Source organism: Amycolatopsis vancoresmycina, from assembly GCF_000716785.1.
In the GTDB taxonomy this organism is placed as follows: domain Bacteria; phylum Actinomycetota; class Actinomycetes; order Mycobacteriales; family Pseudonocardiaceae; genus Amycolatopsis; species Amycolatopsis vancoresmycina.
On sequence record NZ_JNYY01000006.1, the window covers coordinates 54,741 to 109,870 of the forward strand.

The 55,130-nt window shown below is 70.9% G+C and carries 59 protein-coding genes (2 of these 59 cut by a window edge); 34 read left to right on the top strand and 25 right to left on the bottom strand.

The window, feature by feature from the left end; translation table 11 throughout:
• Positions 1–423: the beginning of an acyl-CoA dehydrogenase family protein gene (locus OO60_RS15245; RefSeq protein ID WP_004561304.1), read on the bottom strand. It extends 747 nt beyond the left edge of the window; only the first 423 of its 1,170 coding nucleotides appear in the window; its start codon is at positions 421–423; its stop codon lies beyond the left edge, outside the window.
• Positions 424–553: 130 nt separating this feature from the next.
• Here OO60_RS15245 and OO60_RS15250 point away from each other — a divergent pair, with 130 nt between their 5' ends.
• Together OO60_RS15250 and OO60_RS15255 are read left to right on the top strand one after the other, a co-directional pair.
• A complete protein-coding gene (locus OO60_RS15250) occupies positions 554–1,246 on the top strand; it encodes a 4'-phosphopantetheinyl transferase family protein (RefSeq protein ID WP_004561303.1) in 693 nt (230 codons plus the stop codon).
• An 8-nt stretch (positions 1,247–1,254) separates the two neighbouring features.
• Positions 1,255–1,575, top strand: coding sequence for a DUF6247 family protein (locus tag OO60_RS15255; protein WP_004561302.1), 321 nt, complete (start codon positions 1,255–1,257; stop codon positions 1,573–1,575).
• Between the two features lie 186 nt (positions 1,576–1,761).
• On the opposite strand, the gene OO60_RS15260 is transcribed toward OO60_RS15255, so the two are convergent.
• Together OO60_RS15260 and mihF are read right to left on the bottom strand one after the other, a co-directional pair.
• A complete protein-coding gene (locus tag OO60_RS15260) occupies positions 1,762–2,919 on the bottom strand; it encodes an isochorismate synthase (protein WP_205624276.1) in 1,158 nt (385 codons plus the stop codon).
• Positions 2,920–3,060: 141 nt separating this feature from the next.
• On the bottom strand, positions 3,061–3,372 hold the full coding sequence (mihF, locus tag OO60_RS15265; RefSeq protein WP_051767699.1) for an integration host factor, actinobacterial type: 312 nt from the start codon (positions 3,370–3,372) through the stop codon (positions 3,061–3,063).
• A gap of 445 nt (positions 3,373–3,817) precedes the next feature.
• On the opposite strand from mihF, the gene OO60_RS15270 reads away from it, so the two are divergent.
• The 8 genes from OO60_RS15270 to OO60_RS15305 all read left to right on the top strand — a co-directional run bounded on the left by OO60_RS15270 (position 3,818) and on the right by OO60_RS15305 (position 12,717).
• Entirely contained in the window at positions 3,818–5,446 is a 1,629-nt protein-coding gene (locus OO60_RS15270; protein WP_004561298.1) for a long-chain fatty acid--CoA ligase, read from the top strand.
• 100 nt (positions 5,447–5,546) lie between these two features.
• Positions 5,547–6,836 (top strand): ABC transporter substrate-binding protein, encoded by a 1,290-nt coding sequence (locus OO60_RS15275; protein WP_081656081.1) that lies wholly within the window; start codon positions 5,547–5,549, stop codon positions 6,834–6,836.
• On the top strand, positions 6,833–7,729 hold the full coding sequence (locus OO60_RS15280; RefSeq protein WP_004561296.1) for a carbohydrate ABC transporter permease: 897 nt from the start codon (positions 6,833–6,835) through the stop codon (positions 7,727–7,729). The genes OO60_RS15275 and OO60_RS15280 overlap by 4 nt, the downstream gene beginning before the upstream one ends.
• Entirely contained in the window at positions 7,726–8,544 is an 819-nt protein-coding gene (locus OO60_RS15285; RefSeq protein WP_033261558.1) for a carbohydrate ABC transporter permease, read from the top strand. The genes OO60_RS15280 and OO60_RS15285 overlap by 4 nt, the downstream gene beginning before the upstream one ends.
• Positions 8,545–8,597: 53 nt before the next feature.
• Positions 8,598–9,008: a DUF4190 domain-containing protein gene (locus OO60_RS15290; protein ID WP_004561294.1), complete on the top strand. Its 411-nt coding sequence runs from the start codon at positions 8,598–8,600 to the stop codon at positions 9,006–9,008.
• A gap of 165 nt (positions 9,009–9,173) precedes the next feature.
• The gene (locus OO60_RS15295) at positions 9,174–10,895 is read left to right on the top strand and encodes a TIGR03767 family metallophosphoesterase (RefSeq protein ID WP_004561293.1); all 1,722 of its coding nucleotides are present in this window, start codon (positions 9,174–9,176) and stop codon (positions 10,893–10,895) included.
• Positions 10,896–10,981: 86 nt separating this feature from the next.
• A complete protein-coding gene (locus OO60_RS15300) occupies positions 10,982–11,383 on the top strand; it encodes a PaaI family thioesterase (RefSeq protein WP_033261559.1) in 402 nt (133 codons plus the stop codon).
• Positions 11,384–11,454: 71 nt separating this feature from the next.
• Positions 11,455–12,717, top strand: coding sequence for a peptidase C39 family protein (locus OO60_RS15305; RefSeq protein ID WP_205624275.1), 1,263 nt, complete (start codon positions 11,455–11,457; stop codon positions 12,715–12,717).
• A gap of 40 nt (positions 12,718–12,757) precedes the next feature.
• Here OO60_RS15305 and OO60_RS15310 read toward each other — a convergent pair whose 3' ends face one another.
• A complete protein-coding gene (locus OO60_RS15310) occupies positions 12,758–13,207 on the bottom strand; it encodes a carboxymuconolactone decarboxylase family protein (RefSeq protein WP_004561290.1) in 450 nt (149 codons plus the stop codon).
• 76 nt (positions 13,208–13,283) lie between these two features.
• Here OO60_RS15310 and OO60_RS15315 point away from each other — a divergent pair, with 76 nt between their 5' ends.
• The 3 genes from OO60_RS15315 to OO60_RS15325 all read left to right on the top strand — a co-directional run bounded on the left by OO60_RS15315 (position 13,284) and on the right by OO60_RS15325 (position 16,227).
• On the top strand, positions 13,284–14,138 hold the full coding sequence (locus OO60_RS15315; RefSeq protein WP_004561289.1) for a sigma-70 family RNA polymerase sigma factor: 855 nt from the start codon (positions 13,284–13,286) through the stop codon (positions 14,136–14,138).
• 371 nt (positions 14,139–14,509) lie between these two features.
• Positions 14,510–15,607, top strand: coding sequence for an S-(hydroxymethyl)mycothiol dehydrogenase (locus OO60_RS15320; protein WP_004561288.1), 1,098 nt, complete (start codon positions 14,510–14,512; stop codon positions 15,605–15,607).
• Between the two features lie 65 nt (positions 15,608–15,672).
• Positions 15,673–16,227, top strand: coding sequence for a gamma-glutamylcyclotransferase family protein (locus OO60_RS15325; RefSeq protein ID WP_004561287.1), 555 nt, complete (start codon positions 15,673–15,675; stop codon positions 16,225–16,227).
• Here the strand turns inward: OO60_RS15325 and OO60_RS15330 are convergent.
• Positions 16,205–17,683, bottom strand: coding sequence for an FAD-binding oxidoreductase (locus tag OO60_RS15330; protein ID WP_425304652.1), 1,479 nt, complete (start codon positions 17,681–17,683; stop codon positions 16,205–16,207). The two genes, OO60_RS15325 and OO60_RS15330, sit on opposite strands and share 23 nt — an antisense overlap.
• Before the next feature lie 238 nt (positions 17,684–17,921).
• Between OO60_RS15330 and OO60_RS15335 the strand changes: the two genes are divergently transcribed.
• From OO60_RS15335 to OO60_RS15365, 7 genes are read left to right on the top strand one after another with little or no spacing between them, the layout of a single operon-like run.
• Complete coding sequence (locus OO60_RS15335) at positions 17,922–18,485, top strand: TetR/AcrR family transcriptional regulator (RefSeq protein WP_033261714.1); 564 nt, start codon at positions 17,922–17,924, stop codon at positions 18,483–18,485.
• Positions 18,482–20,023, top strand: a complete 1,542-nt coding sequence (locus OO60_RS15340; protein ID WP_004561284.1) for a glycerol-3-phosphate dehydrogenase/oxidase — start codon at positions 18,482–18,484, stop codon at positions 20,021–20,023. The genes OO60_RS15335 and OO60_RS15340 overlap by 4 nt, the downstream gene beginning before the upstream one ends.
• Positions 20,024–20,081: 58 nt before the next feature.
• Positions 20,082–20,351, top strand: a complete 270-nt coding sequence (locus tag OO60_RS15345; RefSeq protein WP_004561283.1) for a helix-turn-helix transcriptional regulator — start codon at positions 20,082–20,084, stop codon at positions 20,349–20,351.
• The gene (locus tag OO60_RS15350; protein WP_004561282.1) at positions 20,348–20,896 is read left to right on the top strand and encodes a hypothetical protein; all 549 of its coding nucleotides are present in this window, start codon (positions 20,348–20,350) and stop codon (positions 20,894–20,896) included. Before OO60_RS15345 ends, OO60_RS15350 begins: the two co-directional genes overlap by 4 nt.
• A complete protein-coding gene (locus OO60_RS15355) occupies positions 20,889–21,818 on the top strand; it encodes an ABC transporter ATP-binding protein (protein ID WP_033261561.1) in 930 nt (309 codons plus the stop codon). Before OO60_RS15350 ends, OO60_RS15355 begins: the two co-directional genes overlap by 8 nt.
• Positions 21,815–23,005, top strand: coding sequence for an ABC transporter permease (locus OO60_RS15360; protein WP_003102266.1), 1,191 nt, complete (start codon positions 21,815–21,817; stop codon positions 23,003–23,005). Before OO60_RS15355 ends, OO60_RS15360 begins: the two co-directional genes overlap by 4 nt.
• Positions 22,998–23,492 (top strand): GNAT family N-acetyltransferase, encoded by a 495-nt coding sequence (locus tag OO60_RS15365; protein WP_003102269.1) that lies wholly within the window; start codon positions 22,998–23,000, stop codon positions 23,490–23,492. Before OO60_RS15360 ends, OO60_RS15365 begins: the two co-directional genes overlap by 8 nt.
• 15 nt (positions 23,493–23,507) lie before the next feature.
• On the opposite strand, the gene OO60_RS15370 is transcribed toward OO60_RS15365, so the two are convergent.
• The 4 genes from OO60_RS15370 to OO60_RS15385 form a co-directional block, all read right to left on the bottom strand.
• Positions 23,508–24,854, bottom strand: a complete 1,347-nt coding sequence (locus OO60_RS15370) for a cryptochrome/photolyase family protein (RefSeq protein ID WP_003102272.1) — start codon at positions 24,852–24,854, stop codon at positions 23,508–23,510.
• A 63-nt stretch (positions 24,855–24,917) separates the two neighbouring features.
• Positions 24,918–26,231 (bottom strand): citrate synthase, encoded by a 1,314-nt coding sequence (locus tag OO60_RS15375; protein WP_003102275.1) that lies wholly within the window; start codon positions 26,229–26,231, stop codon positions 24,918–24,920.
• A gap of 198 nt (positions 26,232–26,429) precedes the next feature.
• Positions 26,430–27,371, bottom strand: coding sequence for a carbohydrate kinase family protein (locus OO60_RS15380; protein WP_033261562.1), 942 nt, complete (start codon positions 27,369–27,371; stop codon positions 26,430–26,432).
• Between the two features lie 41 nt (positions 27,372–27,412).
• A complete protein-coding gene (locus OO60_RS15385) occupies positions 27,413–27,994 on the bottom strand; it encodes a TetR/AcrR family transcriptional regulator (RefSeq protein WP_003102279.1) in 582 nt (193 codons plus the stop codon).
• A gap of 163 nt (positions 27,995–28,157) precedes the next feature.
• On the opposite strand from OO60_RS15385, the gene OO60_RS15390 reads away from it, so the two are divergent.
• The gene (locus OO60_RS15390) at positions 28,158–29,294 is read left to right on the top strand and encodes an acyl-CoA dehydrogenase family protein (RefSeq protein ID WP_003102282.1); all 1,137 of its coding nucleotides are present in this window, start codon (positions 28,158–28,160) and stop codon (positions 29,292–29,294) included.
• A gap of 99 nt (positions 29,295–29,393) precedes the next feature.
• Here OO60_RS15390 and OO60_RS15395 read toward each other — a convergent pair whose 3' ends face one another.
• Positions 29,394–30,815, bottom strand: coding sequence for a hypothetical protein (locus OO60_RS15395; protein WP_003102285.1), 1,422 nt, complete (start codon positions 30,813–30,815; stop codon positions 29,394–29,396).
• Positions 30,816–31,045: 230 nt separating this feature from the next.
• Here OO60_RS15395 and OO60_RS15400 point away from each other — a divergent pair, with 230 nt between their 5' ends.
• The 3 genes from OO60_RS15400 (at position 31,046) to OO60_RS15410 (ending at position 32,829) form a co-directional block, all read left to right on the top strand.
• Positions 31,046–31,489, top strand: coding sequence for an RNA polymerase sigma factor (locus OO60_RS15400; protein ID WP_240490788.1), 444 nt, complete (start codon positions 31,046–31,048; stop codon positions 31,487–31,489).
• Positions 31,486–32,127 (top strand): Rieske (2Fe-2S) protein, encoded by a 642-nt coding sequence (locus tag OO60_RS15405; RefSeq protein ID WP_033261563.1) that lies wholly within the window; start codon positions 31,486–31,488, stop codon positions 32,125–32,127. Before OO60_RS15400 ends, OO60_RS15405 begins: the two co-directional genes overlap by 4 nt.
• 96 nt (positions 32,128–32,223) lie before the next feature.
• Complete coding sequence (locus OO60_RS15410; protein WP_004562379.1) at positions 32,224–32,829, top strand: Uma2 family endonuclease; 606 nt, start codon at positions 32,224–32,226, stop codon at positions 32,827–32,829.
• A 48-nt stretch (positions 32,830–32,877) separates the two neighbouring features.
• Here OO60_RS15410 and OO60_RS15415 read toward each other — a convergent pair whose 3' ends face one another.
• The 3 genes from OO60_RS15415 to OO60_RS15425 are packed head-to-tail and all read right to left on the bottom strand — an operon-like array spanning position 32,878 to position 35,482.
• Entirely contained in the window at positions 32,878–34,095 is a 1,218-nt protein-coding gene (locus OO60_RS15415; protein WP_004562380.1) for an amidohydrolase, read from the bottom strand.
• A gap of 20 nt (positions 34,096–34,115) precedes the next feature.
• Positions 34,116–34,610, bottom strand: a complete 495-nt coding sequence (locus tag OO60_RS15420) for a GNAT family N-acetyltransferase (protein ID WP_004562381.1) — start codon at positions 34,608–34,610, stop codon at positions 34,116–34,118.
• Positions 34,577–35,482 carry an aldose 1-epimerase family protein gene (locus tag OO60_RS15425; protein WP_004562382.1) on the bottom strand — a complete coding sequence of 302 codons (906 nt, stop codon included), beginning with the start codon at positions 35,480–35,482 and terminating at the stop codon, positions 34,577–34,579. Before OO60_RS15425 ends, OO60_RS15420 begins: the two co-directional genes overlap by 34 nt.
• A gap of 65 nt (positions 35,483–35,547) precedes the next feature.
• Between OO60_RS15425 and OO60_RS15430 the strand changes: the two genes are divergently transcribed.
• Genes OO60_RS15430 through OO60_RS15440 form a run of 3 tightly spaced genes read left to right on the top strand, consistent with a single transcriptional unit; the run spans position 35,548 to position 37,780 of the window.
• Positions 35,548–36,126, top strand: a complete 579-nt coding sequence (locus OO60_RS15430; RefSeq protein ID WP_004562383.1) for a TetR/AcrR family transcriptional regulator — start codon at positions 35,548–35,550, stop codon at positions 36,124–36,126.
• Complete coding sequence (locus OO60_RS15435; protein ID WP_004562384.1) at positions 36,126–36,959, top strand: MBL fold metallo-hydrolase; 834 nt, start codon at positions 36,126–36,128, stop codon at positions 36,957–36,959. The genes OO60_RS15430 and OO60_RS15435 overlap by 1 nt, the downstream gene beginning before the upstream one ends.
• Positions 36,956–37,780: an MBL fold metallo-hydrolase gene (locus tag OO60_RS15440; protein ID WP_004562385.1), complete on the top strand. Its 825-nt coding sequence runs from the start codon at positions 36,956–36,958 to the stop codon at positions 37,778–37,780. Before OO60_RS15435 ends, OO60_RS15440 begins: the two co-directional genes overlap by 4 nt.
• Positions 37,781–37,783: 3 nt before the next feature.
• Here OO60_RS15440 and OO60_RS15445 read toward each other — a convergent pair whose 3' ends face one another.
• The 3 genes from OO60_RS15445 to pdxH all read right to left on the bottom strand — a co-directional run bounded on the left by OO60_RS15445 (position 37,784) and on the right by pdxH (position 40,375).
• Complete coding sequence (locus OO60_RS15445) at positions 37,784–38,329, bottom strand: DUF3558 family protein (RefSeq protein WP_033261564.1); 546 nt, start codon at positions 38,327–38,329, stop codon at positions 37,784–37,786.
• Positions 38,330–38,352: 23 nt separating this feature from the next.
• The gene (locus OO60_RS15450; protein ID WP_004562387.1) at positions 38,353–39,618 is read right to left on the bottom strand and encodes an MFS transporter; all 1,266 of its coding nucleotides are present in this window, start codon (positions 39,616–39,618) and stop codon (positions 38,353–38,355) included.
• Positions 39,619–39,697: 79 nt separating this feature from the next.
• The gene (gene pdxH, locus OO60_RS15455) at positions 39,698–40,375 is read right to left on the bottom strand and encodes a pyridoxamine 5'-phosphate oxidase (RefSeq protein WP_033261565.1); all 678 of its coding nucleotides are present in this window, start codon (positions 40,373–40,375) and stop codon (positions 39,698–39,700) included.
• Between the two features lie 230 nt (positions 40,376–40,605).
• Between pdxH and OO60_RS15460 the strand changes: the two genes are divergently transcribed.
• The gene (locus OO60_RS15460; protein ID WP_004562389.1) at positions 40,606–42,273 is read left to right on the top strand and encodes a purine-cytosine permease family protein; all 1,668 of its coding nucleotides are present in this window, start codon (positions 40,606–40,608) and stop codon (positions 42,271–42,273) included.
• A 48-nt stretch (positions 42,274–42,321) separates the two neighbouring features.
• Here the strand turns inward: OO60_RS15460 and OO60_RS15465 are convergent, their stop codons facing one another.
• Entirely contained in the window at positions 42,322–43,032 is a 711-nt protein-coding gene (locus OO60_RS15465; RefSeq protein WP_004562390.1) for a TetR/AcrR family transcriptional regulator, read from the bottom strand.
• Positions 43,033–43,120: 88 nt separating this feature from the next.
• Here OO60_RS15465 and OO60_RS15470 point away from each other — a divergent pair, with 88 nt between their 5' ends.
• Positions 43,121–44,221: a lipase family protein gene (locus tag OO60_RS15470; protein WP_004562391.1), complete on the top strand. Its 1,101-nt coding sequence runs from the start codon at positions 43,121–43,123 to the stop codon at positions 44,219–44,221.
• 141 nt (positions 44,222–44,362) lie between these two features.
• Complete coding sequence (locus OO60_RS15475; RefSeq protein WP_004562392.1) at positions 44,363–44,704, top strand: hypothetical protein; 342 nt, start codon at positions 44,363–44,365, stop codon at positions 44,702–44,704.
• A 54-nt stretch (positions 44,705–44,758) separates the two neighbouring features.
• Here OO60_RS15475 and OO60_RS15480 read toward each other — a convergent pair whose 3' ends face one another.
• The 6 genes from OO60_RS15480 to OO60_RS15505 form a co-directional block, all read right to left on the bottom strand.
• A complete protein-coding gene (locus OO60_RS15480; protein ID WP_004562393.1) occupies positions 44,759–45,466 on the bottom strand; it encodes an urease accessory protein UreD in 708 nt (235 codons plus the stop codon).
• Positions 45,463–46,152, bottom strand: coding sequence for an urease accessory protein UreG (gene ureG, locus OO60_RS15485; RefSeq protein ID WP_004562394.1), 690 nt, complete (start codon positions 46,150–46,152; stop codon positions 45,463–45,465). Before ureG ends, OO60_RS15480 begins: the two co-directional genes overlap by 4 nt.
• Positions 46,142–46,813 (bottom strand): urease accessory protein UreF, encoded by a 672-nt coding sequence (locus OO60_RS15490; RefSeq protein WP_004562395.1) that lies wholly within the window; start codon positions 46,811–46,813, stop codon positions 46,142–46,144. The genes ureG and OO60_RS15490 overlap by 11 nt, the downstream gene beginning before the upstream one ends.
• Positions 46,813–48,528 carry an urease subunit alpha gene (locus OO60_RS15495; RefSeq protein ID WP_004562396.1) on the bottom strand — a complete coding sequence of 572 codons (1,716 nt, stop codon included), beginning with the start codon at positions 48,526–48,528 and terminating at the stop codon, positions 46,813–46,815. Before OO60_RS15495 ends, OO60_RS15490 begins: the two co-directional genes overlap by 1 nt.
• Position 48,529: 1 nt before the next feature.
• Positions 48,530–48,835 carry an urease subunit beta gene (locus tag OO60_RS15500; RefSeq protein ID WP_004562397.1) on the bottom strand — a complete coding sequence of 102 codons (306 nt, stop codon included), beginning with the start codon at positions 48,833–48,835 and terminating at the stop codon, positions 48,530–48,532.
• A 76-nt stretch (positions 48,836–48,911) separates the two neighbouring features.
• Positions 48,912–49,214, bottom strand: a complete 303-nt coding sequence (locus OO60_RS15505; protein ID WP_004562398.1) for an urease subunit gamma — start codon at positions 49,212–49,214, stop codon at positions 48,912–48,914.
• A gap of 289 nt (positions 49,215–49,503) precedes the next feature.
• On the opposite strand from OO60_RS15505, the gene OO60_RS15510 reads away from it, so the two are divergent.
• Entirely contained in the window at positions 49,504–50,652 is a 1,149-nt protein-coding gene (locus OO60_RS15510; RefSeq protein WP_004562399.1) for a citrate synthase 2, read from the top strand.
• Between the two features lie 7 nt (positions 50,653–50,659).
• Here the strand turns inward: OO60_RS15510 and OO60_RS15515 are convergent, their stop codons facing one another.
• Both OO60_RS15515 and OO60_RS15520 read right to left on the bottom strand, forming a co-directional pair.
• Positions 50,660–51,262, bottom strand: coding sequence for a TetR/AcrR family transcriptional regulator (locus OO60_RS15515; RefSeq protein ID WP_004562400.1), 603 nt, complete (start codon positions 51,260–51,262; stop codon positions 50,660–50,662).
• 14 nt (positions 51,263–51,276) lie between these two features.
• Positions 51,277–52,971, bottom strand: coding sequence for an SDR family oxidoreductase (locus OO60_RS15520; protein ID WP_004562401.1), 1,695 nt, complete (start codon positions 52,969–52,971; stop codon positions 51,277–51,279).
• 216 nt (positions 52,972–53,187) lie between these two features.
• Between OO60_RS15520 and OO60_RS15525 the strand changes: the two genes are divergently transcribed.
• The 3 genes in view from OO60_RS15525 to OO60_RS15535 are tightly spaced (each overlapping or abutting the next) and all read left to right on the top strand, a layout consistent with a single transcriptional unit that may run on beyond the window.
• On the top strand, positions 53,188–54,027 hold the full coding sequence (locus tag OO60_RS15525) for an ABC transporter ATP-binding protein (RefSeq protein ID WP_081656101.1): 840 nt from the start codon (positions 53,188–53,190) through the stop codon (positions 54,025–54,027).
• Complete coding sequence (locus OO60_RS15530; RefSeq protein ID WP_240490944.1) at positions 54,024–54,893, top strand: ABC transporter permease; 870 nt, start codon at positions 54,024–54,026, stop codon at positions 54,891–54,893. Before OO60_RS15525 ends, OO60_RS15530 begins: the two co-directional genes overlap by 4 nt.
• Positions 54,890–55,130: the 5' end (the start) of a sensor histidine kinase gene (locus OO60_RS15535; protein WP_004562404.1), read on the top strand. The gene runs 920 nt beyond the window's last position; only the first 241 of its 1,161 coding nucleotides appear in the window; it begins with the start codon at positions 54,890–54,892; the stop codon falls past the right edge of the window. Before OO60_RS15530 ends, OO60_RS15535 begins: the two co-directional genes overlap by 4 nt.

The window sequence follows — 55,130 nt, forward strand, 5'->3', positions numbered from 1 at the left end:
CCGGATGGCCTTGGCGTCCGACCCGGCGCCCGGCTCGGTGATCGCGAAGCACGACTTGCGCTCGCCGGAGATGGTCGGCAGCAGGTAGGTCTGCTTCTGCTCCTCGTTGGCGTGGAACAGGATGTTGTCGGCGGCCCCGCCGAAGCGGAACGGCACGAAGGTGCGGCCGAGTTCGGCCTCCAGCAGCGCGGCCATCACGGCGGACAGGCCCATGCCGCCGTACTCCTCGGGGGTCAGCACGCCCCAGAAGCCGGAGTCCTTCGCCTTGAGCTGGAGGTCCTTGAGCTCCTCGCCGGTCAGGCCGGGCTGGTGGGCGCGCTCGCGGCGGAGGACTTCCTGCTCGAGCGGGACCAGCTCCCGCTGGACGAACGTGCGGACCCAGTCGCGCACTTCCCGTTCTTCGGTGCTGAGTGAAAAGTCCATGGCTTGGCTGCTCCTCCGACACTGGCTAAGCGCTTGCTTAGCTCCAGGGTACCTCTTCGCCCCTGGGTAACCCCAGACCTCGGCCGGAATTCGTGACAACGGCTTCCGCGCCCGGGAAGATCGGGGGGTGATGGAGATCGAGGTCCGCTGGTCGTCGCCGTTGCCCACCGAAGATCGCTTCATGCGCCTGCTCGACGACGTCGAACAGGGCCGGTTCGAGGCGTACCGGCAGGAGGCGGACAAGCGCCGGTTCCTCACCGGCCGCGTCCTGGCGAAGACGGTCGCGGCCGAGCGGCTCGGCCTGCCGCTCGAGTCCGTGAAGTTCGACGCGACCTGCGAAGACTGCGGCAAGCCCCACGGGCGCCCGCGCATCCCGGGCGCGGACCTGACGCTGTCGATCTCGCACTCGGGCGACCTGATCGGCGTGGCGGCGACCCCGTCGGTCCCGGTCGGCCTGGACGTCGAAACGGCGAACCGCCGCGCGGACGACGGCCTGATCGAGTACGCGCTGAGCCCGGCCGAGGCCGGGCACCTCGCGGGCCTGGACCCGGCGGAGAAGGCGGCGGCGTTCTTCGTCTACTGGACCCGCAAGGAGGCGGTGATGAAGGCCACCGGCAAGGGCCTGCGCATCCCGCTGCAGAGCATCACGTTCTCCCGTTACGACGAACCGGCGAGCTTGGTGTCCTCGGGCGACCCGGCGCTGGACCCGGCGACAACCCGGTTGGCAGACCTGAAGGCCGCGGACGGGTATCGGGCGGCCATCGCGGTGCTGACCACCGAGGAGCTGTCGGTCACCGAGGAGCACTGGGTCCCGCAGCTATAGTTGCGGGCATGTCCACACCGGCGAGCACGGACGAGCCGAGGTACCCGTCGGGCACCTCACCCGCGGCCATCCGGGCCGCGCTCCTGCCCGAGGACGTACCCCGGTTCGACCGCGACTACCGGCACGCTCTCGACGTCGCCCGCGAAGCTCTGAGCCTGACGGACCTCGTGGAAACGCTGGAGTCCTGGCGGCGGATCGCCCGGAGCACGCAGGCGGACCCAGTGGCGCACCGGCGCATGGTGCAGTCGGCCGAGCACGCCCAGCGCACCGGAGAACCGCCCGCCGGCACCCGGCCGTGGAACTCGCTCAAGTCGGAGCTCGGCCTGTAGCTGTGGCTTACGACATCGAGGTGTACCCCGACGTCCAGGACCAGATCCGCGCGTTGCCACAGCAGGCGCTCCACGCCCTGGCTCGATGCGCAACCTGGCGTTCGGGCCGCACGGGGAGGGCCTCCTCACGTACCTGATCCTGGAGGAGCAGAACCGGGTCGACCTGCTTCGCGTCCTCTGGACCGGCTAAGCGACGTCCTCCAGGCCCATCGCGGTCAGCAGCGTGCGGAACTTCGCCGTCGTCTCGTCCAGCTCCGCCTGCGGGTCCGACGCCGCCACGATGCCGCCGCCCGCGTACAGCCGCATCGACGTCGAGGCGATCTCCGCGCAGCGGATCGCCACCGCCCACTCGCCGTCGCCTGCCGCGTCGACCCAGCCGACCGCTCCCGCGTAGTAGTCGCGGTCGAACGGCTCCAGCTCCTTCACCAGGTCACGCGCGCCCTCCGTCGGCGTGCCGCAGATCGCCGGGGTCGGGTGCAACGCCGCCGCCAGGTCCAGGGCCGTGATGTCCGGGTCGGCCAGCTCGCCCGTGATCGGCGTGCGCAGGTGCCAGATCGCCGGGGTGGTGACCAGCTCCGGGCCGGCCGGGACGTCCAGCGTCCGGCAGAACGGCCGCAGCGCCTCGACCAGGTAGTCGATCACCACCGCGTGCTCGAGCTGGTCCTTGCGGGACGTCCGCAGGGCCTCGCCGTTCGCGCGGTCGACGACCGGGTCCGCCGACCGCGGCATCGAGCCGGCGTGCGGGGAGGAGAACACCGTCCGGCCGGTGCGGCGCAGCAGCAGCTCGGGCGTCGCGCCGACGAGCGAGCGCCCGCCCGGCAGCTCGGCCGCGTACGTGAAGTGCCGGGGGTTCCCGACGGCCAGGTTCCGCACGATGCTCTCGGCGGGCACCGGCGCGTCGAACTCGAGGTCCAGCGCCCGCGCCAGGACGGCTTTGCGCAGGTCACGCGCGGCCAGAGCAGCCACCGCGGAACGCACCGCCGACATGTGCAGCGAAGGGGACGGCACCGCACGCACCCGCACGGGCGCCGGCAGCGTCTCGCGCGGCAAGGAAGGCGCCCCCGAAGAGCGGTGGACGGTCCGGGGCACGACGAGGTGGCCCGGCACCTTCGTGTCGGGCCCGGTGTCGAACGGGAGGACGCCGACGGCCAGCGGCGCGCCGGTCTCGGCCAGGACGCCGGGGATCGCCGAGGCGAGCCGTCGCGGGTCCGTCTCGGTGACAGTCCGGAGCGCGCCCTGCGCCAGCAGGGCACGGGACGTCGTCGTGAAGAGGAAGTCGCCTCGCTGGTAGCGGGCGGCGAGGTCAGCCGGGGTCGCCGGCCTGACCGCTCCTGGGGGGTCCAGGGGGGCTTGCCCCCCGGCTGGGGTCTGGGGCTCGGCCCCAGAGGACAGAGAACTCACCACACCAGCGTCCCAGGCGATGGGAGATCCGCGAGGGAAGTGTCGCTCACGACACTCCCCTCGCGGTCAGCTCCAGGTGACGAGCTACTTGAGCGCGTCGATGAGCGCCTCGCGCTGGCGCTCGCCCAGGCCGGCCGCACGCCGGTCCGGGTCGATGCCGGCCTGCTCGAGCAGGGCGGCGACCTTCACCGCGCCGAGGCCGGGGACGGCCTTCAGCAGCTGGGTGACCTTCGTCTTCCCGATGGTCTTGTTCTCCTTGGCCTGCTTGAGCACCTTCTCGATGCTCTCCTTGCCGGACTTGATCGACGCGAGCAGCTCCGAACGCGCCTTGCGAGCCTCGGCGGCCTTGGCCAGGGCCTCGGCGCGCTGCTCCGGAGTCAACGTAGGCAGAGCCAACGTAGTGTCCTTTCCTCTCAGGTCTCCGCTTTCGCGGCCGACAGCTTTTGTGAGTGCTTGCTCCTGCAAGCGCTGCTCAGCCGTCTCTTGCCACGGGCCCAGTAAACGCCACCGGCTTCGTGCCCGTGCAACCGACACGCACTTATTACCCCCGGAGGTGATGCCGGGCAACCCGCTCCGGCCTGCGGAAACGCTCCCGAGAAGGGTCCCGGGTGGCCCTTCTCACCCGGAAGTGGAGCCGCCGCCACGCGCTGTTCTCGCGCACATTTCCTTGCCCATAAGGAAAAGCCGAAAAATTGATGATCTTGATCATCGTCCGGTCGTCGCCCGATCGCGCGACGACCGTGACCGAACGGAGCCGTTGTCGACCATGCCCGCTTCACCCGATCCGCACTAGAGTCGGCCCAACCCCAGTTCACCGGCGAACGACCCCCCGGGAGCGACCATGTTGAGCACCATGCAGGACGGCCAGCTGTCGCTGGCGAACCTGCTTCGCCACGGCACGTCGGTGCACTCGGCGAGCGAAGTCATCACCTGGACCGGTTCAGAAGCCCGCCGGGAGACCTACGGCGACCTCGGCCGCCACGCCGCGCGGCTCGCGAACGCCCTCCGGAGCCTCGGCGTGACAGGCGACCAGCGCGTCGGCACGTTCATGTGGAACAACGCCGAGCACATGGCCGCCTACCTGGCCGTTCCGGCGATGGGCGCCGTGCTGCACACGCTGAACATCCGGCTGTTCCCGGAGCAGCTGGTGTTCGTCGCCAACCACGCCGAGGACCAGGTCGTCATCGTCGACGGCACCCTGGTCCCGCTGCTGGCGAAGCAGCTGCCCGAGTTCAAGACCGTCCGGCACGTCATCGTGGCCAACGGCGACGCCGCGTCGCTGCAGGCCCCCGACGGCGTCCAGGTCCACTCCTACGCCGAGCTGCTGGCCGGCCAGCCGGACACCTTCGACTGGCCCGACGTCGACGAGCGCTCGGCCGCCGCGATGTGTTACACCTCGGGCACGACCGGTGACCCGAAGGGCGTCGCCTACTCGCACCGGTCGATCTGGCTGCACTCGATGCAGGTCTGCATGAGCGACAGCATGAACCTGGCGCAGAGCGACACCGCGCTGGCCATCGTGCCGATGTTCCACGCGATGGCGTGGGGCCTGCCGTACGCGGCGCTGATGGTCGGTGCGTCGCTGCTGATGCCGGACCGCTTCCTCCAGCCCGCGCCGATCGCCGCGCTGCTGGCGGCCGAGAAGCCGACGTTCGCGGGCGCGGTCCCGACCGTCTGGCAGGGCCTGCTCGCCCACCTCGAAGCCCATCCGCAGGACATCTCCCACCTGCGCGAAGTCGTGGTCGGCGGGTCGGCGGTGCCGCCGTCGCTGATGCACGCGTTCCAGGAGAAGCACAACGTCTCGATCCTGCACGCCTGGGGCATGACCGAGACGTCGCCGCTGGGCAGCGTCGCCCGCCCGCCGGCGTCGGCGACCGGCGAAGAGGCCTGGCGCTACCGCTACACGCAGGGCCGCTTCCCGGCGTCGGTTCGGGCCCGGCTGATCGACGACGACGGCGCGGTGCTGCCGTGGGACAACGACGCCGTCGGCGAGCTCGAGGTCCAGGGCCCGTGGATCGCGGCGTCGTACTACGGCGGCAGTGACATCGACCCGGACAAGTTCCACGACGGCTGGCTGCGCACCGGTGACGTCGGCAAGATCAGCGCCGACGGCTACCTGACGCTCACCGACCGCGCCAAGGACGTCATCAAGTCCGGCGGCGAGTGGATCTCCTCGGTCGACCTGGAGAACCAGGTGATGGGCCACCCGGCGGTCGCCGAGGCCGCGGTCGTCGGCATCCCCGACGAGAAGTGGGACGAGCGGCCGCTGGTCGCCGTCGTGCTCAAGGAGGGCCAGCGCGTCACGCCGGAGGAGCTGCGCGACTACCTGGCCGACAAGGTCGCGAAGTGGCAGCTGCCGGAGAACTGGACGTTCGTGGACGAAGTCCCCAAGACGAGCGTCGGCAAGTTCGACAAGAAGCGGATCCGCGCGTCCTACTCCGAGGGAAAGCTCGACATCGCCCAGCTCTAACGGGTAAATCTCCGGCGAGTCTTCACGCTTGAGAAGGCCACCATGGGGGAACCTACCTCCCTCATGGTGGTCTTCGGGGCACGTCGGAGGGGTTCTGGGGATGCAGCGGAACAGGCGGAGCTTTCTCGCGCTCGCAGGCATGGGCGCGCTGGCGACGGCATGCGGGTCGAACACCGGGCGGCAGGGTGACCCGCCGCCCTCGACGGCCTACTCGGCTGGGCCGCCGCCGTCGGACGCGCCGAAGGTCGCGCTCCAGCAGTGGTACCACGCCTACGGCGAGGACGGTGTCCAGGACGCCGTCAAGCGGTACGCGGCGAGCTACCCGGGCGCGGCCGTGACCGTGCAGTGGAACCCGGGCGACTACGACTCGAAGATCGTCACCGCGCTGCAGAACAGCAAGGTGCCGGACGTCTTCGAGGCGCAGGTCAAGATCGACTGGGTGCGGCAGAACCAGGTCGTCTCGCTCGACGACGTCATCGCGCCGGTGAAGGGCGACTTCAGCCCGGCCGTGCTGGCCGCGCAGACCGTCGAGGGCAAGGTCTACGGCATCCCGCAGGCCACCGACACGCAGGTGCTCTTCTACCGCAAGAGCCTGCTGCAGGCGGCGGGCGTGCAGCCGCCGCAGACGGTCGACGAGCTGGTCGACGCGGCCGCGAAGCTGACCAAGGACGGCGTCAAGGGCTTCTTCGCGGGCAACGACGGCGGCGTCGGCGTGCTCACCGGCCCCCTGCTGTGGTCGGCGGGGCTCGACTACCTGAAGAACGACAACCGCGAGGTCGGCTTCGACGACCCGCGCGCGGCGACGGCGCTGGCCAAGCTGCACACGCTCAACGCCAACGGTTCCCTGCTGCTCGGTGCGCCGGCGGACTGGTCGGACCCGGGCGCGTTCATCGACGGGCTCACCGCGATGCAGTGGACCGGGCTGTGGAACGTGCCGAAGATCCGGCAGGCGTTCGACGACGACTTCGGCGTCCTGCCGTTCCCGAAGCTGGACGGCAGCGGCGCGCCGTCGGTGCCGGTCGGGGCGTACGGCGCGATGGTGAACGCCAAGAGCGCGCACGTCGCCGAGGCCAAGGCGTTCGTGAAGTGGCTGTGGATCGACCAGACGCAGGACCAGCTGGAGTTCGCGACGAAGTTCGGCTTCCACGTCCCGGCCCGGCAGAGCCTGGTCGGCCGCGCGGACAGCCTCAAGTCCGGCCCGGCCGCCGACGCGGCCCGGTTCGTCAAGGAGCACAGCCACCTCGTCGGCGGTCCGGTGTGGACACAGCAGGCGAACACGGCGTTGTCCGACGCGGTCGCGAAGATCGCGAAGGAGGGCGCGGATCCGGCAGCACAGGTGAAAACCGCCGTCGAGGTGGCTCGCGCCGAGCTGAAGCGCTTGTTCGGATGAAGCGGCGCGATGCGCGCGCGTTCTGGTTGTTCGTCGGGCCGTTCCTGATCGGGCTGGCGGTGTTCGCGTACCTGCCGATCGGCTGGAGCGCGTACCTGTCGTTCTTCGACGCGCGCAACACGGTGACGCCGACCGAGTTCGTCGGGCTGGACAACTACGCGCACATGCTCACCGACGAGCCGTTCCTGTCGAGCCTGGGGACGTTCAGCGTGTTCGCGCTGTTCATCGTGCCGCTGACGTTCGCGTTGTCGCTGGCGCTGGCCCTCGGCGTCAACCAGCTCCGGTTCGCGCGTGCGTTCTTCCGGTCGGTGTTCTTCCTGCCGTTCGCGTGCTCGTACGTGGTGGCGTCGCTGGTGTGGAAGACATCGCTGTTCTCCGGTGTCCGATATGGACTGGCCAACACGGTGCTTTCGGTGTTCGGGATCGACCCGGTGGCCTGGACCGGGACGGTGCACCCACCGCTGTACTGGGTAGTGCTGGTGACGGCGAGGCTGTGGCTGCAGCTGGGGTTCTACATGATCCTGTTCATCGCGGCCCTGCAGCGGATCCCGGCCCAGCTCTACGAAGCGGCGTGGCTCGACGGCGCGAAACCGGGCTGGCAGGTGTTCCGCCACATCACGCTGCCGCAGCTGCGCGCGACGGCGGTGGCGGTGCTGCTGCTGAACCTGATCAACGCCTACCAGGCGTTCGACGAGTTCTACAACATCATGGGCGACTCGCGCGGCTATCCGCCGTTCGCCCGGCCGCCGCTGGTGTACCTGTACTACACGTCACTGGGTTCGGGCGGCCAGGACCTCGGCCGCGGCAGCGCGGGGGCGGTGATCCTGGCGTTGCTCATCGCACTGGTGACGTTGCTGCAGGGCCGGGTGCTGCGGTTCGGGCGGGTGTCATGAGGGCGTTCCTGCGGTGGACGTCCCTTGTCGTGGCGGCAATCCTCTTCCTGCTGCCGTTCTACCTGCTGCTGCGCAACGGCCTGGCGTCGCGATCGGACATCACGTCTCCACAGTGGACGTTCTTCCCGTCCACAGTGCACTGGGAGAACTTTTCGCGGCTGTTCTCGCTTTCGGACGTCCCCTTCGCGCGCAGCCTGCTGAACTCGGCCGTGGTCGCCACCCTGCAGACGACCGGCCTGCTGGTGGTCTGCTCACTGGCGGGCTACGGCCTGGCACGGATCCCGTACCGGCATTCCAAGATCGTGTTCTACGCGGTGCTGGCGACCCTGATGATCCCGACGTCGGTGACGTTCGTGCCGAGTTTCGTGGTGGTCTCGTCGCTGGGCTGGCTGTCCGACTTCCGCGGGCTGGTCATCCCCGGGCTGTTCAGCGCGTTCAGCGTGTTCCTGTTCCGCCAGTACTTCCTCGACTTCCCGCGCGAGCTGGAGGAGGCGGGCCGGGTCGACGGCCTGAGCCGCTGGGGCGTGTTCCGGCGGATCGTGGTGCCGAACTCGAAGGGCTTTTTCGCCGCGGTCGCGGTCATCACCGTGATCGGCAGCTGGAACGCGTTCCTGTGGCCGCTGATCATCGCGCAGTCGCCGGATTCGTGGACGGTCCAGGTGGCGCTGTCGGGCCTGCTGACGGCCCAGAACCCGCAGCTTAACCTCCTGTTCCTGGCGGCGGCGGTGTCGATCCTGCCGATCGTGCTGTTGTTCGTGTTCCTGCAGCGGTACCTGGTGCGCGGGGTGACGGAGTCCGGTTTGGGCGGCTCGTAACACGCGGCGGCCCGGCTGCGACTTGGGAGCGTCTCTCAGGAAGCAGGTGCGTGATGACCAGTTCCACCCCCTACCCGCCCGTCAACCCGGACGACCCGCAGTACCCGGCCTCGGCGCCGGTGCCGGTGCCGGTGCCGTCCCAGTCCTACCCGGTGCAGTACGCGGCGGCCCCGAGCCCGTACCCGATGCTGCGCAACAGCGGGCTGGCCGTCGCCGGCATGGTGGTCGGCATCCTCGCGCTGATCGGTTTCTGGATCCCCATCGGCGACGTGGTCATGGGCCTGATCGCGATCGGGCTGTCCTGGGCCGGCCTGCAGCAGAGCTCCCGGCCCGGCTACACCGGCCGTGGCATGGCCATCGCCGGACTGGTCTGCGGTGGCATCGCGATGATCCCGGCGATCATCGTGGTGGTCCTCTTCTTCACCGCGGCGACCGCCGTGACCACGTGCGGCGCCTTCTGCTGAGCCGTCCGCGGCGGAAATGACCACAACCTTCGGCGGTACACCCCAGCTCGGCAACTGTGACAGGGTGAACTCAATTGTCACGGTGAATGTTTTTCACGTTCACCCCGTGTCCACCCACGCCCGGCAGCGTGCCGGTCAACCGAGAAGACTGGGGAGCGAACAACCATGGCCGAACTCACCCGGCGCACCTTCGCCACCGCGGGCGCCGCCGGTCTCGGGCTGCTGCTGTGCACGCCCACCGCGAACGCCCTCGACCGCGCCCTGCGGCTCACGAGCACCCGCTCGGTCAGCACGTCCGGCACGACCCTCGAGCAGGTCGCCGCGGGCGGGGGCACCAGCACCTACTCGCGCCTGTCCGCCGGCCCCGGGTGGCCGCTGGTCGTGCGCAGCGACCTCGCCACGCCGCAGAGCGGGCGCGACGACCGCCGCCGCGCCCTCAGCTCGTTCGTCCAGTTCACCGACCTGCACATCACCGACGCCGAGAGCCCCGCGCGGTTCGAGTACCTGCACCCCTTCATCGGCTCCGCGCACCGGCCGCAGGAAGTCCTCGGCACCGTCGCCACCAGCGCGCTCGTCGAACGCGTCAACAGCGTGCGGCAGGGCCCGTTCACCGGGCGGCCGTTCGACCTGATGGTCACCACCGGCGACAACACCGACAACCACGAGCTGATCGAGCTCGACTGGTTCCTCAAGGTCCTCAACGGCGGCAGCGTCACCCCGAACTCCGGCGACACAGGCGCCTACGAGGGCGTCCAGAACTCCGGCAACCACGAGTTCTGGAACCCGGGCAAGCCTGGCACCGACGACTACTCCGCCAAGGGCTTCCCGCAGATCCCCGGCCTGCTCGAAGCGGCCACGAAGACCTTCACCGCACCCGGGCTCGACGTTCCGTGGTTCTGCACGTTCGGCAACCACGACGACAGCATCGTCGGCTCGCTGCCGGCGAACATCCCGGGCATCGACGCCTGGTACACCGGCCGGTACAAGGTGATCGGCAAGGACGAGACCACGGCGAAGAAGCTCGCCGACGCCATCAAGAGCGGCTCCGGCGTCCCGGTCGCCGAGCTGTTCGGCGGCAGCGGCACGATCCGCGAGGTCACGCCGGACGCCCGGCGGCGCCCGTTCGGCACCGGCGAGTTCGTCCGCGCGCACCTCGACACCGCCAACACCGGCCCCGGCCCGGTCGGACACGGCTTCACCAGCGCCAACGCCGACGGCCAGAACGTCTACTACACGTTCCGCATCGCGCCCGGCGTCACCGGGATCAGCCTCGACACCACCACCGACGCCGGGTTCGCCGACGGCTCGATCGGCCTCGCGCAGTACTCGTGGGTCGAGTCGACGCTGAAGCGCAACAGCTCCACCTACTACGACTTCTTCGGCCGCAAGGTCACCCACGCGGTCACCGACGAGCTGTTCATCCTGTTCAGCCACCACACCAGCGGCACGATGACCAACCTGCTGCCGGACTCGCGCCACCTGCTCGACCCGCGGCTGAACGGCGACGCGTTCGTCGCGCTGCTGAAGCGGTTCCCGAACGTGCTGGCCTGGGTCAACGGCCACACGCACCTCAACAAGATCACCCCGCACGCGGGCAACACGCCGCAGCAGGGCTTCTGGGAGATCAACACCGCCTCGCACGTCGACTTCCCGCAGCACGCCCGGATCGTGGAGGTCGCCGACAACGCCGACGGCACGTTGTCGCTGTTCACGACGTTGATCGAGGCACAGGCGCCGTACGCGGTGGACTACGACGCCCGGACCCCGCAAGCGCTTGCGTCGCTGTACCGGGAGCTGTCCTACAACGACATCCACACCAACCTGGGCCGCGTCGGCGCGGCCGAGGACCACAACACGGAACTGCTGCTGGTCAACCCCCTGTCCTGAGCCTGCCGCGGCTGTCGTGAGTGGTAAGGCGTGTTCTAACCCGCCTTACCACTCACGACCGGCGGGAGGTGCGGCACAGTGGTCGCATGACTGATCTTGAAGGCACGCAGCTCTTCCACCGCTCCATGCCGTTCTCCGAACGCCTCGGTGTCGAGGTGCTGGAGCACGGGCGTGAGCTCGTCCGCAGCCGGCTGAAGTGGGACGAGAGCCTCTGCACGCTCGGGGGCGCGCTGCACGGGGGTGCGCTCATGGCGCTGGCCGACTCGACCGGTGCCGTGTGCGCGTTCCTCAACCTGCCCGAGGGCGGGCAGGGCACCACGACCGTCGAGTCGAAGACGAACTTCCTGCGCGCGGTGCGTTCGGGCTACGCCGTTGCGTCGTCCAGACCACTGCACGCCGGCCGCAAGTTCGTCGTGGTGGAGACCGAAATCCACGACGACGAAGGCAAGTTGGTCGCGAAAGTGACACAGACGCAGGCCGTCCTCTAGGTACCTGTTTACATACCCGGCCGGACCGGCGAAAATCCCTGGCTACTGGGTGGGCCGATCAGGGAGCCGGGATGCGCGTACGCAAGTTGTTCACCTTATTGTCAGTGGTTGTGTTATCCGTTGTTACCGCGCAGGTCGCCGAGGCCGGGCCCGTCCGGCCCCGCGACGACGAGGCGATCGACTACCACGAGTGGACCGGTGGCCGCTTCCACGAAGGCGGCTTCGCCGGGGTGGCGCTGAACCGGGACGGGCTGCGCATCACGCACCCGATCGGCACGGTGCAGCACACCGAACCGGAGCTCGGCACGACCAGAACGTACGAATACGGCCAGTGGACGTCGCCGTCGTACCGGCTGGGGTTCGGCGCGACGCAGCTGGTGGCGTCGTGGAACGCCAAGACGCCGTCGAAGACCTGGCTGCAGGTGGAGGCGCAGGGCCGGACGTCCGCGGGCGCCGAAACCGCGTGGTACGTGATGGGCCGCTGGGCCAGCGGGGACGCCGACATCCTGCGCACCAGCGTCGACGGCCAGGACGACGCCAACGCCATGGTGGACGTCGACACGCTGGTCATGAAGACCGGCGTCACGCTGAAGTCGTACCACCTGCGGATCAGCCTGTACCGCGAAGCCGGGTCGGGCGCGACGCCGTCGGTGAGCCTGCTGGGCGCGATGACGTCGGCCGTGCCGGACCGCTTCGACGTCCAGACGACCAAGCCGGGCCGGGCTGCCGGGATCGAGCTGAAGGTGCCCGCGTACGCGCAGAACCTCCACAAGGGACAGTTCCCGCAGTACGGCGGGGGCGGCGAAGCCTGGTGCAGTCCGACGTCGACGGAGATGGTGGCCGAGTACTGGGGCAAGAAGCCGTCGGCCGAGGAGATGTCGTGGATCCCGGCGGACTACGTCGACCCGCAGGTGGCGTTCGCGGCGCGCTACACCTACGACCACGCCTACGACGGCACCGGCAACTGGCCGTTCAACACCGCGTACGCGGCGTCGCGCGGGCTGCGCGGCCACATCACGCGGCTGCACTCGCTGAACGAGCTCGAGGAGTACATCGCGCGCGGCATCCCGGTGATCACGTCGCAGTCGTTCCTGTCCTCGGAGCTCGACGGCGCCGGCTACGGGACCTCGGGGCACATCATGGTCGTCGTCGGCTTCACGAAGGACGGCGACGTGATCGCGAACGACCCGGCGTCGAGCAGCAACGACCGGGTCCGGAACGTGTACAAGCGCGACCAGTTCGAGAAGATCTGGCAGCGGACCAAGCGCTACCGCGCGGACGGCTCCGTGGCGGGCGGCCCCGGCGGCATCGCGTACCTCATCACCCCGGCCTGACCGGCGTCGGCGGGGCGCCGCGACCGGCGCCCCGCCGGGCTCACCAGGTCTTGCCGGCCTGCTCCCGGATCGCGCGGTTGATCCGGTTGAAGAAGCCGCTGAGCGCGATGTGCAGGACGATCGCGGACAGCTGCTTCTCGTCGAAGTGCGCGGCGGCGGCCGCCCAGATCTCGTCGGTGACGCCCGGCTGGCCGTCCTCGATCCGGGTGGCGGCTTCGGTCAGCGCCAGCGCGGCCCGTTCCGGCTCGGTGAAGAACGGCGTCTCGCGCCAGGCGACGACGCTGTGCAGCCGGTCGTCGGTCTCGCCCTGCTTCTTCGCCGACTGGACACCCGCGTAGGTGCACGGGGCGCAGCCGTTGATCTGGCTGGCCCGCAGGTGGACCAGCTCCAGCAGCAGCGGGTCGACGCCGGCGGCGTGCACCGCCTTGAACAGCTGCTGGACCGCGCCGGTCACCTCGGGACTGCTGGTGCTCTTCAGCCGTGGTTCCATCGTTCCTCCATCGGTTACCTGTGCCCCTCCGGGCTCGTCATGTCCACGACGGAGCAGGATCGAGGAAGGTAACGACATGTCCGACACGGTGGCCGCGGCGTTCGAAGCCCGGCGCGACCGGTTGCACGCGGTGGCGCACCGCCTGCTGGGCTCGCACGCCGACGCGGAGGACGCGGTCCAGGAGGCCTGGCTCCGGCTGGCCCGCCAGGACGCGACGGCGATCGAGAACCTCGACGGCTGGCTGACGACGGTGGTCGGCCGGATCAGCCTGGACGTGCTGCGGTCGCGCAAGGCCCGCCCCGAGTCGCCCTACGACGAGATCGTGGTGGCGGTCGAGGAGGGCCCGGAGGCGGACGCGGAGCTGGCCGACTCGGTGGGGCTGGCGCTGCTGGTGGTCCTGGAGTCGCTCGGCCCGGGCGAGCGGCTGGCGTTCGTGCTGCACGACCTGTTCGCGGTGCCGTTCGAGGAGATCGCCCGCATCCTGGGCAAGAGCCCGGCCGCGGCCAAGATGCTGGCCAGCCGCGCCCGCCGCAAGGTCCGGACGCCCTCGGTGCCGGCCGGGCCGTCCCAGCGCGAGGTGGTCCAGGCGTTCCTGACGGCGGCTCGTGATGGCGACTTCGAGCAGCTGCTGCGCATCCTCGACCCGGAGGTCCGCTTGACGGTCGACACCCCGGACGGCGTGGTGGTGGTCCTGGGCGCAACGAACGTGGCGGCGGGAGCCAGGATCGGCGCGGCGGCGGACGGCAGCGCGGTGTTCGTCGGCGGCCTGCCGGGCGTGGTGGCGTGGCGCGCGGACGGGACACCGATGTCGGTGGTGGCGTTCACGGTGGTGGACGGGCGGATCGTGAGCATCGCGTCGGTGGCGGACCCGGTGAAGCTGGCGTCGATGGCGCTGCCGGAGCCGCCCGGGACTGTCGGTGGTGCCCGGTAAGCTGGAAGACGGGGGCCGGAGGCCCGTGCAACTCGCCGAGCAAGCTGCAGGAGCACCCCGCCGGACCGCGGCGGGGGCCGCGCCGCCGAGCCGCAACTGTGACCGGGCGCCGGACCGCTGACGGCCCCGAGTCGCCGACCTCGCGCCGCCGAGCCACCTGCCCTTGCGCCGCCGCCTGCGCTCAAGTCGCCGACCACAGCGCCGCTCCACCGCAGCACAGCCATCCTCCGCAGGCCCGCCGCGCAAACCACCGGTCGAGTTGCGTAACACGCAACTCGTTGCGCAAACGTCACTCATGCGGATGTCGCCATGTCCGCGCGATCCGTGATTAGCTGCCGTCAGGACCAGCCAGAGCCGGAAGGTGGATTCGCATGCCGTACGAGGTGCAGGGGGTCGTTTCGCGGGGTAAGGGCGAGCCCGTCTCGCTGGAGACCGTCCTCGTGCCCGATCCCGGTCCCGGCGAAGCCGTCGTGAACGTCCAGGCCTGCGGGGTCTGCCACACCGATCTGCACTACCGCGAAGGCGGGATCAACGACGACTTCCCGTTCCTGCTCGGCCACGAGGCCGCCGGGGTCGTCGAGGCCGTCGGCGACGGCGTCACCGACCTCGAACCCGGTGACTACGTCATCCTCAACTGGCGGGCCGTCTGCGGTACCTGCCGGGCCTGCAAGCGCGGCAAACCGTGGTACTGCTTCGCCACCTTCAACGCCGCCCAGCCGATGACCCTGCAGGACGGCACCAAGCTGTCGCCCGCGCTCGGCATCGGTGCCTTCCTCGAGAAGACCCTTGTCCACAGCGGACAGTGCACAAAGGTCAACCGGGACGCCGAACCCGCCGTGGCCGGGCTGCTCGGCTGCGGGGTCATGGCCGGGCTCGGTGCGGCCATCAACACCGGTGCCGTCACCCGCGGTGACTCCGTCGCGGTGATCGGCTGCGGTGGGGTCGGGGACGCCGCCGTCGCCGGGGCGAAGCTCGCGGGCGCCACCACCATCGTCGCCATCGACATGGACGACCGGAAGCTCACCTGGGCGAAGGACTTCGGTGCCACGCACACCGTCAACAGCAAGGGCCTGTCCGAAGCGCAGGTCGTCGAGGCCATGCAAGAGGCCACCGGCGGCTTCGGCCCGGACGTCGTGATCGACGCCGTCGGCAGGCCCGAGACCTGGCGGCAGGCCTTCTACGGGCGCGACCTGGCCGGCACCGTCGTGCTGGTCGGCGTGCCGACGCCGGACATGCGGCTGGACGACCTGCCGCTGATCGACTTCTTCTCGCGCGGCGGCTCGCTCAAGTCGTCGTGGTACGGCGACTGCCTGCCGAGCCGGGACTTCCCGATGCTCGTCGACCTCTACCTGCAGGGCCGGCTGCCGCTGGACAAGTTCGTCACCGAGCGGATCGGCGTCGACGGTGTCGAGCAGGCCTTCGAGCGCATGCACCACGGGGACGTCCTGCGCAGCGTGGTGACGTTCTGACCCTCTTCACCGACGACGAGTACCCGGCCGAGCCCTACCCGGGCACCCGGCCGGGTTACTCGTTCGTGCACGTCGACGGCGTCGGGCACCCGCTCGACACCGCCCCTGCGGGCTGGCGCGAGCGGCTGGCCGTGCTGGCCTACGGCTCGAACGCGAACCCGTCGAAGATCACCTGGCTGCGCGCCCGGCTCGGCTTGGAGGGCCCGGTCGTGGTCGCGCACGCGCGCTGCGCCGGGCTCGCCGCGGTGTGGGCCGCCGGTTTCCGCGTGGTCGACGACCAGCGCCCCGCCACCCTCACCGCGCTGGACGGCGCCGAAGACCACGCCATCTGGTTCGTGACGCCGGACCAGCTCGCGGTCCTGGACCGCTGCGAGGGCCGCGGCACCCGCTACCACCTGGCCCGGCTCACCGAGCCCGACGTCACCCTCGAAGACGGCACGCGCCTGACCGAGGTGCACACCTACGTCGGCGCCGCGCCGATCCGCTACCCGCTGCTGGTCGGCGGCGTGCCGGTGCGCACCGCCGACGTCCCGCAGGCCGAAGCGGCGAAGCTCGACGGCGTCGCCGCCGACGGCCACGGCGTGCCGTGCGAAGTCGTCACACCAGCTTTCCCGGGTTGAGGATCCCGGTCGGGTCCACCGCGGACTTGGCCGCGCGCAGCACTTCGACGCCCAGCGAGCCGATTTCCGCGCCCAGGTAGGGCGCGTGGTCGACGCCGACGGCGTGGTGGTGCGAGATCGTGCCCAGCCCGGCGATCGCCTCGGACGCCGCCGCCTTCGCCCGCTGCCACTGGCCCACCGGATCGGCTTCGTCCCGAGCCGTCAACACCGTGAAGTAGAGCGACGCACCCGTCTCGTACGCATGGGAAATGTGGCACATGACGATCGCGCGGCCCAGCGCGGCGGTCAGGGCCGCCCGGACGTCGTCGCGCAACTCGTCCACATTGGACCAGTAGGCCGCCGTTTCGAGCGTCTCGACGCAGACCCCCATGTCCAGCAGGACATCCCGCTGCCGGGGGCCGGCGAACCGGCCGTGCCGCCACGATTCGCCGAGCGCCTTGCCGACACGGACGGCGCCCGCCGCCTTCAGCCGCCGGGTCGTCTCGCGACGGCGCAGCGCCACGTCGTGCGCGGTGCCTTCCCAGCCGACGATGAGGAAACACGGCCGTCGCACGCCCCGCGCGGCCAGGTAACGGCGCAGCGCCGCCGTCTTCAGGCCCGCGTTCAGCGCCAGCGAGACCTCGGTTTCGTCCACATCGGACAGCCGGGTGACGTCGGCGAGCGCGTGGTGCTGCGCGAGGTCCCGCACCGCCTCGGCGCCGGCCGTCCAGCCCGGCAGGGCGTACCCCTCGTACCGCCGGACCTGCGGCGCCGGCCGCACCCGCAGCGCGACTTCCGTGATGACGCCGAGCGTTCCTTCGCTGCCGACGGCGAGCTGCCGCAGGTCCGGACCGGCCGCCGACGCCGGCGCGACGCCGAGCTTCCACGGACCGCGCGGGGTGGCCAGCCGCACGCCGGTCACCATGTCCTCGAAGCGCCCGTAACCCGACGACGCCTGGCCCGCCGAGCGCGTCGCCGCGAACCCGCCGATCGTGGCGCGCTCGAACGACTGCGGCACGTGCCCGAGCGTCAGGCCGTGCTCGCCGAGCAGCCGTTCCGCCGCGGGCCCGCGGACCCCCGCCTGCAGGACGGCGATGCGCGACTCGGCGTCGACCGACACGAGCGCGTCGAGCCGGACGAGGTCCAGCGCGATCACCGACGCCTTCTCGCCGCGCAACGCCGCGACGCCGCCGACCACCGACGTGCCGCCGCCGAACGGCACCACGCCGACGTCGTGCCGGACGCAGACGTCGAGGACCGCCTGGACCTCGTCGGGATCGGCCGGGAGCACCACCGCGTCGGGCACCGGGAAGTCCGCCGAGGCCGCCCGGCGCCGCAGGAGGTCGAGGTAGGACAGCCCGGTCGCCCGCGCGAGCCGTGCCGCGGCGTCCACCAGCACGTTTTCCTCGCCGACCACCTTCGCCAGGTCGTCCTCAGCAGACTTCGCGAGTTTCGGTGACGGTATTTCCACCGGCATTTCCCGCGCTGGAGCGGCGGCGGGGGCGACCGGACCGATACGCTGGTCGAGCCACCTGGCCGCCCGCGCGGGCAACGGGACGGCGGCTGATGCGTCCTCGGTCCAGGACCGGCGGAGGCGGTGGTCAATGAGCGGGTTCACGACTACAGTGTGACATATGGACGTGAAACGTCACACCACCCAGACCGCGGGTTCCTCCGCGCTCGCGGACACCCGCAACCGCCAGACGGCGACGCGCGTGGCCGATGACGTGCTGCTCGACGCCGCGCGCTCGTGCGTGCTGGCCGTCGGTGTGCGCCGCACCACACTCGCCGAGATCGCCCGCACCGCGCGCGTCAGCCGGATGACCGTCTACCGCCGGTTCCCCGACGTCCGCAGCGTGCTCGCCGCGCTGATGACCCGCGAATTCAGCGGGCTGCTGCGCACGGCGAGCGAACGCGGCGCCGACGCCGCCCACAGCCGCGACCGGCTCGTGCTGATCGCGGCGGCCGGTGTGCGCGCGCTGTCGACCGATCCGCTGTTCCGCACCCTGCTCGACGTCGACCCCGAGCTCGTCCTCCCGTACATCGTGGAGCGGCTCGGCGCGACGCAGAAGTTCGCCGAACAGGCGTTGCACCAGCTGCTGGAGGCCGGCCACCAGGACGGTTCGATCCGCCGGGCGCCGGTCGCCGTCCAGTCCCGGTCGGTGCTGCTGGTGGTGCAGTCGTTCGCGTTCTCGCTGCGGCCGGCCACGGCGGACGTGCCCGAGGCGGCGCTGATGGCGGAGTTCACCCACGTGCTCGACGCGGCGCTGAAGCCGTGACGTCGGGCTCGCTCAACGCGCGGCGCCGCGAACGTGAGCTGGCGGAGCTGGCGGGGGGCGAGCGGGTCGACGTCGTCGTGGTCGGCGGCGGGGTCACCGGCACGGGCATCGCGCTGGACGCGGCTTCGCGGGGTCTGTCGGTGGCCCTGGTCGAGGCGCACGACCTCGCGTTCGGGACGTCCCGCTGGTCGTCGAAGCTGGTGCACGGCGGCCTGCGGTACCTGGCCCACGGCGAACTCGGGCTGGCGCACGAGAGCGCGGTGGAGCGCGGGATCCTGATGACGCGCACGGCACCGCACCTCACGCGCGCGATGCCGCAGCTGTTCCCGTTGTACCCCAGCACTTCCCGGCTCCAGCAGCGCGTCGTCGCGGCCGGTTTGCTGGCCGGCGACGCGCTGCGGCGGGCGGCGCGCACGCCGTCGTCCGTGCTGCCGCGGCCGCGCTCGGTCCCCGCCGCCGAAGCGTTGGCGTTGGCACCGGGCCTGTCCGCCGGTGGCCTGCGGGGAGGATTGCTGGCCTACGACGGCGCGTTGGTCGACGACGCCCGGCTGGTGGTGACCCTGGCCCGGACGGCGGCGTCGTTCGGCGCCCGGATCCTGACGCGGCTGTCGGCCACTTCGCTGTCCGCGGACCGCGTCCAGGTGCGTGACGGCATTTCGGGCTCCACCATGGACATCCACGCACGTCAGGTCATCAACGCGACGGGCGTGTGGGCGGGGACGCTGACGGGCGCGGTCCGGCTGCGGCCGTCGCTCGGATCGCACCTGGTGCTGGCACCCGGGACGGTTCCGATGGGGACGACGTCGGTGAACATCGGCGTGCCCGGGGAGACCAACCGGTTCGTGTTCCTGCTCCCCCAGCCGGACGGCCGGGTCTACCTGGGACTGACGGACGAGCCCGTTTCCGGTTCGATCCCTTCCGTGCCGGTGGTTCCGGAGTCCGATGTGGACTTCCTGCTGTCACTGGCGTCGTCGGTGCTCGCCCGGCCGCTGACCCGGGCGGACATCGCCGGGTCCTACGCGGGCCTGCGCCCCCTCGTGGAGGGCGGCGGCCGGTCGGCGGACCTGTCCCGCAAGCATGCGGTCCTGGCGGGCTCGGACGGGCTGCTGACCGTGGTGGGCGGCAAACTGACGACGTACCGCCGGATGGCCGAGGACGCGGTCGACGCGGCGGTCCGCCTGGCGGGACTGACGGCGGCACCCTGCCGCACCGCGCGGTTGCCGTTGCTGGGCGCGGCGCCGCGACCCGAACTGTCCTTTGTGGACGCATCGCCGCGGCTGGTGGCCCGGTACGGCACGGAGGCACCGCGCGTGGCAGCCCTGGGTGAGCTGGACACGGAGTTCTCGACCCCGGTGGGACCCGGGACGGAGATCACCGCGGCCGAGGTCGTGTGGGCCGTCCGGAACGAGGGGGCACTGGACGTCGAGGACGTCCTGGAGCGCCGGACGCGGCTGGCGCTGATCCCGGCGGACGCCGAGGCCGCTCGGGCGCGGGTGGCGGAACTTGTCGACAAGTCGCTGGCGGGTCTTCTCGACTAGCCGGACTTGATGTTCTCTTGATTTGACGTCTCATTGGGTTTTTGCAACAGTATGGTGCATGAGCCCGGTCAGACGCGGCAAAGAGCTGCCGATCTACAACCGGCTGCCCGTGCTTCGCGCCGAACGCGGGATGAGCAGGGCCGCGCTCGCGACCGCCGTCGAGGTCAATCCGCAGACCATCGGCGCGCTCGAGCGGGGCGACCACTATCCGAGCCTGGACCTGGCGTTCCGGATCTGCGCCGTCTTCGACCTGCCGGTCGAAGCCGTGTTCGGCCGTGAGCCGTTCACGCCGCTGTCCACCCAGGTCTACCGCGAGGGGGGAACGTGACCGAACCGACCGGCCGGCTCGCGGCCTACTGGGAACGCCGGCTCGACCGGCTGGACGAAAAGGAACGGCGGCGCGCCCGGCGGCTGCCGGGGTGGCGCAACCGGCGGCACCGGCGTCCCCTGGCCGCCGTGCTGGTGGTCGCCGATCTCGCGCTGATCGCCGGGGCGGCGAACTTCTCCGTCGGGAGCCCGTGGGTCTTCTCCGTCCTGTGGCTGGGCGGCGTCCTGGCCGGCGGGAGCGCGTTCGTGCTGCTGCGCACCCTGACCGGGCTGATGTGCGGCGGGTTCTCGCGCATGCTGGACGAACGCGAGCGCGAATGGCGTCACCGTGTCACCTACACCGGCTACCAGATCCTCAGCTACCTGATGCTCGTGGCGCTCATCTACGGCCTGGTGGTCGCCCACGCCGAGGACGGCGGGTCGCGCGGCGTGATGATGCTGTCCGCGCTGCTGGTCACCGGGACGACCGTCCCGTCGATCCTGCTCGGCTGGGCGCTGCCGGACGACGACCCCGAAGACTTCGAAGAGGGGATGGGGAATGCCTGAGGGGACACTGGAGATCGACCGGATCTCCAAGCGCTACGGCGCCAAGGTCGCGCTGGACGGCGTCTCGTTCGACGTCCGGGCCGGCGAGCTGTTCGGCTTCGTCGGCAGCAACGGCGCCGGCAAGACCACCACCATGCGGATCGCGCTGGGCGTGCTGGCCGCCGACGGCGGTGAAGTCCGGTTCGGCGGCGAGAAGATCACCCACGAGACCCGCACCCACATCGGCTACATGCCGGAGGAACGCGGGCTGTACCCGAAGATGAAGGTGCTCGACCAGCTCGTCTACCTGGCCGAGCTGCACGGGCTGAGCGCCGACGAAGCCCACCGCAACGCGGAGAACTGGATCACCCGGCTCGGCCTGGCCGAGCGCCGCAAGGACGAGGTGCAGAAGCTGTCCCTCGGCAACCAGCAGCGCGTCCAGCTGGCCGCGGCGCTGGTGCACGACCCCGCCGTGCTCGTGCTCGACGAACCGTTCTCCGGCCTCGACCCGCTCGCCGTCGACGTGATGAGCGGGGTGCTGCGGGAGAAGGCCGCGGCGGGCGTGCCGGTGGTGTTCTCCAGCCACCAGCTCGACCTCGTCGAGCGGCTGTGCGACCGGGTCGGGATCATCCGCGGCGGCCGGATGGTCGCCGTCGGCACGGTCGCCGAGCTCACCGCGGGCGCCCGCAGCAAGCTGGTCGTGACGGCGCCGGCCGCGCAGCCCGGCTGGGCCGCGGGCCTGCCCGGCGTGCGGGTGCTGGAGCAGCGGGGCACCACCACCGTGCTCGACCTCGAACCGAGCGCGGACGACCAGGCGGTGCTGGCCGCGGCGCTGGCGACCGGGCCGGTCACCGAGTTCAGCCGCCGTCGCCGCTCGCTGACCGAGCTCTTCCGCGACGCCGTCTCCGATGGCGCCGCGTCCACCGGGGAGGAACCGCGATGAGGACGCTGAGTGGCCGCCGGGCGGTCTGGCTGGTGCTGAAGCGCGAACTGAACACGCGGCTGCGCACGCGGTCGTTCGTGGTCGGCACCGCGGTGCTGCTGGTGCTGCTGCTGGGGTACGTGGTCTTCCAGACGGCGCTGGCCGGTTCGTCGGACCGGAGCACGGTCGGGCTGACCGGCCAGGCGATCGGCATCGCCCGCCAGCTGCAGACCGAGGCGGCGCTGGCGGGCCGCGAGATCACCACCGTCGTGGTCACGGACCCGGCGGAGGGCAGGCAGAAGGTCGAGAACGGCGACCTGGACGCGCTCGTCTCGGGCAGCGCGGCGCAGCTGACCGCCACCTACCAGTCCTCTTTGGACGACCAGCTGCGCCGCGTGCTCGACCAGGTCGCGCAGCAGCAGGTGCTCGACGGCGTGCTGTCGTCGGCGCAGCTCGAACCGGCCGAGGTGATGGCCAGGGTCAACGGCACCCACGTGCGCGACGACGCTCTTTCGCCGCAGCCGGCGGACCACACGCAGCGGCTCGTCGTCGGCCTGGTCGTGGCGTTCCTGCTGTACATGAGCATCATCACCTACGGGATGATGGTCGCCCAGGGCGTCGTCGAGGAGAAGGCGAGCCGGGTGGTGGAGATCCTGCTCGCCAGCGTGCGGCCGTGGCAGCTGCTGCTGGGCAAGGTGATCGGCCTCGGCCTGGTCGGCCTGACCCAGCTGGTGATCCTCGCGGCGGTCGGCCTGGGCGCGGCGACGGCGACCGGCGTGTTCACCCTGTCCGGCTTCGCGACGGGCGCGGTGCTGTGGGGCCTGCTCTGGTACCTGCTGGGATTCCTGTTGTACGCCACGATCTACGGCGCGCTCGGATCGCTGGTGTCGCGCCAGGAGGACACCCAGTCGGTGGTGGGGCCGCTCAACATCATCCTGGTGGTCGGGTTCATCGCGGGCTTCAACCTGCTGGTCCAGAACCCCGCGGGCGCGGCGACGAGGATCGTGTCGCTGATCCCGCTGCTGTCCCCGATCCTGATGCCGGCCCGCATTTCGACGGGCGCGGCGGCGGGCTGGGAGATCGGGCTGTCGCTGACGCTGACGGTCGCGTTCGTCGCGCTGCTGACGTGGGTGGGCGGGAAGATCTACGGCAACAGCGTGCTGCGGATCGGCAGCCGGATCAAGCTGTCGGAGGCCCTGCGTGGCTGAGGTGCGGGCGGCCGGACCGGACGACGTGGGCGCGCTGCGCCGGTTCGGGGAGGCGCACGTCCGGGCGCACTACGCCCCGCTGATCGGCGCGGCCGCGGCGGACTCGCAGGTCCGCGACTGGTGGAATGAGACCCACCTCGCCGCAGCCGTGGCTGGCGGCTTGGTGGTCGTCGCCGAGGACGGCGAACTCGTGGGCGTCGGGCAACGCGGCCGCAACGGCCCGGAGCACGTGGTCTACAAGCTTTACGTGCACCCCGGGCAGCGCGGCCGCGGGCTCGGCCCGCGGCTGCTCGACGCCCTGATCGCGCAGCTGCCAGCCGCCACCGGACGGCTGTACATCGAGCACTTCGCGGCCAACGAACGCGCCGGCGCCTTCTACGAGCGCGAAGGCTTCACCGTCGAGCGGATCGAGCCGAGCACCACCGGCGACCCCGCGCTCGCTGTCGTCTGGCGCGCCAAGACGCTCGTGAGTGGTAAGGCGAGTTAGAACTCGCCTTACCACTCACGACGTGATTTTCCCGTACCGCTCCAGGGAAACCTGCCGCTCGTGGGCGTGGTCGACCATCGGCTCCGGGTACTCCCCAGGCCGCTCCTTCAGCTTGTGGACCGCCTTCCCCGCCACCGACCGCAGCTCAGGCACGTACTTGCGCACGTAATCGCCGTTGGGGTCGAACTTCTCCCCCTGGGTCGTCGGGTTGAAGATGCGGAAGTACGGCGCCGCGTCGGTGCCGCAGCCCGCCACCCACTGCCAGTTCAGCTGGTTCGATGCCAGGTCGCCGTCCACCAGGTGCTTCATGAAGTGGCGGGCGCCCAGCCACCACGGCAGGTGCAGGTCCTTCACCAGGAAGCTCGCGACCACCATCCGCACCCGGTTGTGCATCCAGCCCTCGGCCAGCAGCTGCCGCATCCCGGCGTCCACCATCGGGTAGCCGGTCCGGCCCTCGCACCACCGCGAAAACGCCTCGCTGTCGTCGTCGTGCTTCATGCCGTCAAACCGCTTGTCGTAGTTCTTGCGCGCCGTTTCCGGGCGGTGCCACAGGACGTCCGCGTGGAACTCGCGCCAGCAGATCTCGCTGCGCAACGACTTCGCGCCCACCCGCTCGTCGCCGGAAAGATCCGCCAGGATCGTCCGGGGGTGGATGTTCCCCCAGCGCAGGTACGGCGAAAGGCGCGTGGTCCCTTCGCGGTCCGGCCGGTCGCGGTCGGCGTCGTACGTCTCGATCGGACCGTCCAGGAAGTCGTGCCAGACCGTCAAGGCCGCCTGCTCGCCCGGCTCGGGCAGGGTCGCGGACACCTTGGGCGGCTTCGGGATCTTCAGCGACTTCGGCGGCTCGACCCAGTCCACAAGGGACGGTCCGGTGTCCGCGGGCGAGTGCCAGCCGCGGGCGGTCCAGGCGCGGAAGAACGGCGTGAAGACGCGGTACGGCTCGCCGTCGGGTTTGGTGACGCTCCCCGGCGTCACCGCGTACGACGAGCCCGTCTCGACCCAGTCGATGTTGTGCTCCGCCAACGCCTTCGCCACCGACGCGTCCCGGCGGCGGCCGTAGGGTCCGGTGTCGGCGCTGACGTGCACCGCCGCGGCGCCGATCTTCTTCGCCGCCTTCACGACCTCGGCCGCCGGGTCGCCGCGGACCAGCATGAGACGGCCGCCGAGCTGCTCGTTCAGCTTCTCCAGGCAGCCGTACATGAACGCCTCGCGCGGAGCCCCGCCGGGCTTGAGCAGCGCTTCGTCGAGGACGTACAGCGCGAGAACGTGCTTGCTGTGCTTCGACGCCTCGAGCAGGGCGGCGTGGTCACCCAGCCGCAGGTCACGGCGGAACCACAGGACGACGGGTGCTTCACGAGTCACGACGCCAAACGATAAGCGCCCCGCCGTGCGGGTGCACGGCGGGGCGCTTGCCGGGGTGAGCGGTCAGCGCTCGGTGATCGGGGTGTAGTCCCGCGACGCGTGGCCGGTGTAGATCTGCCGCGGGCGGCCGATCTTGGTGGCCGGGTCGTTGATCATCTCGCGCCAGTGCGCGATCCAGCCCGGGAGGCGGCCCAGCGCGAACAGCACCGTGAAGAACTTCGTCGGGAAGCCCAGCGCCCGGTAGATCAGGCCGGTGTAGAAGTCCACGTTCGGGTACAGCTTCCGCTCGACGAAGTAATCGTCGGAAAGTGCGGTTTCCTCGAGCTTCTTCGCGATGTCGAGCAGCTGGTCGCCGCCCTTCAGCTTGCCGAGGATTTCGTCCGCCGTGCTCTTGATGATCTTCGCGCGCGGGTCGTAGTTCTTGTAGACCCGGTGCCCGAAGCCCATCAGCTTCACGCCCTTTTCCTTGTTCTTCACCCGCTCGACGAACTTGGCGACGTCGCCGCCGTCGGCCTGGATGCCCTCGAGCATGTCCAGCACCGCCGCGTTCGCGCCGCCGTGCAGCGGGCCGAACAGCGCGTTGATGCCCGCCGAAATCGAGGCGAACAGGTTCGCCTCGGACGAGCCGACCAGGCGCACGGTCGAGGTCGAGCAGTTCTGCTCGTGGTCGGCGTGCAGGATGAACAGCAGGTCGAGCGCCTTGACGACGTCCGGGTCGACGTCGTACGGCTCGGCCGGGAAGCCGAACGTCATCCGCAGGAAGTTCTCGACGAGCCCCAGCGAGTTGTCCGGGTACAGCAGCGGCTGGCCGACCGACTTCTTGTAGGCGTACGCGGCCAGGGTCGGCACCTTCGCGAGCAGCCGGATCGTCGACAGCTCCACGTTCGGCTCGTCGAACGGGTTGAGCGAGTCCTGGTAGAAGGTCGACAGCGCCGACACCGCGCTCGACAGGACCGGCATCGGGTGGGCGTCGCGCGGGAAGCCGCTGAAGAACGCCTTCAGGTCCTCGTGCAGCAGCGTGTGCCGCTGGATCTTCTCGGTGAAGTCGGCCAGCTGGGCCTGGGTCGGCAGCTCGCCGTAGATCAGCAGGTAGGAGACCTCGATGAAGGTCGACTTCTGGGCCAGCTGCTCGATCGGGTAGCCGCGGTAGCGGAGGATGCCGGCGTCACCGTCGATGTAGGCGATGGCGGACGACGCGGCGCCGGTGTTGACGAAACCGGGGTCGTAGGTGATGTACCCCGTCTGCGCCAGCAACTTCCCCAGTTCGATCCCCGGCGCGCCCTCGACCGGGTGCACGATCTTGAACTCGTGCTCGCCATTCGGCAGGGTCAGCTTCGCGGTTCCGCCGGACTGCCCCGCAGTCGTCGCGTCGGACATGCAAGTCCCTCTCACGTTCGGGCACGGGCCGGCGGCGCCTGTACGTTTCACAGGTAGCCACGTGTTCACGCGAGGAAACACTGGCGCCTCGCTGCACACCGCCCCGCTGGGGTATGAAGAATGCCCCACCACGCTAGTCGAGAAACCCGCCTTCGCGCAGCGGTGGCGTTGCTCCTGGGGCCCCCTTTGGGACCAGGTTCACACGGTGGACGCCAGATCGGCCGCGGTCGGCGGCTCGGCGCCGCTGCGGGACACCGTGATGGACGCCGCTTTTGCCGCGTACGCGAGGGCCTCGCGCCACGCGTCCGCGTCGAGGGAGGCCAGGTCGGCGGCCTCGTGGGTGTGCAGCCACGCCAGCAGCGCCCCCTGAACGGTGTCGCCCGCGCCGATCGTGTCCACGACGGTGACTTTTCGCGACGGCACGTGGGCCAGCTCACCTGCGGCGGTGATCACCGAGAGCCCGTCGGCGCCCCGGGTGAGCACCACGGCGTCCACACCGGACTCGACCCACGTCTTCGCCGCGGCGACCGGATCGGCGCCGCCGGTGAGCCACGCGGCGTCGTCGTCGGAGATCTTGAGCAGCCGGACGTCCGGCAGCCAGGACGCGAACCGCGCCCGGTAGGCGGCCGGGTCGGTGATGAGCGCCTCGCGGATGTTCGGGTCGAGCGCGGTCAGGACGCCGCGGGCCGCCTCGCGCCGCAGCATCGCCTCGTAGGCGGAGGCGCCGGGCTCGAGGACCATGCCGAGCGTGCCGAGTGAGAGCGCGGTCACATTTTCCGGCAGCGGGCCCGGGTCCGCGACGAGCCGGTCGGCGGTGCCCTCGACGTAGAACGTGTAGCGCGCGGCGCCCTTCGCGTCGAGCGCCACGACGGCGAGCGTCGTCGGTTCGTCGCCGCGCTGCAGCAGCGATGTGTCGACGGCGGACGCGTGCAGCCGCTCGACCATCGCGTCGCCGAAGCGGTCGGTGGACACCCGCGAAAGGAACGCGGCCGGCACGCCGAGGCGGCCGGCGGCCAGCGCCACGTTGTACGGGCCGCCGCCGAGGCGGGGCAGCAGCGCGCGCAGCCCGCCGTCCACAGTGGAATCCAGGGGGTCGCCGGGAACCAGGTCGACCAGAGCTTCTCCGCCTACGACGATCACGCCGGCAGTTTAATTGACTCCGGCATGACAATTCCTGTCCGCTATTTGTCGAGACCCCCGAGCAGCAGTTCCCCCAAAGCGGTGAACGCCTCGGCGTCGGAGACGTCGGTCCGCCGTCCGAGCACCCCGGTCTGGATGCCTTCGATGATCAGCCCGGTCATCTCGGCGACCAGCCGGGCGTGGACGTCCCGGAAGACCCCGTCGGCGACGCCCTTGTCGATGAACTGCCGGAGCCGTTTCGCGGCGAACCGGCTGTTGAGCTGGTAGGCGTCGCGCGTGGGCCCGAACCCGGCGAGGTCGCGCATGAAGGCGGCGGACGCCCGGTTGAGGTGCTCCGAGACGCCGGCCAGGTACTCGGCGATGAGCTTGCGGGCGTCGTCGATGCCGCCGACGCGCTCCTCGATCCGCTCGGCGGCACCCCGGAAGAACTGGGTGACGACCTTGACGGCGAGCTGCTCCTTGCTGGGCGCGAGCGCGTAGAGCGTCGACTTCGAGCAGCGGAGGCGGCCGGCGAGGTCGTCGAGGGTGAAGTCCGCGAAGCCTTCGGCCAGGAAGAGCGCCTCGAGGTCGGCGAGGAGGGCGCGCTGGCGAGCGGTCGGCCGGCGGCGGGGTTCGGGGCGCATCGGCTCACTATCTCCTACGTCTTCCGGCCACCCCAGTCCCGTCGTACTGTACTCTAGGCAAGCCCACAGTACTGTTTTCAGTACTGAAATACGCCGTGGCTTCGCCCCGGGCCGGGGGCTCTGCCACCCGGACCCCCGTAAGACACGGGTTTGGAGGACAAAGATGCCCGCCGAACGCCTGCTGCCCGATTCGGACGCCGAGGACCTGGTCGCCCTGGCCAGGGAAATCGCGCGCGACGAACTCGCGCCCCGCGCGACAGCGGCCGAGGAAGCCGAGCAGTTCCCCCGCGAGCAGTTCCGCCTGCTGGGCAAGTCCGGCCTGCTCGGCCTGCCGTACGCCGAGCGCTGGGGCGGAAGCGGGGTGCCGTACGAGGTCTACCTGCAGGTCCTGGAGGAGATCGCGGCGGCGTGGATGACGGTCGGCGTCGGGCTGTCCGTGCACACGATGTCCTGCTACGCGCTGTCGGAGTACGGCACCGACGAGCAGCGCGGCCAGTGGCTGCCGGACATGCTCGAAGGCTCGCTCCTGGGCGCATACGCGCTGTCGGAGACGCAGGCGGGCTCAGACGCGGCGGCGCTCTCGACGCGCGCGCGGCTCGACGGCGCGGACTACGTCGTCAACGGCACGAAGGCCTGGATCACGCACGCGGGCGTGGCGGACTTCTACACGACGATGGTCCGCACCGGCGACGCGGAGATCTCGACCCTGCTGGTGCCGGCCGCGACCGAGGGCCTCTCGGCGGCCCCGCGCGAACGGAAGATGGGGCTCACCGGCTCGCCGACCGCCCAGATGATCTTCGAGAACGCCCGCGTGCCCGCCGCCCGGCTGCTGGGTGCGCCCGGCGCGGGCCTGCGGATCGCGCTGGCGTCCCTGAGCTCGGGCCGGCTCGGGATCGCGGCGTGCGCGGTGGGCCTGGCGCAGGCGGCGCTGGACGAAGCGGTGGCGTACGCGAAGGGCCGGACGCAGTTCGGCCGCCCGGTCGCGGACTTCCAGGGGGTCGAGTTCCTGCTGGCCGACATGGCCGCGACGGTGGAGTCGTCCCGCGCGATGTACCTCGACGCCGCCCGTCGCCGGGACCGCGGCCTGCCGTTCCAGCGGCAGGCGTCGATCGCGAAGCTGGTGGCGACGGACGGCGCGATGAAGGTGACGACGGACGCGGTCCAGGTGCTCGGCGGGGCCGGGTACACGCGGGACTTCCCGGTCGAGCGGTACATGCGGGAGGCGAAGGTGCCGCAGATCTTCGAAGGCACCAACCAGATCCAGCGGGTCGTCATCGCACGGGAGCTGAAGAAGGCGTAAAGCTCGTTTCCCAGACGCGCATCGGTCACCCCCCTCCTGCCGCGCGGGTGCGGCCGGCGGCGAAGCCGGCCGCACCCGTGCACCCCTCGATCCGTTCGGTCAGCGGTTGTCGCCGTCCTGCGGGATGGACGCCGGCACGGACGGGCTCACCCGGGCGATGTCACCGCTCAGCACCCACGCGCGCTGGCTGGGCGCGAAGCGCGGCGAAAGCAGGCCGTCGTTGATCTCCCGGGTCACCGCGACGCGGTTGTACGCGGTCGCGGGCAGGAACAGCCGGTCGTTGGACTGGCCGCCGTCGGACGTGCCCTCCAGGTCCGCCTCGACGGCGTCGACGATGCCGTCGTGGTTGCCGTCGACCCGCGCGACCTCGGCCGCGTAGGCGTCGAAGATCCGCTGGTCCAGCCGGTGCTCGTACGGTTCGAAGGACGCGGTCCGCAGGTACACGTCCAGCATCACCTCGTTGCCCAGCCCGCTCGGGACGAACCGGAGCCGCTTCTCCTTGTGGTCGTCGTTGTTCGGCATCGGGCGGTCCGGGTCGTCCGGGCTCGTGTTGAGCAGCCGGTCCGGGTCACGCGGGATGTTCGGGTTGTCCCCGTCGACCTGCGGCTTGTTCTTCACGCCCGCGGGGCCCGAGCCCGGCACGATCGACGACAGCGCACCGATCCGGCCCTTCTCGAACGTGCCGGGGATCCCGCCGGTGAACGGCAGCTCGTAGGTGGGCGGCACCCAGTTCGTGTACTGGTTGAGCTCCCAGTACGAGTGGATGTCGCTCTGCTGCGTGGCGTTGTAGGCGCCCAGCGACAGCTGGATCGGCACGAGGTTCGACACCTTGTCCGGCCAGTGGTCGGTCGCGGACGGCTCGTGCGGCGCCTTGCCGTCGGTCGTGAAGACCGCGCCCGGCTTGTTGTGGTAGTCCCCCATCTTCGCCAGTGCCGCGGCGTCCGCGGCGGTAATCGTCCCGAAGGCGGCGTGCCCGTCGGCGCGCAGCGCGGCGACGTCCGGCACCGTCACGTCGTGGATCATCCAGCCCTCGTACCAGCCCGACTCGTTGTTGATGACGAACAGGCCCGAGATGTCGGTGAACATGTCGACGAACGAACCGGGGTCGTTCGGATCGGTCGGCAGGCCCGGCTTGGGCTCGACGACCACCCGCAGCCCGCCCAGCGTTGGCAGGTCGTGGTTCGGCCCGGTGGCCGTCGGCGCGACGCCGTCGTTGATCCCCGGAATGGTCGTCGTGAACACGTTCGGTTGGAAGTTCTTCGTGTCCAGCAGGTAGTACTGGAATAACTGACTCGGCGACGGCGCCTCGGAAAACGCGGTCATCGGCGGAAAGGTCACCGGACGGCCGGCCAGCAGGGCGAGCCGGTCCTTCAGCGGTTGTGGCAGGAACCGGATGTCGCCCCGGTCGGTGAAGCCTCCTGCCTGCTGTGCAACGGCTTGTGCCCCACCGGACAACGCGGCGGTCGCCCCCAGTGTCAGTGCCGCGGCCACCGCGGTCGCGGCTTTGCGTTTGCTCGTCATGATTGCTCCTCGCAGGAAACGGGCGGTCCCCGCGCTCGCCGGCCAGTGCGCGGAGGAGAAATCAAGGTGGCCCCTCGCGGAGAGATATGCACCCCGGTTACACCGCGGGGTATGGTCGGGAACATCGGAGCCACGGATATGGAGTCCCGATGGAGGGGAAGCCCGAACCGGACTGGGAAACCGTTTACCGGGAGAATGTCGTCTGGGTTTACCGGCTGATGTTGAAAAAGGTGGGAAATCCCGCGGACGCCGAGGATCTCACCGGCGAGGTGTTCCTCGCGGTGCTGAAACCGTTGCGCACGAGCGCGAACACCGCGGCGATCCGCGCCTACCTGCTCGCGACGGCACGCACGGTGCTCGCCGCGCATTGGCGGCGCCTGTTCGGCCGCGAGATCACCACGATCGGCCTCGACGAATCGACGGAAATACCCGACAGCGGCCCACGGACGGCGAACGGCTCGGCCGCTCCGGCGACGGACCGGCGGGTCGCCGCGATACTCGCCGAATTGCCCGAGCGCGCACGAAAAGTCCTGCAGTTACGATTCCTGGAGTCCTACTCGCTGCAGGACGCCGCCGACGAACTGGGGGTGAGCCTGGCCAACGTCAAGGTGATCCAGCACCGGGCCCTGCGGCTCGCCGCCCAGGCCGCGGCCCGGATCGAGGAGCAGGCATGAACGACGTCGACCGCTTCGCCGACAGCCTCCTCGGGCAGCGCACGCCGGAGCCGTTCCGGCCGGACGACGACCAGGTCGCCCAGATGCGCGCGGCCATCGAACTGCAGGCCGCCCGGCTCGGCGCGGACGACGCGGTGCCGGACGCGGACTTCGTCGCCCGGCTCGGCGGGGAGCTGGCGGCCGAGGTGGCCCCGCGGCCGAACCGGCGGCACGTGGTCCGGACGGCCGGCATCGCCGCGGCCTCCCTCGCGGCCGGCATCGGGATCGACCGCCTGGTCCGCAGCCCGGCCACGGCACCGCCCCCGGCGGAGGCGGGCGAGTGGCGGACGGTGGCGGCGAGCGAGGACGTGCCGGAGGGCGTCCTGCGCGAGTTCGAACTGGACACGGTCACCGGCTTCGTCCAGCGGACCCCCGACGGCCTGCAAGCGGTGTCCTCGACCTGCACCCACCTGGGGTGCCGCCTGCACCTGGCGGACCCCGGCCGGCAGCTGGTCTGCCCCTGCCACGGCGCGACCTTCACGCTGACCGGGGAGGTCCTGCACTACGACCTGCCGGTGGAGATCCCGCCGCTGCCGGTGTTCCGGACCCGCGAACAGGACGGCGACATCCAGATCCACACGCCCTTCAAGCAGGGATAGCCGATCGAGGGAGCGGTGTACCACGCTCGGTACAGATAGCGTCACCGATGGTTGCACCTGAGCCGTGAGACAATTCCGGGGACGTGAGGAGAGGCTGTGATTGCAGTTCCCCAGCCGAAGCCGGCGAGCCGGTGGGAAATCCCCGATCACCTGCTGACGATCGAGGAGTACGCGGCCCTCGGTGAAACCGACTCAGGTTTCACCGAGCTCGTGGAAGGCCGCGTCGTGATGTCACCCAGCCCCATCGCCGACCACAACATCGTGGTGTTCGAACTCGCCCGGGAACTGGCCGGTCAGGTGCCGCGCCACCTCCGCGTGCTGCCCGAAACCGACGTGAACCTCGGTCTGGCGCCGGCGGGCAGACCAGGTTTCTCCCGGCGGCCGGATCTGCTCATCGTCGAAAGATCGGCGATCGCCCGTGTGCGCCGGGATCACGGCATGCTTCGGGCCGAGGAGGTAGCCGTCGTCGTCGAAATCGTGTCGCCGGGCTCGAGACGCACCGACTACCACGTGAAGCACGACGAGTATGCCGACGCGGGAATCCCGCACTACTGGATCGTCGACATCACCGAGCCGGTCTCGCTGGTCGCCTGTCACCAAGCCGGTGAGTTCGGGTACCTGGACGCCGCCGCGGTCACCGGCACCTTCACCACCGACGTCCCGTTCCCGGTCAAGATCGACCTCGACGCGCTCCTCGACTGATCGGGCGGCACGCCGGAACCGCCCGGTCACCGGCGTGCCGCCCGAAACTCAGCGAGTCTCCCGGTACCGGCGGTCCTTCGACACGCCTTCGCCCAGTGACTCGTCGAAGTGGTACACCTCGTCGCCGCGGACGAACACGCGCAGCGCCCGGTTCATCACGTCCAGCGGGTCACCGCTCCACAGCACCACGTCGGCGTCCAGACCCGGCTTCAGCGAGCCGATCTGCCCGTCCAGGCCCAGCATCGACGCCGGGTTGATCGTCAGGGAACGCAGGGCCGTCGCCGGGTCGAGGCCGTCCTTCACCGCCAGGGCCGCCTGGTACACCAGGAAGTTGATCGGGATCACCGGGTGGTCCGTCGTGATCGCGATCTGCACGCCCGCCCGCGCCAGGATGCCGGCCGACCGCAGCGTGCGGTTGCGCAGCTCGACCTTCGACTTCGTCGTGAACAGCGGGCCGAGGATCACCGGCACCTGGCGCTCGGCCAGCAGGTCCGCGATCAGGTGGCCCTCGGTGCCGTGGTTGATCACCAGCTTGTAGCCGAACTCGTCGGCCAGCCGGATCGCCGTCACGATGTCGTCCGCGCGGTGGACGTGCTGGTCCCAGTACAGCTCGCCGTCGAGGACCTTCGACAACGTCTCCAGGGTCAGGTCCACCTCGTGCGGCTTGCCCTCGGACTCCGCGTGCGCGCGCTTCGCCTGGTAGTTGCGGGCCTTGGTGAACGCCTCGCGCAGGATCGCCGCGACCCCCAGCCGCGTCGACGGCGTCTGCTTCTTCTCGCCGTACACGCGCTTCGGGTTCTCGCCGAGCGCGCTCTTCACGCTGACGTGCTCCGCGAAGATCATGTCCAGGATGCTGCGGCCCCACGTCTTGACGCCGATCGTCTGGCCGCCGATCGGGTTGCCCGAGCCGGGCTTGATGACGACGCTCGTGACGCCGCCGGCCAGCGCGTCGTCGAAGCCGGGCTCGTACGGGTCGATGCCGTCGACGGCGCGGAACCGGGCGCCGTTCGGGTCGGTCATCTCGTTCGTGTCGTTGCCGGCCCAGCCTTCGCCGTCCTCGTGGACGCCGAGGTGGGCGTGGGCGTCGATGAAGCCGGGCAGCACCCAGGTGCCGGCCGCGTCGACCAGTTCCGCGTCCTCCGGGATGTCGACGTCGGCCTCGGTGCCGACCGCGACGATCCGGCCGCCGTCGATCAGGACCGTGCCGCCCTCGATGGGATCACCGTCGATGGGGACGACGTAGCCCCCGACAATTGCCTTCACCATAGTTCGCCACGCTAACGAACTCACCCGGGCGCGTGCACGCGGGTCTTCTCCAAGTGCACCAGCTCGTGGTCGTGCTCCGGGGTCCGGTGCGTCTCGCGGTAGCCGTGCTTGGCGTACAGGTGCAGCGGCCCGGTGCTCTTCGAGCCCGTGAACAGGCGGAACAGCGTCACCTCCGCCGGCGCGGCCGACTCCGCGAACCGCAGCAGCCCGCCGCCGAGCCCGGCTCCCTGCCGGTCCGGCGCCACGACCAGGCGGCCGATCACGCCGACGTGCCCCGACACCGTCAGCCGCACCGAGGCGACCAGGCGGCCCGTCTCGCGGATCCCCCAGGACAAACCGGACAACGCCGCGCGCGTCTCGTCCAGAGTCTCCAGCAGGGGCGGCAGGTCGAGGTCGCCGTGCGCGCGTGCCTCGGTGACGTACGCGGCGCGTTGCAGCGTCAGCACTTCGCCCGCGTCGGCGACGCTCAGGCGACGCGGCGTCACGGGACCCGGATGCCCCAGCTGCCCGACCACGACGCCGCCGGCTCCAGCTCGATCAGGTCGGTGCCCGTGTTGAGCGCGTCGGCCGGACAGGTCATCGGCTCGATCGCGACCGCGCGGCCGCGGCCGACCAGGTCGTCCGGGGTGAACACCTGGGCCCAGTGGAAGTCCGGGCCGGTCCAGACGAGCAGCTGCTGCTCGCCGTGGGCCAGGACGATGTGGTGCCGGCCGTCCTCGGCGGCGGCGAGCCCGCCGAACGCGGTGTCCAGGTTGACGCCGGCCAGCAGCCGTCCCCCGCGGAAGTCGTACTCCGTTCCCTCGACGTCCTGCTCCTCGGCGTACGGCATCTGCTCGTCGGGCAGCGACGGCCGGACGCGGCTCGCCGGCAGCGTGAGGGTCACCTCGTCGGTCGGGACGTCGCCGAGCCGGAAGTACGGGTGCGTGCCGACGCCGACGCCGATCGGCTGCTCGCCTTCGTTGCGGATCTGGTGGGTGACGGTCAGCTCGCGCGGGGAGACCTCGTAGGTGACGGTCGCGCGCAGCGGCACCGGCCAGCCCGGCTGCACCTCGACGTCGACGGCCAGGGTGATCGACGACTCGGCGTGCTCCAGCAGCTCCCACTCGAGGTGGCGGGTCAGGCCGTGGATGGCGTTGCCGCGCGCCTCTTCGGTGATCTCCAGTTGCTGGGTTTCCCCCTGAAACTTCCACCGGCCGCCCTTGGTCCGGTTCGGCCAGGGCAGCAGGAGCTGCCCGGCGCCCATCGGCGGCTTGGCGTCTTCGGGGAATTCCTCGACGTACGGCACGCCGCCGACTTCGAAAGCGCGCAGGCCGGCGCCGATTTCGGTGACGACGGCGCGTGCGTTGCCGCGGGTGATCTCGAACTGCTGACCGGTCGGGTTGCCCATGGCACGACCTTACCGAGCCACGAACTAACTAGACCGGTCGTCATAGTTTGCGCTACGGTGCTGCCATGGTTCGCCGCACCGACACGCGGCAGCGGATGCTCGACACCGCCGCCGACCTGTTCCACACGCAGGGCTACCACGCCACCGGCCTCACCCAGCTGACGACGGCCGGGGGCGCGCCGAAGGGCTCGCTCTACTTCCACTTCCCCGGCGGCAAGGAGCAGCTCGCCGCCGAGGCCGTCCGGCTGTCGAGCGAGCGCACCGGCGCCCTCCTCGAAGCCATCCTGGCCGACGCGCCCGACCCGGCGACGGCGATCGACCGGGCCGTCGACGCGCTGGCGAGCTTCCTGACCGGATCGGACTTCCAGCGCGGCTGTCCACTCGCGACGGTCGCGTTGGACGCCGCCGCGTCGAGCGAACCCATCCGGGAAGCCTGCGTCGACGGCTACGCGTCCTGGCACGGCGTTCTCTGCTCCTACTTCGCCGCACAGGACCTGCCCGCCGAGCGCGCCGACGAGCTCGCGACGATCGTGCTGGCCGCGATCGAAGGCGGGCTGCTGCTGGCCCGCACCCGCCGCGACCTCGCGCCGCTGCGCGCGGTCGCCACCCACCTGCACACGACCCTCGACCGGGAGTTCTCCTGATGCGCGTCCACCACCTGAACTGCGGCACCATGCGCCCACTCGGCGGCCGGCTGATCGACGGCCGGCCGGGGCTGTTCCGGCGCGCCACCATGGTCTGCCACTGCCTGCTGCTCGAAACCGACACGGGTCTCGTGCTCGTCGAGACCGGCATGGGCACACCGGCCGCGGTCGACCGGAACGCCTGGCTGGGCGCGGGGTTCGTCCGCCAGTCGAACCCGGTCGCCGACCCCGCGCAGACGGCGATCGCGCAGATCCGCGCGCTCGGGTTCGACCCGGCGGACGTCCGCGACATCGTGCTGACCCACCTCGACCTGGACCACGCCGGCGGGCTCATCGACTTCCCGTGGGCGCGGGTGCACGTCCACACCGAAGAGCTGCGGGCGTTCACCGAGCCGCGCGACGCCGCCGAACGCGGGCGGTACCGCCGGATCCAGTTCGCCCACGGTCCACAGTGGACGTCCTATGCGGACACCGGCGAGCCGTGGTTCGGCTTCGGCGCCGTCCGGCAGCTCGACGGCCTGCCGCCGGAGATCCTCCTGGTCCCGCTGGCCGGGCACACCCGCGGCCACACCGGGGTCGCCGTCGACACCGGCCACGGCTGGCTGCTCAACGCGGGCGACTCGTACTTCTTCCACGGCCAGGTCTCGGCCGACCCCCACTGCCCGCCGGGGCTGAAGTGGTTCGAGGGCCACATGGAGACGGTGAAGCGCGCCAGACTGGACAACCACCGCCGCCTGCGCCAGCTTGTTCAGGAGCACGGCGGCGAAGTGACCGTCTTCGCCGCGCACGACGAGACCCAGTTCCTCCGCCTGAGCAGCAGGAGCAGCGTATGAAGGTGCACCACCTGAACTGCGGGACGATGCGGCCGGCGGGCGGCAGGCTCCTGGACGGCCGGCCCGGCCTGCTGCGGCGGGCGGAGCTGGTCGCCCACTGCCTGCTGATCGAGACCGGCGACAGCCTGGTGCTGGTCGACACCGGATTCGGCACCCAGGGCGTGACGCGCCCCGCCGAGTGGCTGGGCCGTCCGTTCATGGCGATGGTCGGCGCCCGGGTCGAGGCCGCCGAGACGGCGGTGGCCCAGATCAAGGCGCTCGGCCTCGACCCGGCCGACGTCCGGCACGTCGTGGCGACGCACCTGGACGTCGACCACGCGGGCGGCCTGGCGGACTTCCCGAACGCCGTGGTGCACGTCCGGGCCGAGGAGCACCGGGCGGCGACGTCCCCGGCGAACGCGGCCGAGAAGAACCGCTACCGCGCGGCGCAGTTCGCGCACCGCCCGCTGTGGAGCACGTACGACGAGACCGGCGAGCCGTGGTTCGGCTTCGACGCGGTCCGGTCGCTGAAGGGCCTGCCGGAGGAAATCCTCCTGGTCCCGCTGACGGGCCACACCCGCGGCCACACGGGCGTGGCGATCGACAAGGGCGACGGCTGGCTCCTGCACGCGGGCGACGCGTACTTCTTCCACGGCCAGCTGGACCCGGTGGCCCCGAACTGCCCACCGGGGTTGACGGCGTTCCAGAACATCGTCCAGACCCTGCGCGGCCCGCGGCTGGAGAACCTGGCCCGGCTGCACGAGCTGGCGCGGGAGCACCAGGACGAGGTGACGGTGTTCTCGGCGCACAGCCCGGTCGAGTTCGCGGCCCTGCGCCGGTGACGGTCAGCTCGCGGCGAGGGCCTGCTTGACCAGCGGCGCGATCTGCTCCGCGGTCATCTTCGCCGGGCCGGTGTAGTTGACCAGCACCGGCGTGCCCGACACCAGCTCGGCCGAGGCGAGGGTCGCCGTCTTCTGGTCGTCGACGTAGTACACCGCGCCGTCCGGGAAGCCCGGGACGTCCTTCGCGCCCGGCTTCGCCTTCTTGATCGACGCCACCATCTCGGCCGGTTTGCCCTGCTTGCCTTCGTAGCGGGTCACCGCGAGCGCGCCGGCGGCCTTGCCGTCGTGCTGGTACTCGCAGCTGCGGGCCTTGCCGCCGTTGGCCGTGCTGTCCTGCGCCGGGCCCGGTACCGCCTTGAGGTTGTCGAGGAACAGCGCCTTCGACACGGCCTCGGCGGGCAGCAGCTTGCACGGGTCCAGGGCCGCGGCGGCGGCGTTCGTGCTGGGTGCGGGCTTGGGCGCGGGGGACGACGAGGGCGCCGGTTTCTCCGCCGACGAGCAGGCAGTCAACGCGGCGAAAGCGACAAAAGCGACAACCAAGGTACGCATGCCCGCACCCTAACCCGGGTCGGTCAGGCCGTGGGCGCCCGGTAGCGCCAGAACGCCGGGAGCAGGAGTATCGACGCGCACACCAGCACGATCACCAGCACGCCGCCGCCGCTCGCGGCCGCCGTGGTGCCGAACGCGGCCGCGCCCCAGCCGTGGGTCAGGTCGGCGATCCGCGGGCCGCCCGCGACCACCACGGTGAACACGCCCTGGAGCCGGCCGCGCATCTCGTCGGTCGTCGCGACCTGCAGGATCGCCATCCGGTAGACCGCGCTGACCATGTCCGCGGCGCCCGCCAGGGCCATGAAGACGACGGCGAGCCACAGCGAGTGCGCGAGCCCGAACGCGGCGACCGCCGCACCCCACGCGCAGATCGACACGACGACCGCGACACCCTGGCGGTGGATGCGCGTCAGCCAGCCGGAGAAGAGCCCGATCAGCATCGCGCCCAGCGGCAGGGCCGCGTAGAGCCAGCCGAGCGCGGGGGCGCCGCCGGGCGGGTCGCCGAACGTCCGCTCGGCCATTTCCGGGATCAGCGCCCGCGGCATGCCGAAGACCATCGCGATGATGTCGACGACGAACGAGGCCAGCAGCACCTTCTGCCCGGAGAGGTACCGGAACCCGTCGATGACGTCGCCGAGCCCGGCGCGGCGGGAGGGGCCGTTCAGCGGCGGGATCGGCGGCAGCCGCCAGACGGCGAACAGCGTGATCGTCAGCGCGACGACGTCGATCAGGTAGAGGGTGGAGAGCCCGAGGACGGGGATCAGCGCGCCGGCGAGCAGCGGCCCGAAGACGGCGCCGAAGGTCGACATGGTGGTGTTGAGCGCGTTCGCCGACGGCAGCAGTTCGTCGGGCACGAGCCGGGCGACGACGGCGCCGCGCGTCGGCATGTTGATCGCGAAGAACGCCTGGTTGACGGCGAGCAGGCCGAGGACGAGCCACACCGAGCCGAAGTTCGCGAACGCCTGCAACCAGAGCAGCGCGGAGGTGATGGCGACGCCGACGTTGGTGACGAACAGCAGCTTCCGCCGGTCGACGGCGTCGGCGACGGCGCCGCCCCAGAGCCCGAAGATCAGCAGCGGGACGAGCGCGACGAGCCCGGTCAGGCCGACGTAGGCGGACGACCCGGTGAGGTCGAAGACCTGCTTGGGCACGGCGACGGCGGTCAGCTGCGTCCCGACGGCGGTGACCACAGTGGACAGCCACAGCCGCCGGAACGCGGCGATCTTCAGTGGCCGCGTGTCGACGACGATGCGGCCGAGGAGCTTGCGGACGCCCGAGCGGGGCGGCATGGTCCCCGGTTCACCAGTCACGAAGAACCAGCTTAGCGGGGCTAACTATCACCGCGCAGGTGATTTACCTCGCCCTGGACTACGGCGCGACGCGCTCGATCTGCCACCCGTCGTCGTTGCGCACGTACCGCAGCCGGTCGTGCATGCGGTCCTCGCGGCCCTGCCAGAACTCGACCAGGTCCGGCCGGATCCGCCAGCCACCCCAGTGCGGCGGGGCGGGGATCCGCTCGACGTCGGCGAACCGGCGCTCGATCCCGTGCAGCGCGTTGTCCAGGGCCCGGCGGCCGTCCACCACGCGGGACTGCGGGGACGCCCACGCCCCCAGCTGCGAACCGCGCGGGCGCTGGGCCCAGTACTCCGCCGTCTCCTTGACGCCGACCTTCTCGACCTCGCCGCGGACGTGGACCTGGCGGTGGAGCGCGTACCAGGGGAACGTCACCGACGCGTAGCGGGTCGCCGTCAGGTCGTGGCTCTTGGAGGAGGTGTAGTTCGTGTAGAACACGACGCCGCGGTCGTCGAGGCCCTTGCACAGGACCGTGCGGGACGAGGGGCGGCCTTCGGCGTCGGCCGTCGCCAGCACCATCGCGTTCGGTTCCGCGATGCCCGCCGCGACCGCCTGGTTGAGCCAGCCCTGCAGCTGATCGGTCCAGGTGGCGGCGAGCGCGGATTCGTCGAACGCCGCGCCGTCGTAGGCCACGCGCATTCCGGGAAGGCGTACTACGGCGTCTTCCACCTGGTCCTCGATTTCCGGCATCATCGCCAAACCTCCACGCCCGGCCGGGGCATCAGTCGACTTCGGCTCTAGGCACGTTAGGGCTTCGGGACCGGCAGCGGAACCCACCTAACGGTGACACCCACCACCTCTTTCCGGCCACCCAGCCGTAACCGCAGGACAACAAGCCGTAACCCCCGCGTTACCCGCCGGACCAGGATCGATACAGGGCACACCTACCTTCGGCCCGTTCCCCACCACTCCCGGAGGCAGGCATGACCGAGACCCTGTCCAACGCCGAAAAGAGTGCTCCGCCGAAACGCCGGTACGCCCCGCTCGCGGCGAACGAAAACCGCGAGGACTACTCACTGCGCTTCGCCGCCCATTCGTTCCGGAAATGGTCCCCGTTCGTGGTCGCGACGACGGCACTGGGCGGCATCGCCTACCTCGCCGACTTCGCGATCGGCGCCAGCATCGTCCTCTCCTACGGCTTCACCTCCGGCGTGCTGGCGATCCTCGCCGCGGCCGTCGTCATCTTCGTGACCGGCGTGCCCATCGCGGCCGCCTGCGCGAAGTCCGGTGTGGACATGGACCTGCTCACCCGCGGAGCCGGCTTCGGCTACTTCGGGTCCACGCTGACGTCGCTGGTCTACGCGAGCTTCACCGTCATCTTCTTCTCGCTCGAAGGCTCGATCATGGGCCAGGCGTTCGAGCTCGCCCTCGGCATCCCGCTGCCCATCGGCTACCTGCTGGCGACGCTCATCGTGCTGCCCTTCGCGCTCTACGGCATGGGCGCGGTGGCGAAGATGCAGACCTGGACGCAGCCGCTGTGGATCGCCGGGCTGGTGCTGCCGTTCGTCGTCGTGCTGGTCCGGGAGCCCGGCAAGTTCGCGGAATTCACCCACTTCGGGGGTACCGAGGGCGCCGGGGCCGGGTTCTCCGCGATCGGGTTCGGATTCGGCATGGGTGTCGCGCTGTCCCTGATCGGGCAGATCGGCGAGCAGGCCGACTACCTGCGGTTCATGCCGGAGAAGACGGCGGAGAACAAGCGGTCGTGGTGGGCCGCGGTGCTCGCCGCCGGCCCCGGCTGGGTGATCCTCGGCGCCGCGAAGCAGATCGGCGGCGCGCTGCTGGCCTTCCTCGCGCTCGGTGTCGTCGGGAAGGCGCACGCGCTCGAGCCGATCGCGCCGTACCTCGAGGCGGTGAAGCCGGCGCTCGGGCCGGTGGCGCTGACGTTCGCCGCGCTGTTCGTCGTCGTCTCGCAGATCAAGATCAACACGACGAACGCCTACTCCGGCTCGCTGTCGTTCGCGAACTTCTTCTCCCGCGTGCTGCACCGGCACCCCGGCCGGGTCTGGTACGTGCTGGTCAACTGCGGGATCGCGCTCGCGCTGATGGAGTTCGGCGCGTTCGGCTTCCTGAACAAGATCCTCGGTTTCTACTCGAACGTCGCCATCGCGTGGATCGGCGCGGTCTGCGCCGACCTGGTGATCGCCAAGCCGCTGGGCCTCTCGCCGCGCTACATCGAGTTCAAGCGGGCCTACCTGCACAAGATCAACCCGGTCGGGTTCGGCTCGATGGTGGTCGCGTCGGCGGTGTCGATCGTGGCGTACTTCGGCGCGTTCGGGCCGTTCCTGGCCGCGTTCAGCCCGCTGCTCGCGCTGGTGATCGCCATCGTCCTGGTGCCGACGCTCGCGGTGGTCACCCGCGGGAAGTACTACCTGGCGCGGGAGAACACGGTCGCGGTCGAGGGTGCCGACCTGCGGGCGACGCACACCTGCTCGGTCTGCGGCGACCCGTACGAGCTGCCGGACGTCGCCGACTGCGCCAAGCAGGACGGCCCGATCTGCTCGCTGTGCTGCACGCTGGACGACACCTGCCACGACGTGTGCCGCACCACCGGCCCGGTCGACCTGGGCCTGCCGGCCGCGCGGACCCCGTAACGTCCGTGAGGACCCTTTCCCGGCGCGTCCGCGGCCGGGAAAGGGCCCTCACGCGAGCCGGCCTCCCCCCGGTTCCCCCTCCCGGCTCGACTCCTTCACGTCCGAGGGCGCGCCGGGGTTGCCCGGGATTTCCAAGATCTTTTCCGGCCGCATGATGGCCGCCAGCATCAGGGCGCGCAGCTCCGCGCCGACGTCTTCGACCGGCAGCGGCGGCTCGTGCGCCTGCCACTCGCGCAGCAGCCCGGTGGCCGCGCCGACCAGCGCGATCGCCGTCAGCCGGTAGTCGCGGTCGGGCGCGGCGCCGTGGGCGGCCGCGCGCCGCGCCTCCGTCTCGATGAAGGTCGCCCAGCGGTCGACCCACACCTGGTGCTGCTCTTCCAGCTCCGCGCTGACGCCGACGGCTTCGACGTAGTTGAGCCGCGGCAGCCGGGGGTCGACGGTGACCGTGTCGATGAAGACATCGAGCAGCGTGGCGATGCGGGTCATGGCGTCGGCTTCGGAGACCTTGCCGAGCGCGGCGGTGACGTGCTCGAGGGCGAGGCTGTTGATCCGGTCGTGGAGCGTGCGCAGCACGTCCTCCTTGCCGCTGAACTCCTCGTAGAAGTTCCGCGTCGACACGCCCGCGCGGGCGCACACCTCGGTGATCTTCGTGTGCCGGAAGCCGGCCGAGGTGAACAGCTCGAGCCCCGCCGTGAGCAGCCGCTCGCGGCGGTCGGCGCGGCGTTGCTCGGGTGCGACGCCGCCGTACGTGCGAGCCAACGGTTGCTCCTCCTTCTGAGGGATTGCCGGATCCTACCGGCCTGGCTAAATTGTGAAAACCTCGATTACCAAACAACCGGAGGCAACGATGCTTCGTCGGTTACTGGTCGCCGTCGCGCTCCTGTTCGTGACTGCCGCCCCCACGGCGCAGGCCGAACCGGGCGTCCTGCTGGAACAGCAGCCGGCGACGGTGTTCGTCGGCCCCTTCCCGGCCCCGGTCAGAGCCTGGCACCTGCTGTACCGCTCGACGTCGGCGACCGGCGCGCCGAACGCGGTCTCCGGCACGCTGCTGGTGCCCCCGACGCCGTGGCTGCGCGGCGGCCCGCGCCCGCTGATCACGTACGCGGTCGGCACGCACGGCCTCGGCGACCAGTGCGCCCCCTCGAACCTCCTCGCCCACGGCATCGAGAACGAAAGCGCCCTGCTGGCCCAGGCGCTGACGCAGGGCTGGGCGGTCGTCGTCACCGACTACGAAGGACTCGGCACACCGGGAACGCACACGTACGCGGTCGGCCAGTCCGAAGGCCGCGCGGTGCTCGACGCGGCGCGCGCCGCCGCCCGGGTGACCGGCGCGGGGCTGTCGCCGTCCGGCCCGGTGGGCGTGTTCGGCTACTCGCAGGGCGGCCAGGCCGCAGCGTGGGCGGCGGAGCTGCAGGAGGCGTACGCGCCTTCGCTGAACGTGGTCGGGGTGGCGGCGGGCGGCGTCCCGGCGGACTTGAACGCGGTGTTCGCGTCCAATGACGGCGGCGCGGCGTTCGGCCTGGTCCTCGGCGCGGCGACGGGCTTCGCGGCGGCGTACCCGGACGTCCCGTTCGCCTCGATCCTGAACGACCGCGGCCGCGAGGCGGTGGCCCGCGTGTCCCAGGCGTGCACGGTGGAGCTGGGCGCGGCGGCGCCGTTCGCGCACCTGCAGGACTTCGTGACGGTGCCGGACCCGATCCACGAGCCGCACTGGCAGGCCCGGCTGGCTTCGAACTACCTGGGGACGACGGCCCCGAAGGCACCGGTGTACCTGTACCACGGAACGCTGGACGAGCTGATCCCGTTCAGCGTGGGAACGGCGTTGCGCGACCGCTGGAAGGCACTCGGCGCGAAGCTGACGTGGCAGGAGTTCCCGCTGCTGGAGCACATCGCCGGGGTGTCGATCGGCGGCCCGGTGGCGATGACCTGGCTGGGCACGAAGTTCTGAGTGTTCCGCTCGCCGGGGACGGACGCAGGGGGTCCTCCCCGGCGAGCGGCGCGGGTCCACGGCGCACACGGGCGAACCGTAACGAGCAGGCGCGCGGCGGCGACCCTCACGATGTCGATCAACTGCCGAGAGGATCACCTGATGCGTCGCCCGGTCCTGCCCGCCCTCGCCGCCCTGGCGACCCTCGCCCTCGCCGGTTGCGGCAGCGACGCGCCACCCGACTCCAAGGCGGAGTGGACGGCAGCGGTGAAGGCTGCCGGGTTCACCCCGCACGCGCCGCACTCCTACGACGAGATGTTCGAGTCGGCCAAGAACTTCTGCGCCGCCGGCTCGGCGCTCGCGATCGCCGGGCTCGCCCGCACCGTCCTGGACCCGGCGCAAGCCACCGAGGTGGCGATGCCCGCCCCCGGCCAGGACCCCGACAAGGCCGCAACGGTGTACGGCGATGCCACGTGGAAGTGGGCGTGCAACCACTCCGGATGAGCCGAGCACCAGAAACCGTCGGTGCCTCCCGGTAGCGTGGAAAACGGGGGCTGCTCAGAACGCCTCGGCCAGCCCCTTCATCGCCGTGACCGCGTCCGGCGCCAGGGATGTGGTGAGGGTGCCGCCCGCGGCCAGCGGGCTGCGGGACCACCATTCACCCGAAGCCGCCGGCAGCTGCGGGCCGCCGACCACCAGGTCTGTCGCCAGCACCCGGCGCCCCGCCAGCACCGCCGGGCTCCCGTCCAACCCCGCGTCCCCCACCGAAAGCGTCTGACGCACCACCGGCACCGACCCCCGCGTGACGGACAGCGAAGTCGTCAACGAACCCGGCTTCTCCCCGGCCCGCCCCAGCACCAGCACCTCCCGCGTGTGCAGATACGCATCGGAAGCCACCGAAGCCCGGAACACCGCCGCATGCCGGGCCCGTGCGGTGACCACCGTCGGTTCCGGCAGGTACTCCAACGACCCACCCGGCTCCACCACGACGTCCACAGTAGACAGAGATGACTCACCGTGGAGGCCGGGCAGGGCCAGGGTCGCCGCCACGCCGGACACCCGGAGGGACGCCCCGGGGCCAACGTGGATCGACAGCGTCAGGTCGTCCCCGCCCAACGGCGAGGTCGCCGAATTGACCAGGTGCACCACCGCCGCCGCGCCCGGCCCCCGGCGCGGGAACAACGTCAGCGGTGCCATCGAGCGCAGCTCGCGCAGCACCGTGCGCGAGCCGTCGAAGCACGCGGTCAACCGGGCGTGGGCCTTCACAGCAGGGAACGGACCCAGCCGGCCACCTCGGGCGCGTCCGGAGTGTCCACAAGGGACTGCGTGATCACCGGGAGCTCCCCGCGCATCCGGTGCGCGTCCGACGTCATCACCGCCATGTCCGCGCCGACCAGGTGGGCGATGTCGGTCTTGTTGATCACCAGCAGATCCGCCGTCGTGACACCGGGGCCGCCCTTGCGCGGCACCTTGTCGCCGCCCGCCACGTCGACCACGAAGATCTGGCTGTCCGCCAGGCCGCGACTGAACACCGCCGTCAGGTTGTCGCCGCCGCTCTCGATGATCACCAGGTCCAGGCCGGGGAACTTCTCCTCCAGCCGCTCGACCGCGTCGAGGTTCGCGGTGATGTCGTCGCGGATCGCCGTGTGCGGGCACGCTCCCGTTTGGACGGCCTCGATCCGCTCGGGGTCCAGCACGCCCGCCCGGCGCAGGAAGTCCGCGTCCTCGGTCGTGTAGATGTCGTTCGTCACCACGGCGAGGTTGATCTCGTCACCCAGCGCGCGGCACAATGCCGCCGTCAGCGCGGTCTTGCCGGAGCCGACCGGGCCGCCGATGCCGATCCGGTACGCGCGCCCGGCCGATGGCGCCGCGTCGTAGTGGTCGGGTTCCGACGCCGTCGGGTCGAAGTTGACCTCGTGGAAGTGGCCGTGGCCGTGACCTTCAGCTGGCAAAGAGACGCACCTCTTCCTGGTGGTGCCGGGCGTGGGCCTCGGCGAACAAATCCAACGCGGGCGAGCCCGGAGACGGCAGCGCCGCCGGGTCGCCCCCCGCCACGGCGGCGGCTTCCGAACAGACCGCGGCGAGGTCCAGCCGCGCCACGACCGCGTTGACGACAAAGGGATCCAGCCCCAGCAGCCGCACGGCCGCGCTCGCCGGGCCGCTCACCGACAAATAAGCGGCGGCCATTGCGGCGTCGTACGGCGAGCCGCCCGCGACGCCGACCAGCGCACCCAGCACGATCGGGTGGTGGGGCCGCGGGGTCTCGGCCAGCAACGCGTCGAGCACCGGTGACGGCCACGCGATCCGCCCGGCCCGCGCGGTCCCGCGACCTTGCGCACGGGATGCCTCGCGCTGCGCGAACGACGGCGTCCGGGCGTCCAGTTCGGCGTCCAAAAGCGACCATTCTCCCCGATTGGCCGCCGCGTGCGCAGCGGCAGCGGCGAAAACGGCCGCCAGGTAACCCGCCGTGCGCAACCGTCCGGAAAGGAATCCCGGCAGCTCGCGCACGGATGTCAGCAGCCGGCGGGAAACGGCTTCCTCCATCCCGCCACTGTGGACGTGCCCGCCGCCGGGGAAGCGGGAGTCCGCGAGGATCAGCGCCGAAAGGTCCATCAGAACAGGAAGTACCTCTGCGCCATGGGCAGTTCCGTCACCGGCTGCGGTTCGACCAGCTCGCCGTCGACGTGCACCGCGAAGCTGTCCGGCTCGACGCGGACGTCCGGCGTCGCGTCGTTGAGCACCATGTCCGCTTTCGTCCGCGCCCGCATGTTCGACACCGCGACCAGCGGCCGGGTGATGCCGAACGTCTCGCGCAGCCCACTGTCCAAAGCGGACGGTGCGACGAAGTGCAGGCTCAGCGCCGCCCCGATCGACGCGCCGAACATCGGCCGGGCGAGCACCGGCTGCGGCGTCGGGATGGACGCGTTCGCGTCGCCCATCGCCGCCCACGCCGGGAAGCCGCCCTTCAGCACCACGTGCGGGCGGACGCCGAAGAACTTCGGCTCCCACAACACGAGATCCGCGAGCTTGCCGACCTCCACCGAGCCGATTTCGGTCTCCATGCCGTGCGCGATGGCCGGGTTGATCGTGTATTTGGCGACATAGCGACGCGCGCGCAGGTTGTCGGCCGCGCCGTCGCCGGGCAGAGCGCCGCGACGGCGTTTCATCACGTGCGCGGTCTGCCACGTCCGGATGATCACCTCGCCGATCCGGCCCATCGCCTGCGAGTCCGAGCTCATCATCGAGATCGCGCCCATGTCGTGCAGGACGTCCTCGGCGGCGATCGTGGTCGGCCGGATCCGGCTCTCGGCGAACGCGAGGTCCTCGGGCACCGACGGGTTGAGGTGGTGGCAGACCACCAGCATGTCGAGGTGCTCGTCGAGGGTGTTCGCGGTGTGCGGCCGGGTCGGGTTGGTCGACGACGGCAGCACGTTCGGCAGCGAGACGACCTGGATGATGTCGGGTGCGTGCCCGCCGCCGGCGCCCTCGGTGTGGTACGCGTTGATCGAGCGGCCGCCGATCGCGTCCACCGTGGACTCCAGGAACCCGGCCTCGTTCAGCGTGTCCGTGTGGATGGCCACCTGGACCCCGGCTTCGTCGGCCACCGTCAAGCACGCGTCGATCGCCGCGGGCGTGGTGCCCCAGTCCTCGTGGAGCTTGAACCCGCCCGCGCCGGCCGCCAGCTGTTCGCGCAAGGCGTCGTGACGAACCGTGTTTCCCTTGCCCAGCAACAGGACGTTGACCGGGTAACCGTCCATCGCGGACAGCATCCGGCCGAGGTTCCACGCGCCGGGCGTGACGGTCGTGGCCTTGGTGCCCTCGTTGGGCCCGGTGCCACCACCGACCAAAGTGGTCAGTCCCGCCGCCAGCGCCGTGTCGACGAGCTGCGGGCAGATGAAGTGGACGTGGCAGTCGATGCCGCCCGCGGTGAGGATCTTGCCGTTGCCGGACAGCACCTCGGTGGACGGCCCGATGACCAGGGCCGGGTCGACGCCGTCCATCGTGTCCGGGTTGCCCGCCTTGCCGATGCCGACGATCCGGCCGTCGCGGACGCCGACGTCGGCCTTGACCACACCCCAGTGGTCGAGGATCACCGCGCCGGTGATGACCAGGTCGGGCGCGCCCTCGGCGCGGGTGGCCATCCCCTGCCCCATGGACTCCCGGATGACCTTGCCGCCGCCGAAGAGCACCTCGTCGCCGGAGCCGCCGACCCCCATCGAGCGGTCCTCGGTGACCTCGATCAGCAGGTCGGTGTCGGCGAGCCGGATCCGGTCGCCGGTGGTCGGGCCGAACAGCTCGGCGTAGCGCTCGCGGTCGATCTGCGGCATCTCAGAACTCCCCCGAGAACTCGGACCGCAGCCCCGGCACCCGGCGCGCGCCGGCCAGCGGCACCAGGTCGACCTCGCGTTCGACACCGGGCTCGAACCGCACCGACGTCCCGGCCGGGACGTCGAGCCGGTGGCCGCGGGCGGCGTCCCGGTCGAACTCGAGGCCGGGGTTGACCGCGGCGAAGTGGTAGTGCGAGCCGACCTGCACCGGCCGGTCGCCGAGGTTGCGGACGAGCAGCCGGACGCGCGGACGGCCGGGGTTCAGCTCGACCGGCTCGTCGCCGGGAATGATCTCGCCAGGGCGCATGCGGCTCCCGTCCTCCGGGTGGGGTCGTGAGTGGTAAGACGGGTTAGAACCCGCCTTACCACTCACGACGGGTGGGTCACACGATCGGGTCGTGCACGGTGACGAGCTTGGTGCCGTCCGGGAACGTGGCCTCGACCTGCACGGAGTCGACCATTTCGGGCACGCCGTCGAGCACCTGCGCCCGGGCGAGCACGGTTCGGCCGCTGGCCACCAGCTCGCTGACCGTGCGGCCGTCGCGGGCGCCTTCGAGGACGTGGTCGGTGATCAGCGCGACCGCCTCGGGGTAGTTGAGCCGGACACCGCGGTCCAGCCGCTTCCGCGCGACGTCGGCAGCCACGTGGACGAGCAGCTTGTCGCGCTCCTGCGGGCTGAGGTGCATGCGCTAGGTCTATCACCCGAAACCGGGGAGCGCCTGGTTCGGAAACACAGGATTTACCTGGGCTTCGTCACACTGAGTGGTGAAAATTCTCCTGCCTGGCGGCCAGCGTGACTGAATCGTTCTCGTAATCGTGACCGAAACCACCGCTTCTTTCGATTGCCACCCGCCCGTCAAGAGAGCAAGGTCTATCCATCCGTGCGATGTGGCGCGCGTTCAGTGCGCTCTGTCCCAACCGCGCGACCAGCACCAACCAGCCGGGGAAAAGCGCACCGAAAGGTTCCGCGAAACAGTGACTACCTCCACGATCAGCAAGCCTCAGCCGTCCGGCCAACCCGACGACGGCTTCCGACCGGGTCTGGAAGGTGTCGTCGCCTTCCACACCGAAATCGCCGAACCCGACCGGGACGGCGGTGCCCTGCGCTACCGCGGCGTCGACATCGAGGACCTCGCCGGCAAGGTGACCTTCGGCGACGTCTGGGGCCTCCTCGTGGACGGCCGCTTCGGCCACGGCCTCCCGCCCGCCGAGCCCTTCCCGCTGCCGGTGCACACCGGTGACGTCCGGGTGGACGTCCAGGCCGCGCTGGCCATGCTCGCCCCGATCTGGGGGTACCGCCCGCTGCTCGACATCACCGACGAAGAGGCCCGCGAGCACCTGGCCCGCGCCTCGGTGATGGCGCTGTCCTACGTCGCCCAGTCGGCGCGCGGCATCGGCCAGCCCGCCGTCCCGCAGACCCGCGTCGACGAGGCCCACTCGATCACCGAGCGGTTCCTCGTCCGCTGGCGCGGCGAGCCGGACCCGGCGCACGTCAAGGCCCTCGACGCGTACTGGGTGTCGGCCGCCGAGCACGGCCTCAACGCGTCGACCTTCACCGCCCGCGTCATCGCCTCCACCGGCGCCGACGTGGCGGCGGCCATGTCCGGCGCCATCGGCGCGATGTCGGGCCCGCTGCACGGCGGCGCCCCGGCGCGCGTGCTGCCGATGATCGAAGAAGTCGAACGCACCGGGGACCCGGCGGGCCTGGTCAAGGGCATCCTCGACCGCAAGGAACGCCTGATGGGCTTCGGCCACCGCGTCTACCGCGCGGAGGACCCGCGGGCCCGCGTGCTGCGCCGGACCTGCCAGGAGCTCGGCGCGACCCGCTACGAGGCGGCCGCCGCGCTGGAGCAGGCCGCGCTGAAGGAGCTGCGCGAGCGGCGCCCGGATCACCCGATCGAGACCAACGTCGAGTTCTGGGCCGCGGTCATCCTCGACTTCGCGCAGGTCCCGCCGCACATGATGCCGGCGATGTTCAGCTCGGCCCGCACCGCCGGCTGGGCCGCGCACATCCTGGAGCAGAAGCGGACCGGACGCCTGGTCCGGCCGTCGGCCAAGTACGTCGGCCCGGCGCCGCGCAGCCCCGAGGACGTCGAGGGCTGGGAGCTCGTCACCAAGCACTGACGCTTTCTCACGAACCGGCCGGTACCCCCGTGGTGCCGGCCGGTTCGTGCTGGGCGGTGGCGCCGAGCATGGCCGTGAGCTGGTCGACCAGCCAGGTGTCCAGTGACTCGCGCGGGACCGTGCGCTCCTGGAGCCAGCTCAGCAGGGCGCCTTCGACCACCGCGGTCCAGCAGCGCAGGGTCAAGGAGAGCAGGGGCGAGGGATCGGTGACGCCGAGCGCGTCCAAGATCAGGGCCACCGCGCGGTTGCGGACCTCGTCGATCGCCGCGTCCGTTTCGGACGTGGAGATCACCGAACCGCTGCGCAGCAGGGCGATGTACCCGGCGCGGTAGTGGTCGGCGACGTCGATCAGGCCGCGGACGGCCGCGCGCAGCCGCACCTCCGGCGGGCCCTCCTCGAGCCCGGCCAGCCCGTCGATCAGCCCGTCGGTGACCGTGCGCAGGGCCTGCACCTGCAGTTCGCGCAGGCTGGAGAAGTACCGGTAGAACAGCGGCCGCGACACCTCGGCCCGCGCGACGATGTCGTCCACGGTGACCAGTTCCGGCGCCCGCGAGCCGAACAGGTCGAGCGCGGCGCGGATCAGGTCGTCACGGCGGGCCTGCGGCGACATCCGCCGGGGTTTGCTCACGGCGTCAGGTCCAGCTTCGCGGCTTGGCGCAGCAGGCCGGGCGTCAGTCGCGAAAGGACCAACGCGGCCTTCGCCTCCGGAGTGGACGGTGCGATCGCGATGTCCTTTTCCACGGCGCGCAGAATGTCCCGCGCGACCCCCTCGGGGCCGAACCCGCGCCGCGCGTAGAGCTTCGAACTCGACAGCTGCCGCCGCCGTTGCTCCTCTTCGGACACCCCGACGAACGTCGTCGTGTTCGTGATGTTGGTCTTCACGATCCCCGGGCACACCGCCGTCACGCCGATGTGGTGCGCGGCCAGCTCGGCCCGCAGGCAGACGCTCAGCGTGAGAACGGCCGACTTCGTCGTGGCGTAGGCGGAAAGGATCTTCGACGGCAGGTAGGCGGCCGCCGAAGCGAGGTTGACGATCTGGCCGCCTTCGGCCCGTTCGGCGAGCATCGGGGCGAACGCGCGGCAGCCGTGGATCACGCCCCAGAGGTTCACGTCGATGACGCGCTCCCAGTCCTCGACGGACGTGTCGAGGAAGGGACCGGACATCCCGATCCCCGCGTTGTTCACCACGATGTCCGGGACGCCGTGGTTGTCCCGCACATCACGAGCGAACCGATGCACGGCATCGCCGTCCGAAGAGTCCACTGTGTACTCGGCGACGCCGTGGTCACCCAAGAGCTTCAAGGTCTCGGTGGCCGCGGCGGCGTCGATGTCGGTGACGACGACGTCCGCACCCCGCTCGGCGAAGGCCAGCGCGGTGGCGCGGCCGATCCCGCTGCCCGCCCCGGTGACGACGACGAGCTTGTGCGCGAACGGCCCGGCGCCTACGCGGGCCCGGCGCAGCCCGCGGCTTTCGGTGCCGGTCTCGGCGTATTCGATCAGCTCGGCGGCCGCGGCGGCGACCACCTGCGGCCGGGCCCGGGTCACCCAGTGCGTCCCGACGATCCGGCGGATCCGCAGGTCCGGCACCCAGCGGGTGACCTCGGTCTGCAGCGGCGTCGTGACGTAGGCGTCGCCGGTCGGGGCCAGCACCTGCACCGGGACGTCGGCGGGCCGGGGCGCCGGCCGCGACAGCCGGGTGAACATGTTGGCCCGGTAGAGCTGGAGACCGTGCAGGCCGTCAGCCTTCTCCGGGGGCGCCGCGTCCGGTTCCATCCGCTGGATCTGCTTGCCCATCAAACCGGTGCGCCACAGCAGGTCCGGGACGAACGGGATCTGGAACGCCAGGATGTACCACGAGTGCAGGAACTGGCTCAGCGCGTTCTTGAGCCGCTTCGGCGTCGGGCGTCGCAGCTGCGCGCGGAACCACGCGCCCGCGTGGTCGAGGCTCGGGCCGGAGAGGGACGTGTAGGAGGCGACCCGGCCGCGCAGGCCGTCGCCGGTGACGGCGTGCCAGGTCTGGATCGAGCCCCAGTCGTGGGCGACCAGGTGCACCTTGCCGGTCGGCTGCACTGCCTCGACGACCGCGCGGAGGTCGTCGGCCAGCTGGTCCAGCCGGTAGGACGCGCGTCCCGACGGCTTGTCCGACTGTCCCGCGCCCCGGACGTCGTAGGTGACGACCCGGTGTGCCACCCCCAGCGACGCGGCGACCCCGCCCCACATCGAGCTGTTGTCCGGGTAGCCGTGCACGAGCACGACCGTGGGCCCGTCGCTCCGGCCGTCGATGGTGACGGAGAGGCGGACACCGTCGCTGGCGGTCACCCACTTGTGAGACATTCTGTCATGTTAGACAAGCTGTCAACAGCACGGTTCACCCGCGCGGCGGTGTCGCGGCTGCGAAGTTTCCGATTTTTCCTGATATGACAGCGTTTTCGTGGTTTCCCGTGGAACCAACCACCCGTGTCCACCGAACGGTGGACAGCCGGATTCAGCCGGGCGTTGGTCGGATTCGCCGTCGCCGGCCGCCACGCTTGAGCCATGACCACAGCAGTGAGCGTGCGCGGCCTGCGCAAGCAGTACCCCGGTCACCTCGCCGTGGCCGGGCTGGACCTGGACATCGCCCAGGGCGAGGTGTTCTCCCTGCTCGGCCCGAACGGCGCCGGTAAGACCACCACCGTCGAGATCCTCGAAGGCCACCGGCAGCGGACGTCCGGCGAGGTCACCGTGCTCGGCGAGGACCCCGGCAAGGCCGGCCGCGCGTGGCGGTCGCGGCTCGGCATCGTCCTGCAGACGGCGAACGACGCCGCCGAGCTGAGCGTCGCCGAGACCGTCCGGCACTTCGCGAAGTACTACCCCGACCCGCGCGACCCCGACGAGGTGATCGACAAGGTCGGGCTCACCGAGAAGGCCAAGGCGCGGGTCAAGTCGCTCTCCGGCGGGCAGCGCCGCCGCGTCGACGTCGCGCTCGGCATCATCGGCCGGCCCGAGCTGCTCTTCCTCGACGAGCCGACCACCGGCTTCGACCCCGAGGCGCGACGGCAGTTCTGGACGCTCATCAGCGACCTCGCCGCCGAAGGCACCACCATCCTGCTGACCACGCACTACCTCGACGAGGCCGAAGCGCTCGCCGACCGCGTCGCGGTGATCGCGCGGGGCGAGATCGTCGCCCAGGACACGCCGCAGAACCTGGGCGGCCGGGCCGCCGCCGAGGCGACCGTGCGCTGGACCGACGAACGCGGCGAGCACGTCGAGCACACCGCGTACCCGACCAAGCTCGTGAACGAACTCTCGGCTGGGGGTCGAGAGCTCGCGGGGCTGACGGTGACCAGGCCGAGCCTGGAGGACATCTACCTGGACCTGATCGGAGACAAGGCATGACCGTGACACCCGGGGCTTCGCCCCGAGCCGGGGGCTTCGCCACCCGGACCCCCCGAAAGGCAGCTGCAACGCTCCCCGGCCCGCTCTCGCTCGGGCTGGCGCGCGGCGGCACCGAGCTGCGGCAGTTCTTCCGCCACAAGGAACAGGTGGTCTTCACCTTCTCCCTGCCCGCGGTCCTGATGATCCTGCTCGGGTCCATCCTGGACGGTCCGACGGCCCTCGACGGCGTCACGTCCGGCCAGCTGCTGGCGGCCGGGATGATCGGCTCCGGCATCGTGTCGACGTCGTTCAACAGCATCGCGACCGGCGTCTCCGCCGACCGCGAGACCGGGGCGCTCAAGCGCCTGCGCGGCACGCCGATGCCGCCGGCGTCGTACTTCGTCGGCAAGATGGTGCTGGTCGCGGTGTCGAGCCTGGCCCAGACGGTGCTGATGGCCGCGGTCGCCGTCCTGCTGTTCGGGCTGCACCTCCCGACCGACCCGGCGAAGTGGCTGACGCTGCTGTGGGTGTTCGCGCTCGGCATCGTCTCGTGCACCCTGCTCGGGATCGCGGTCAGCTCGCTCGCGAAGTCCACCAACGGCGCGGTCGCCATCGTGCAGATGCTGTACCTGGTCCTGCAGTTCATCTCCGGCGTGTTCGTCTCGCCGATCACGAACCTGCCGAAAGTTATGGTGGACATCGCGTCGTTCTTCCCGCTGAAGTGGATCTGCCAGGGGTTCCGGTCGGTGTTCCTGCCGGACGGCGCGGTGAGGATGGAGATGGCCGGGACATGGGAACTTCCGCGGGTGGCGCTGGTGCTGGGGATCTGGTGCGTGGCGGGGGCGGTGCTGGCGCGGCTGACCTTCCGGTGGACCGACGCGAAGTGACCGACGCCTGGGACCGGTTCAACTGGCTCTGGGAGATCCTCTTCGCGGTGGCCTACCTGGCCACGACCACGCTGGTGGTGCTCGACCACGGCGACCCGGTGCGGACGGCGGTCGCGGCCGGGGCGCTGACCGCGCTCGCGCTGAGCTACCTGCTGTGGGGCCGGCGGCTGGTCCGCGACGACGATTCGTCGCGGACGCAGCGGTGGGTGTTCGCCGTGCTGGTCCTGGTGCTGGTCG

Bases quoted from the DNA above. Each gene is read 5' to 3' on its own strand.
- OO60_RS15275 (WP_081656081.1), top strand. From the start codon at position 5,547: ATGCAGCGGAACAGGCGGAGCTTTCTCGCGCTCGCAGGCATGGGCGCG.
- OO60_RS15405 (WP_033261563.1), top strand. From the start codon at position 31,486: ATGAACGACGTCGACCGCTTCGCCGACAGCCTCCTCGGGCAGCGCACG.
- OO60_RS15255 (WP_004561302.1), top strand. From the start codon at position 1,255: ATGTCCACACCGGCGAGCACGGACGAGCCGAGGTACCCGTCGGGCACC.
- OO60_RS15270 (WP_004561298.1), top strand. From the start codon at position 3,818: ATGTTGAGCACCATGCAGGACGGCCAGCTGTCGCTGGCGAACCTGCTT.
- OO60_RS15390 (WP_003102282.1), top strand. From the start codon at position 28,158: ATGCCCGCCGAACGCCTGCTGCCCGATTCGGACGCCGAGGACCTGGTC.
- OO60_RS15330 (WP_425304652.1), bottom strand. From the start codon at position 17,683: ATGCCGGTGGAAATACCGTCACCGAAACTCGCGAAGTCTGCTGAGGAC.
- OO60_RS15320 (WP_004561288.1), top strand. From the start codon at position 14,510: ATGCCGTACGAGGTGCAGGGGGTCGTTTCGCGGGGTAAGGGCGAGCCC.
- OO60_RS15355 (WP_033261561.1), top strand. From the start codon at position 20,889: ATGCCTGAGGGGACACTGGAGATCGACCGGATCTCCAAGCGCTACGGC.
- OO60_RS15440 (WP_004562385.1), top strand. From the start codon at position 36,956: ATGAAGGTGCACCACCTGAACTGCGGGACGATGCGGCCGGCGGGCGGC.
- OO60_RS15295 (WP_004561293.1), top strand. From the start codon at position 9,174: ATGGCCGAACTCACCCGGCGCACCTTCGCCACCGCGGGCGCCGCCGGT.
- OO60_RS15415 (WP_004562380.1), bottom strand. From the start codon at position 34,095: ATGGTGAAGGCAATTGTCGGGGGCTACGTCGTCCCCATCGACGGTGAT.
- OO60_RS15435 (WP_004562384.1), top strand. From the start codon at position 36,126: ATGCGCGTCCACCACCTGAACTGCGGCACCATGCGCCCACTCGGCGGC.
- OO60_RS15470 (WP_004562391.1), top strand. From the start codon at position 43,121: ATGCTTCGTCGGTTACTGGTCGCCGTCGCGCTCCTGTTCGTGACTGCC.
- pdxH (WP_033261565.1), bottom strand. From the start codon at position 40,375: ATGATGCCGGAAATCGAGGACCAGGTGGAAGACGCCGTAGTACGCCTT.
- OO60_RS15450 (WP_004562387.1), bottom strand. From the start codon at position 39,618: ATGCCGCCCCGCTCGGGCGTCCGCAAGCTCCTCGGCCGCATCGTCGTC.
- OO60_RS15290 (WP_004561294.1), top strand. From the start codon at position 8,598: ATGACCAGTTCCACCCCCTACCCGCCCGTCAACCCGGACGACCCGCAG.
- OO60_RS15445 (WP_033261564.1), bottom strand. From the start codon at position 38,329: ATGCGTACCTTGGTTGTCGCTTTTGTCGCTTTCGCCGCGTTGACTGCC.
- OO60_RS15495 (WP_004562396.1), bottom strand. From the start codon at position 48,528: ATGCCGCAGATCGACCGCGAGCGCTACGCCGAGCTGTTCGGCCCGACC.
- OO60_RS15250 (WP_004561303.1), top strand. From the start codon at position 554: ATGGAGATCGAGGTCCGCTGGTCGTCGCCGTTGCCCACCGAAGATCGC.
- OO60_RS15345 (WP_004561283.1), top strand. From the start codon at position 20,082: ATGAGCCCGGTCAGACGCGGCAAAGAGCTGCCGATCTACAACCGGCTG.
- OO60_RS15360 (WP_003102266.1), top strand. From the start codon at position 21,815: ATGAGGACGCTGAGTGGCCGCCGGGCGGTCTGGCTGGTGCTGAAGCGC.
- OO60_RS15395 (WP_003102285.1), bottom strand. From the start codon at position 30,815: ATGACGAGCAAACGCAAAGCCGCGACCGCGGTGGCCGCGGCACTGACA.
- OO60_RS15525 (WP_081656101.1), top strand. From the start codon at position 53,188: ATGACCACAGCAGTGAGCGTGCGCGGCCTGCGCAAGCAGTACCCCGGT.
- OO60_RS15490 (WP_004562395.1), bottom strand. From the start codon at position 46,813: ATGGACCTTTCGGCGCTGATCCTCGCGGACTCCCGCTTCCCCGGCGGC.
- OO60_RS15460 (WP_004562389.1), top strand. From the start codon at position 40,606: ATGACCGAGACCCTGTCCAACGCCGAAAAGAGTGCTCCGCCGAAACGC.
- OO60_RS15500 (WP_004562397.1), bottom strand. From the start codon at position 48,835: ATGCGCCCTGGCGAGATCATTCCCGGCGACGAGCCGGTCGAGCTGAAC.
- OO60_RS15430 (WP_004562383.1), top strand. From the start codon at position 35,548: ATGGTTCGCCGCACCGACACGCGGCAGCGGATGCTCGACACCGCCGCC.
- OO60_RS15425 (WP_004562382.1), bottom strand. From the start codon at position 35,482: ATGGGCAACCCGACCGGTCAGCAGTTCGAGATCACCCGCGGCAACGCA.
- OO60_RS15515 (WP_004562400.1), bottom strand. From the start codon at position 51,262: ATGTCGCCGCAGGCCCGCCGTGACGACCTGATCCGCGCCGCGCTCGAC.
- OO60_RS15300 (WP_033261559.1), top strand. From the start codon at position 10,982: ATGACTGATCTTGAAGGCACGCAGCTCTTCCACCGCTCCATGCCGTTC.
- OO60_RS15280 (WP_004561296.1), top strand. From the start codon at position 6,833: ATGAAGCGGCGCGATGCGCGCGCGTTCTGGTTGTTCGTCGGGCCGTTC.
- OO60_RS15475 (WP_004562392.1), top strand. From the start codon at position 44,363: ATGCGTCGCCCGGTCCTGCCCGCCCTCGCCGCCCTGGCGACCCTCGCC.
- OO60_RS15375 (WP_003102275.1), bottom strand. From the start codon at position 26,231: ATGTCCGACGCGACGACTGCGGGGCAGTCCGGCGGAACCGCGAAGCTG.
- OO60_RS15310 (WP_004561290.1), bottom strand. From the start codon at position 13,207: ATGGAACCACGGCTGAAGAGCACCAGCAGTCCCGAGGTGACCGGCGCG.
- OO60_RS15285 (WP_033261558.1), top strand. From the start codon at position 7,726: ATGAGGGCGTTCCTGCGGTGGACGTCCCTTGTCGTGGCGGCAATCCTC.
- OO60_RS15385 (WP_003102279.1), bottom strand. From the start codon at position 27,994: ATGCGCCCCGAACCCCGCCGCCGGCCGACCGCTCGCCAGCGCGCCCTC.
- OO60_RS15505 (WP_004562398.1), bottom strand. From the start codon at position 49,214: ATGCACCTCAGCCCGCAGGAGCGCGACAAGCTGCTCGTCCACGTGGCT.
- OO60_RS15305 (WP_205624275.1), top strand. From the start codon at position 11,455: ATGCGCGTACGCAAGTTGTTCACCTTATTGTCAGTGGTTGTGTTATCC.
- OO60_RS15530 (WP_240490944.1), top strand. From the start codon at position 54,024: ATGACCGTGACACCCGGGGCTTCGCCCCGAGCCGGGGGCTTCGCCACC.
- OO60_RS15315 (WP_004561289.1), top strand. From the start codon at position 13,284: ATGTCCGACACGGTGGCCGCGGCGTTCGAAGCCCGGCGCGACCGGTTG.